The organism is Anaerorhabdus sp., from assembly GCF_036637135.1.
In the GTDB taxonomy this organism is placed as follows: Bacteria; Bacillota_I; Bacilli_A; order Erysipelotrichales; family Erysipelotrichaceae; genus Anaerorhabdus.
Window position 1 is genome coordinate 1 of the sequence record NZ_JAVWNC010000005.1, and the last position, 57671, is coordinate 57671.

Sequence of the window (57671 nt, forward strand, 5' to 3'; positions counted from 1 at the left end):
TATGGTATTCAATGAAATTTTAAAAGTAATAACGTTTCTCCTCATTGTTTTCGATTGGATTTATCATCTTCTTTGGGTTGAAATAATAATTCAAATTCTACTCATAATTATTTCATTTAAACAATACAATATACTACGAAATGATAATGAAGATAGATACCAAAAAGTCAAAAAAACGGGATACTTCATATTGGGTTCAGTCTGTACAATATTACTTGTTATCAATCTATTTAGACTATTCATGAATTGAATCATAACCGGTTGCTTTCTTATTATCTACTATAAATCCTTCTTGCAAAAGTCAATAGTTATGGTAGAATAATGTAAGAAATCGATGATAAAGATAAGTAAATTAAGGGATTTTAAAGAGAGAAGACATTTGGTGCAAGTCTTCATTGAACTTAATTGAAGCTACTTTGGAGAGTGGTTAATAACCAACGTGAATCTGCGTTAAGATAATCAAGGTGCATACCAATGGTATGAATCAGGATGGTACCGCGAAATTTTTCGTTCCTGTAATTATTGCAGGAACGTTTTTTATTTGTTTATTAAGGAGGAAATAACAATGAAACAATTAACAGGTAATCAAGTAAGACAAATGTTTTTAGACTATTTTGCAAGTAAGGGACACGTTATTGAACCAGGTGCAAGTTTAGTGCCGCATAATGATCCAACTTTATTATGGATAAATGCAGGTGTTGCAGCGTTAAAGAAATACTTTGATGGTAGTGAAAAGCCAAAGTGCAATCGTATTACCAATGCACAAAAAAGTATTCGTACCAATGATATTGAAAATGTAGGGAAAACAGCACGTCACCATACATTCTTTGAAATGCTTGGGAATTTTTCAATCGGAGATTACTTCAAAGAAGAAGCAATTCAATTTGCATGGGAATTTCTAACATCCCCTGAGTGGATTGGATTTGATAAGGAAAAAATGTATGTAACTGTTTATCCAGATGATGAAGTAGCATACAATACATGGGTTAATATTTGTAAAGTTGATCCTAGTCACATTTTAAGAACAGCTGATAACTTTTGGGAGATTGGTGAAGGCCCTAGTGGACCAGATAGTGAAATATTTTATGACCGTGGATCTAAATTTGATCCTGAAGGGTTAGGAGAAAAGCTCTTTTTTGAAGAGATGGAAAATGATCGCTATATTGAAGTATGGAATGTTGTGTTCTCTCAATATGATGCTAAAGAAGGCGTTGATCGCAAAGACTATAAAGAATTACCACAAAAGAACATTGATACAGGAATGGGCTTAGAACGTTTAGTTGCACTTATTCAAGAAGGTGAAACAAACTTTGATACTGATTTATTCATGCCTATTATTGATGCAACAAGTAAGATTTCAAAATTCCCATATGAAGGTGAATATAAGATGGCTTACCGAGTAATCGCTGACCATATTCGTACTGTTACCTTTGCAATTAGTGATGGTGCTGTGTTCTCCAATGAGGGTAGAGGGTATGTATTACGTCGCGTTCTGCGTCGTGCTGTACGTTTTGGTATTAAACTTGGTATTCAAGGTGCATTCATGTATCAATTAGTACCAGTAGTAGCAGATATGATGAAGGATTTTTATCCGTATTTACAAGAAAAAGTAGATTTGGTATCACGTTTAGTTAAAACTGAAGAAGATACATTTCATGCGACATTAACAAATGGTGAAAAACTTCTTATGGAAGCTTTGAATAATGCTTCAAATACAAAAGTACTTGATGGAGAAGTTATGTTCAAATTGTATGATACATATGGTTTCCCTAAAGAACTTACAAAAGAAATTGCTGAGGAAAAAGGATATACAGTTGATATTGAAGGTTTCACTAAACAAATGGAACTTCAAAAAGAAAGAGCTCGTAATGCTAGGGATTCTGAACAATCTATGTCGAGTCAATCCATTGATCTTATGAATTTTGAAGTTGAATCTAGTTTCACGGGTTATACTGATACAACTTGTCATAGTAAGGTTATTGGTTGTTTTAAGGATGGTATACAAGTAAATGAATTAACAGGTGAAGGAGATATCATTCTAGATCAAACGTGCTTCTACGCTGAAAGTGGAGGACAAATTGCAGATACGGGGACACTATGTAATGATTCGTTTACAGCATTTGTTACCGATGTTAAAAAAGCTCCACACAAACAACACTTACATCACTTACAAGATATCAAAGGAACAATTCATGAAGGAGATGTTGTTGATGGCTTAATCGATGTAGAACGTCGTTTGAATATCAAAGCAAACCACTCATCACTTCATTTATTACAAAGTGCATTAAGAAAAGTTGTTGGAACACATATTGCACAAGCTGGTTCTTATGTATGTGAAGATTATGCTCGTTTTGATTTTACACATTTTGAAAAATTAAGTGATGAACAATTACGTCAAATCGAACAAGAAGTAAACGCTATGATTATGCATGATAATCAAGTAGTGACAGAAGTACTCACTATTGATGAAGCTAAGAATTCAGGAGCAATTGCTTTATTTGATGAAAAATATGGCGATACAGTACGTGTTGTCTCTATGGGGGATGTATCCAAAGAATTCTGTGGTGGAACACATGTAAGTAACACACAAGAAATCGGTGTATTCAAAATTGAATCTGAAGAAAGTATTGGTTCTGGTATTCGTCGTATCACATCAAAAACGAAGATGGCTGCATACTATGATTTAATTGCTAGAGAAAATACAATGAAATCAATTGCTACATCAATGAAATTAAATTCAATTAATTTACTCGAAGAAAAAGTGAACTTAATGATGGATGAGAATGCTCAACTTAAAAAAGAATTGCAAAGACAAAACGAAAAAATGATGATGCTTGAAGCTGATGAAACAATCAAACAAGCAAAACAAGTTGGTGGTATTAATCTAATTATGATTAAGAAAGAAAATGCAGATAGTAATTCATTAAAATCTTATGCTGAAGTATTAAGAAATAAATGTGAGGATTCCTTTGTATTCATATCAAATGTAAGTGATGATAAAGTAACTTATGTTGTAGCCGCAAGTAAGGCAGCTATTGAAAAAGGACTTAAAGCAGGGGATATTGCTAAACTTGCTGCATCAATGAGCGGCGGTAATGGTGGAGGTAGACCAGACCTAGCTCAATCCGGAGGTAAAGATTGCACAAAAATCGATGAAATCTTTATCACAATCGAAGCAAAACTCGCTTAAACGCTTTTATTTTAAGTGGTTTTAAGCTAAAATAATATAAAGGGGGTAAGACCTATGACAAATAAAGATTTAACTGAAACAATGAATTTTAAGTCTGATGAAATTCGTCGCAACAACATCAAACAAGTTCTTCGCTTAACCAAAGAAGCTTTGGAGGAAAGAGGTTATAACTCGGTCAACCAACTTGCTGGTTATTTGATTTCAAATGACCCCGCTTACATTTCAAGTCACAGAAATGCAAGAAGTATTATTCAATCCGTTGAACGTCATGAACTTATTGAAGAATTAGTTCGATATTATCTAGAGGAAAATAAATAACTATGAAACGTGTTCTAGGTTTAGATTTAGGTAGTGTTACATGTGGTATAGCTGTCAGTGATCCTTTGGGAATCGTTGCTAGAGCAGTCAAAACAATTCGCTTTCCAGAGAATGACTATGATCAAGCTTGTGATCTAGTACTAGAATGCGTTAAAGAGTTTGCACCAGATGAAATTATTTTGGGATTACCAAAACACATGAATAATGATATTGGAATAAGAGGACAAATTAGCATTGATTTCAAAGAAATGCTAGAAGAAAAAGTTACATGTCCAGTTATCCTTATCGATGAAAGGCTATCTACAGTAGCTGCAGAGAAATTCTTGATTTCAGCTGATGTATCAAGAAAAAAAAGGAAGAAAGTCATTGATCAAATGGCAGCTGTCCATGTATTACAAGGGTATCTTGATAGAACTCATTAGGGCGTTAAGACGCCCTTTATTTTGAAAAGGAGAAAATCATGGAAACAAATAAAATTATTATTACTGAAGAAGATGGATCACAAAAAGAAATGGAAATACTTTTCACTTTTGATGATGATTCTAAAGGGAAGAGCTATGTTTTATTCACAGATCCTCAAGATCCTGAAGGTGAAGTATTCGCTTGTTCCTATACACCAGAGGGCGAAATGATTCCAGTTAATGACCCTGATGAATGGTCAATGATTGAAGAAGTATTCGGTGCTTTTGTGGAGGAAATCGAAGATGACGAAGAAAATAGCGAAGAAGAAAAAGCGTAAACTAAATATAAAAAATCTGTTGATTGTTGTTTTATTGTTTTTTGTATTAGTTGGAGGATCTTCTTATTTCTTCTACACTGATTCTTTAAAACCAGTATCGAAGGATTCTATGCAATCCTCTTTCATAATTGAAAGTGGTCAATCAATGAAGACTGTACTAAAAAACTTAAAAGATGAAGGTCTTATTAAAAATGATTTCACAGCATTACTTTTTGCGAAATTTAGTGATCTTACCAGTGTAAAAAAAGGAGAATACACTTTAGATAAAAGTTGGAGTGTAAAACAAATTTTAGAATACTTAAATGATTCTAAATCTGCAAATGTAAATGATACACGCATTACAATCATTGAAGGTGATTGGGCAAAACATATTGCTTCAAAAGTTGCATCTACTACCAATGTATCCGAAGATGAGTTATTTGCATTATGGAACAATGCTGATTATATTCGTTCCCTAATGGGTAAATATCCATTCTTAACTGAGGATATATTTAATGATAATAGTCGTGTTTATCTTGAAGGTTATTTGTTTCCAAATACATATGATTTCTTTCAAGAAACTACTGCTCAAGATGTAACAGAAAAAATGCTTGATCAAACTTTAAAAATTTATGATAAATACAAAGCTGATTTTGAACGTGTTTCTAGTGAAAGAGGTATGAGTATTCATGAACTTTTTACCTTAGCATCAATTGTTCAATATGAAGCAAGTAAAGCTGAAGATATGAAACTCATTGCAGGTGTCTTCTATAATCGTTTGGATACAGGTATGATGCTTCAAAGTAGTGTTACAGTTTGCTATGCAATTGATATTGATAAAGGAGATGATTGGATGAAATGTGAAGTAAATCCAAGTTTTGATTCTCCCTATAATACATATAAATACACAGGACTTCCTCCAGGACCAATTTTAAATCCTGGTGAAGCAGCAATTGAAGCTGTATTGAATCCAACATCTTCTAAATATTATTACTTCATGGCTGATGTTTATGGTGATGGTACAGTATACTATGCTGAAACATACGCTGAACATCAAAAGAATGTAAACAAATACTTGAAGAAATAGGAGGATTGAATAATGAGACCCATAGTTATAGGTATTGCAGGTGGTAGTGCTTCCGGTAAAACATCAGTTGCTCGTAAAGTAATGGAAGCATTTAGAGATACAAATTCAGTAACAATCATTAGACAAGATGATTACTATAAAGATCAAACTCATTTACCCATGGAAGAACGTGTAAAAACTAATTATGATCATCCATTCGCATTTGATACGGATTACCTGTTAACACAGATTGGTGATTTGTTGATGGGTAAACCCATTGAAAAACCCACATATGATTTCGTTAATCATACAAGAAGTAATGAAACTGAAATCGTTAAACCTTGTGATGTTTTAATTCTTGAGGGATTGTTTGTCCTTGAAAATGAAGATCTCCGTGATTTTTTAGATATTAAGATATTTGTTGATACAGATGCTGATATTCGTTTCATTAGACGTTTAAAACGTGATGTAGAAGACCGTGGTAGAACTTTAGATTCAGTGATTAACCAATATATGAATACTGTGCGAGATATGCATAGTTTATTCATTGAACCAAGTAAGCGATATGCAGATATAATCATCCCAGAAGGTGGGAAAAACAGTGTTGCCATCGATTTGTTGACAACAAAAATAAGTAGTATTATTACACGTAATATGCTATAATACGGTACGTTAGGAGTGATTTTATGGTAATGGAAGAAAAAATTTATGTAACCCAAGAAGGGTTAGATGAATTAAAAAAGGAATATGAAAATTTAGTACACGTAGTAAAGAATGAAGTTATTGAAGACTTAAAAGCTGCTCGTGCTCAAGGTGACTTATCGGAAAATGCAGATTATGATGCTGCAAGAGACCGTCAAGCACAAGTAGAAGCACGTATTCGTGACTTAGAAGTTATGTTAAACAATGTTGAATTGATCCAAGAGAAAAAAGGACGTTCACAAATTGTTAAGCTTGGTTCTACAATTGAAATTCAAGACTTAGATACAAATGAAAAAGAAACTTTCATTATTGTTGGTTCTGTTGAATCAGATCCACTTAATGGGAAACTTTCAAATGTAACTCCATTAGCAGTAGCACTTCTTGATAAAAAAGTTGGGGCTGTTGTTGATGTTGAAGTTGACGAACCATACCAAGTAAAAATTCTTTCTGTAAAATAGGAAAGACATAATGTATTAAATAAAAATAAGTAGGTGATTCTATGAAGATACTGCTTATTTTTTTATTTCTATTTTTTATTCTTTGTCCTCAATTACAACCCGTGTCTATATCTAAAACCAGTTGTATTCGTGTTTATATAAAAGGGGAAGTAGATGAGGAAACGGATTTATGTTTAGAACCTTATTCCACAGTATTGGAAGCGTTTAAGTATGTTACGTTATCAAATGATGCTGATACATCTTCAATAAATGAATCTACTATTCTTGCAGATGGCGATGTGTTAATTATTCCTAAACAGAAACAAGTTATTAAAGTGTCTATAAACTTCGCTACCGTTGATGAATTATGTATGTTAAAAGGAATTGGTGTAAGTACAGCTAAGAAGATAGTTCGATATCGAATCGACCATGGCTTATTTCAAACATTAGAAGATTTGATGAATGTACCTGGAATTAAGCAAGCAAGATTCAATCAAATCAAGGATCAGTTAAGTTTATGAATCGCATCTTACCCTTATTTTTAACATGTTTCTTTTTTTGCTTAATCTATGAAACACAACCATTAATTATTCTTTTCCTATTGCTTATGTGGTTTATTAAATACCGAGATTATTCAGTCTTTATTGTGCTTGTTTTGTTATTTGGTATCGTATTCTATACGCAAATACCATATCAACCTATACTAGAGGGCAAAGTCACTCAGTTAACTTCCAATAGTCTTATTATTGAAAAAGAGGATCACAGAACATTAGTCAGTAATTGTTCATTACGCGATTATGATAGTTATCTTGTTGTAAAAGGAACAAATAAACCCATCGAAAGTGCACCATCTTCTTTTGGTTTTTCTTTTGAATCATGGGCAAAGCAAAATGGTATTTCATCTTCAGTTTACGCAACAGATTGTCAAATAATAAAAGAAGGGTCTACTGTTCGTTCTTTATTTCAAAAGTGGATTGACCAGAGACCATCCAAAGAATATTTATACAAGACTTTTTTCAACGTATCAAATTATCAAGAAGATATAATTAGTGTATTAAATTCAATTGGATTTCCATTTGTGGGATTTCTTTTTATCTTAAGAAAAATTTTGAAATACTTTTTATATGAAGATAAAATGAATTGGGTTGAAGGTTTTCTTATCATTTTGAATTGTCTTGTGACTGGGTTTAGTTTTACAATGATTCGTATTTTAATATCTTTTTGTTGTCGCTTTATTCCCATTGATAGTAAAGCTAGAACTGGTATTTTTGGAATTCTATGCTTTATGTTCTATCCTCACATGATTACTTCCTTGTCTTTTGTTATTCCTTTTGGGTTTCGGCTTATCCAAGTAACACATTGTCCAAAACAATTCACACGATATTTTTTTATTTGTGTCATGCAATCTTATTTCTTTTCTTCCATCCATATTGGATTGGTATTATTTTATCCTGTTGTGGTTCTTATTCAAGGATTGATGGTATTTTACGCTATACTTTGTCTTATATTTACAAACATAAATGGAATCGGGTTTGGATTTCTATCTAATGTATTGAATTTATTGCATCAATTTCCATTGATAGGTAATCCTGCTGGATTAGGGTTAATTCTCTATCTTTTGATTGTGTTATGTATTAAAAAACATCGATTGCAGTTATCGTTTTTACTTTATCTATTTTTTATTCAATTTGGATTATTTCATCCATTTTCAGAATTAACTTTTATTCAAATCGGACAAGGTGATTGTATATTACTTCGTGAGCCTTTTAATCAACGAAACATACTCATTGACACTGGTTCTAATAAAAATTATGACTTATTGGAATCATCATTGAAAGCACGTGGAATTCGTGATCTTGATGTTATATTTATTAGTCACTATGATGAAGACCATGCAGGTAATCTTGAATCATTAAAACAAGATTTCAATGTAAAGAAAGTAATTGATACAAATGAATCTTACCAGACTTCACAAATACAAATAGAAAGTTTAAATAACCAGAAATACAATGATGAAAATGATAATTCTTTAGTTCTCCATATCAACATGAATCAAGTATCCTTTTTAATGATGGGAGATGCATCAAAAATTGTGGAATATGATTTATTTCGTAATCAGTATGATTTTCAAGTTGATTTCATTAAAATTGGTCATCATGGTTCAAATACAAGCACATCTAGGAGTTTAATAACTAAAGTAAGACCGAAAGTCGCGATTTTATCTACCGGTTTAAACAATCGTTTTAATCATCCACATCAGGAAACCCTTGATTTGTTGAATAAATTCAATATCTTATGGCTAAATACAAGTGAAGAAGGGGATATCAGTATACTTTTTACAAGATTTCTTAATTTCATACTCACGAGCAAGGGAAAAATTGGTATAATAACTAGGTGGTGATAAGATGAATTATCTAATTCTAGGTTCAGAGTCATTCCTATTAAGAAAAGAACTCAAAAAAATCATAGCTCAGAATGGAAATGATAGTAACTCCATGGATACTATTTTTTATGATGGACAATCCTCTGACTTTTCAATTCATACCGTATTGGAAGATTGTAATACACCACCATTCTTCAACGAAAAGAAAACAGTTATTGTAAATAACCCAACTTTTTTATCAGCACAAAAAAGTTTGTCTGATAATGAAATTGCGAGTCTAGAAAAGTATTTGAAGAATGCAGCATATGATGCTGACTTAATTTTCTATGGCGATGTTACTGTAGATAAGAGAAAGAAAATTGTGAAATTAATTCAAAGTAATGCTCGTTGTTACCAATTTGATCGTTTATCACCGCAGGATTTTAAAACCTATGTACTCAAGAATATTAAGGAAAATCATATTGAATTAACATCGGATGGAAAAGAAGAATTATTGAGTCGTTTACCCAGTGATTTGGAAAATTTTCATTCAGAACTTGAAAAGATGATTCTTTATGGAAAACCAATGAATAAAAATGATGTTATGCATTTAATAAGTCGTCCCTTAGATGAAGATGTTTTTCACTTAGTCAATGATGTAGTGAGTAGAAATATCAAAGGTGCATTGCACTTATGGAATGATTTATTTGTGTTGAATAAAGATCCGATTTATTTAGTCGCTTTACTTGCGAGTCAATTTAGACTTCTATATCAAGTTAAAACTTATCTTGATATGGGGCAAAGTGAAAAAGATATAGTCAAAGAATTAAAAGTTCACCCATATCGTGTTACAAAAGCAATTGAATCATTAAGAGGTCTTTCAAAAGACCGTTGTCTAGATATCTTAAATGCATTAGCTGAGTTAGATCAGTCTTTTAAGATGGGATTATTGGATAAAAAAGTAGGATTTGAATTATTTTTAATTAGAACAGCGAGGTAAGTATGCAATCATTACGTGAATTATATAAAGTTGGTCCTGGTCCTAGTAGTAGTCATACCCTAGCACCTAAACGAGCATGTCTCTTATTTTTAGAAGAATACGGTCATTTACCTCGTTATGAAGTTGATTTATTTGGCTCTCTTTCATTAACTGGAAAGGGCCACTTTACAGATAAAATTATCGAAGATACCTTATCACCATCCATAGTTGAAATACATTTCAATTCAACCTGGGAAGAAAGACATTCCAATGGTTTCTATCTTCGTGGATACAATGAAGAAAATGTATGTATCGCACTATGGACAGTCTTCTCTTTAGGAGGAGGAAGTATTGAAGTTAAAGAAAAGAAACTTCCTTATAATACTGAACTATACAAAGAACAATCTCTAGATGAGATTAAACAAATATGTAGTGAACAAAAAATAAGTTTAGTTGATTATGTTTTCAATAATGAAGATGATGAAATTCAAACATATTTAAATTCAGTTTTAACTGCAATGTTAAATTCAGTACAACGAGGTATTCGTGCAACTGGGGTTTTACCAGGACGATTGAATGTTGAAAAATGTGCAAAATCATTATATATCCAAGCACAAACAACCCAAGATGATGCTGAGCAAACAAAACTGTTATTGATGTCATATGCCTATGGAGCTTGTGAAGAAAATGCATCTTTAGGCGAAGTGGTAACTGCACCAACGCTTGGTGCTTGTGGTGTTCTTGCATCGCTGATGTATTATTACTACAACGATATTGGTATTTCTAGAAATAAACTTGTACGGGCTTTAGCTGTTGCAGGAGTTTTTGGGAATTTAATTAAAACTAACGCGACAATCTCTGGCGCTATTGGAGGGTGTCAAGCAGAGGTAGGAACAGCTTGTGCAATGGCTAGTGCTGCGGCCGCTTACCTAAATGATTTGAATATCAAACAAATTGAATATGCTGCGGAAATTGGTATAGAACATAATTTAGGATTAACATGTGATCCTGTTGAAGGTTACGTTATTATTCCATGTATCGAAAGAAATGCAGTAGCTGTATTGCGTTCGTTAGATGCGTGTACGCTATCAAAATACATGTATAAAATTAAACCCAATAAAGTTACTTTTGATATGATTGTGAATACAATGAACTACACAGGACAAAAAATTGCGATTGAACTTAAAGAAACATCTTTAGGCGGTTTGGCTAGTGAATTTAAATCTAAAGATGAACCTAAAACATTATTAGAACCTAAGGATTGTTATGAAGAGAAAACAAAAATTGTTTTCCCTTTGACTGAAGATGATATTGAACTTGAAGATACACTTGTTTTTGATGATATTGTATTAGACGAAAATGATGAACCCACAAGTCCAATTAAATTCAAACTATGATAACTCATCCTCTAAAACCCATCATTGATAAAAAGAGTAAAGTTTTAATACTTGGATCATTTCCATCAGTTTTATCACGAAAAGAAATGTTTTATTATGCTAATCCTCAGAATCGTTTTTGGAAAGTTATGGAAGCTGTTTATTCTGAGCCGGTAATTGAACGTGAAGTATTTATTCTAAAACATCATCTTGCACTATGGGATGTTATTCAGTCTTGTTCTATTGAGAATAGCAATGATGCAACTATACAAGATGTGATTGTTAATGATATTGAAAATTTAGTTCATACATATCCCATTCAATTAATTATATTAAATGGTAAAAAAGCTGAAAGTTTATTCTATGAATACTTTCAACATCTAAAAATACAAGTTATCTCTTGTCCAAGCACAAGTAGTGCAAATGCTAAATTTAAACTAGATGACTTAGTAGAGCACTATAAAATAGTAAAGGAAATAAAATGAAAAAAATTGAATGTTTAGCACCTGCGGGCACATTGGAAGCACTACGTGCAGCCATTATGGGTGGAGCAGATGCAATTTATTGTGGTGGAAGTCAATTTGGTGCTCGTGCTTTTGCGGGTAATTTTAATCATGATGAAATGATAGAAGCCATCCATTTATGTCATCTTTGGGATGTAAAACTTTATGTAACCATGAATACACTATTGTACGAAGATGAGATAAAAGATGCCATGAAAGAAGTTGCGTTCTATTACCAAATAGGTGTTGATGCGCTAATCATTCAAGACTTGGGATTGTTTGATTGTGTTCGTTTTACTTATCCTGATTTTGAATTGCATTGTTCAACACAAATGCATATCCATAATGCACCTGGCGTTCAAATTATGAAAGATTTAGGTGCAAGTCGCGTTGTATTAGCTCGCGAAACACCAATTGAAGTTATTCAAGATTGTTGCCGTCTAGGTATTGAGATTGAAGTCTTCTCCTATGGAGCTTTATGTGTTAGTTATTCTGGTCAATGCTTAATGAGTAGTTTGTTACAAAATCGTTCTGGTAATCGTGGTGCATGTGCTCAATATTGTCGTATGCAATATAATTTATACAATGAAGATCATCGAGAAACTATTTCTTCAGTAGACAAATATCTTTTAAGTCCAAAAGATTTAAATGCACTCGACCATTTAGATCAATTAATTGAGGCTGGTGTTACAAGTCTCAAGATAGAAGGTAGAATGAAACGACCAGAATATGTCTATCTTGTTACCAAGACATTTAGAGAAGCGATTGATGCTTATTATGAAGGTAAAAAATATCAAGTAACAAAAGAGCGTCTTGATGAATTAAAGTTAATGTTTAACCGTGGATTTACACTTGGTCATTTATTTCATACAAATGGTAAATCACTATTAAATATGAATCGTCCAAATCACGTAGGATTACCCTTGGGTAAGGTTGTAATGGCTAATCGTGATGGCTTTACTGTAAAACTAGAAGATGAATTGAATCAACAAGATGGATTACGCATCTTAGATGAAAAAGAGGATCTTGGATATATTGCGAATATGATTTATGTGAATGACCGTTTGGTGAATCACGCATCAAAAGGTGAACTTGTAACATTTAAAGACAAACGATTTGTGGAAGTTGGAAGTATCGTACTTAAGACAACTGATTCAAAACTAATTGGAAAACTTGAAACATTTGACTGTGTGCGCAAAGTTGACATAACGATTCGTGTTGAAGCTAAAGTAGATTTTCCCATGGTTTTAGTGTTATCCGATGGTACCCATACAATTGAAGCAAAATCCGAAATGATTGCACAAAAACCAATTAAAGCACCCATTGAAAAAGAACGTTTATTTGAGCAATTATTGAAATTAAATGATACTGCTTATCAATGTGCTTCAATTCAAGGTAATATTGAACCATTTTTCATGCCTTTAAAACAAATCAATGAATTGCGAAGAGTAGCAATTGAACAACTAAATTCAATAAGAGAAAATGACAAACAAAGAATTACGATTCCTTATATCATGAAAAACTATATGTTGAATTCAACTTTCAATCAAGGCTGGATTGAAATCAACAAGGAAGAACAAATACAAAATACTAATTCTATTCAATGTACATCAAATCCAATTTTGTTAGATAAATATCCAAATCTTTATCCTCTGTCATCTGTAATTAATGAATCAGGACAATATCTCGAAGATAAAACTCATGTAATTTCTGAAATAGGGGGCTTATCTGTGAATGATAAACCTTATGCAACTCATCATTTTAACGTGACAAATAGTTATGCACTCGAATTTCTATATAAACAAGGTATTCAATGTGTTGAACTATCACAAGAGTGTAGTATAGAACAAATTCAATTATGCACAAGTGAATTTGAACATCGTACAGGTTTCAAAGCACAAATAGCGATATTTGCTTATGGAAGACGTGATTTAATGACTTCTAAGACCTGTGTCGTTAATAACCTATGTAAAGATGGAAGTAAGAAAAACTGTGCTTTGTGTAAGACTCAATCATATAGTTTGGTAGATATAAAAAACAATCACTATCCTTTATTTGGTGACACAAATTGTATCCAACATATCCTTGAATCTGAGCCTTATCAGGTAAGTAATACAAATCGCTATCCTATGGTTTTACGATTTACTATCGAGAATGAATTTGAAACCAAAGAAGCTTGCGAAAATAATCATCTTTAAATCACGATAAATCATATTAAATCTTCAAAATAGCCACTAATTTTGGTATAATATTTTAATGAACTAGCAAGGAGGCACCCATGTTTCTTAAAAGAGTAGAAATGCAAGGATTTAAGTCCTTTGCGGATAAAGTAGTAATTAACTTTGAACATTCAGTTACGGGGGTAGTTGGACCAAATGGATGCGGTAAAAGTAACATTACTGATGCAATCCGTTGGGTACTAGGAGAACAATCCGTTAAATCACTTCGTGGAACAACAATGACAGATGTCATTTTTGCAGGTAGTGCTGATCGTAAAATGGTTGGAGCTGCAGAAGTAACACTCGTATTCGATAATTCAAAACACGCATTAAATACTGATTTACAAGAAATTGAAGTAACACGTAGGTTATATCGTAATGGTCAAGACGCTGAATACTTAATTAATCGCAACAATGTACGCTTGAAGGATGTTGTTGATTTAATCTTAGATTCAGGTTTAGGTAAAGATTCACTTTCGATGATTTCACAAGGTAACATCAGTAGTTTTGCGGAAGCTAAGCCTCAAGATCGTCGCGCTATATTTGAAGAAGCCGCTGGTGTAAGCAAATATAAAAAGAGAAAAATGGAATCTCTAGCAAAACTTGAAAGAACAAAAGATAACATCGAACGTACTCAAGATATTTTAATGGAATTAGAAAGACAAGTTTCACCATTAAAACGTGCTGCGAAGAAAGCAGAATTATACAAAGAAAAAAAATCAAGACTAGAAGAAATAGAAATTGCTGTTTTAGTTGAAGATATAAATACCATGAATCAACAAATTGAAGATGCTAAAAAGACATTATTCAATATCGAATCACAAACAACTATGTTTCAAACTACAATACAAGTTCATGAAACACAAAATCTTGAAGCTAAAAAAGAAGTCATTGACTTAGAAAAAGAAATTAATAAACTTCAAGAAAACTTAATGAAAATTGTAAATGAAATTCAAATTCTTGAAACACGCAAAATTGAATTAGATGAGAAAAGAAAATATGTTGTTGAAGTTGGTACTAGTGAAGAAAAAGCAAAACAACTTCAAAGTTTATTAGAAGAAGCACGTGTTGAATATGAAGACCGTAAATCTCGTTATGATCATTGTCAAATTAACATTGAATTATTAAGTGAACAACTTTCTCAAGTTGCTATGCAATATGCAGAATACTCTCAAAAAAACAATGAAGAAAATGGCATGTTACGTCGTCTACAAAATCGTAAAGAAGTTTTGGATAATTTACTTCGAGATCCTTTTAACAGTCAAGGTGGAGTTAAATCTATCGTAGACAACGCTTCATCGTTACAAGGTGTACTTGGTGTTATTGCTCAAATCATGATTCCTACAGAAGGTTATGAAGAAGCTATTTCTGTTGCCTTAGGTGGGACCATGTATAACATTGTAACAAGTAATGAAGAGGCTGCACGTAATGCTATTAACTTCTTAAAGAAGAATCAAAGTGGACGTGCAACATTTTTACCGCTAACCGTACTTCAACCGCGCTTTATCTCAAGAGAGAATCAAATTGTATGTGAAAATACAAAGGGCTACTTAGGTGTTGCAAGTGATTTCGTTAACTGTGAAGATCGTTTTACACCTGTTAAACAAGCGTTCTTACAAAATGTTTTAGTAACTGATACATTAGAGAATGGTAATAACTTAGCTGCCTTATTGAAATACAATTACAAAATTGTAACTATCGATGGAGATGTTATTCATAAGGGTGGTTCAATGACAGGTGGTAAGTCAAAGAATAGTACATCCTTATTAACAGTAAGAAAAGAAGCAGAAGAAATCAATCAAACAATTGATTCCCAAATAGCAGCATGTGCATTAGCTGAGAAGAATCTACAAGAGACACAAAGAAAACGTGAAGAATTAGAACGTGGTCTCATGGAATCGCGTATTGGTTCAGCACAACTTGAACCAGTCGTAGATGCAAAACGTGCCAAATATGAAAAACTTAAAAATGACTATGATGTTATTCGACCAAATGGTGATAACCTAGATGGTGATGCTAATTTCGCAGATGAAGTTGTCTTAAAACTAAATGATGCTTATTCAAGTCGTGATGAAATCACAAACTCTATCCGTAGCAAACGTGAATATCGTATGAAGATGACTCAAGATGTTGATCGTAAGGAACAACAAATTCGTCAAATAAGAAAAGACTTAGAAACTGCAAGTGCTTCACAAAATGCAATTAAAATTGATCAAGCTCGTTTAGAAACTAAACTCGAAAACAACTTACAACGTTTAGCTACTGAGTATCAATTAACGTATGAATTTGCACAAACTAAGATCAGTGACAGTCATATTGAAAATGCTAAGGAAGAAGTATTACAACTTAGAAGCGAAATTGAACGTTTAGGAAATATTAACATGAATGCTCCTCAAGAATTTGAGGAAGTCAATGAACGTTATGAGTTCCTTGATAAACAAATCAAAGACTTAATTAGTAGCCGTGATAAAATTCTATCTGCAATTGATGAAATGGATCATGTTATGATCAAGCAATTCAAGGAAATGTTTGATGCCATCAATAATGAATTGAATGATACATTTAGAACATTATTCGGTGGTGGTAAAGCTAAATTAATTTTAGAAGATCCAAGCGATATATTAAATACTGGAGTTGATATCGATGTTCAACCTCCTGGTAAATCCGTTCAAAATATTCGTTTATTCTCTGGGGGAGAAAAGAGCTTAATTGCAATTTGTGTTCTCTTCTCTATCTTGAAAGTAAAACCAGTTCCACTTGTTATTTTTGATGAAGTTGAAGCAGCACTTGATCAAGGTAATGTTGAAAGATTCGCACGTTATTTAAAGAACTTTAGAGAGGATACACAATTTATTGTTGTTACTCACCGTCCTGGTACCATGCAACAATGTGAAGTGCTATATGGTGTAACAATGCAAAAACAAGGTGTATCACAAATGTTACGCGTTGAACTTAAAGATGCTATTGATATGGCAGACAAACAGGAAGAAGTAAAAGCATGAGTTTCTTAGATACTTTAAAAGAAAAATTTAAAAAACGTGATGATCAAGCTGTATATTTAAGTGGATTTAAAAAAACAAAAGATTCAATGGGCCAAAAATTAAATGACATGGCCTATAAATACAAAGGTATCAATGATGAGTTCCTCGAAGAACTCACCATTGTCCTTCTTGAAAGTGATGTAGGAATTGAAACTGCTGATGAAATTTGCGAACGTCTTAAAGCTAAAGGAAGTCAATACAGTACAGTAACGTTTCGTTATGCAATGAGTTTCTTGATGGAAATACTTCAAGACTTATATAATGAAACTCCAAGTCCTGAATTATCTTATTCCAATGAAATTAATGTTATCTTCTTAGTGGGTGTAAATGGAAGTGGTAAGACCACTTCATGTGCCAAACTAATTCGCTACTTTCAAAACCAAGGCAAAACAGTTGGAGTTGTTGCGGCTGATACATTTAGAGCTGGAGCAATTGATCAATTAGCTCGTTGGGCAGATAAATTAGGTGTTACTTGTATCAAAGGTAAAGAACAAAGTGATCCAAGTAGCGTACTTGTAGATGGTTGTCGTTGGGCAAAAGAAAATAAAGTTGATATCCTTCTTTGCGATACTGCAGGACGTTTACAAAACAAACAAAATCTTATGAATGAATTAGCGAAGATGCATCGTGTTGTCGGTAAAGAAATAGAAGGGGCACCTCATCATGTATGGTTAGTGCTTGATTCTACAACAGGACAAAATGGTTTATCTCAAGCAAAAATTTTCCAAGAAGCAACAGATGTATCTGGCATTATTCTTTCTAAAATGGATGGTACTGCAAAAGGGGGTATTGTCTTAGCAATAAAGAATATTCTTCACATACCTGTTTACTTTATCGGTTTAGGTGAAAAAGAAACTGACTTAAGACCTTTTGACCTTGACTCATATTTGTATAGTATATCGGAAGGTATACAACATGTTCAATAAGAAAGAACAGATGAATTACTACTTAGATTTCTATGAAAGCTTATTAACAAAGAAGCAACAAGAAATTTGCAATTATTACTTTAGAGAAGATTACTCTATTACGGAGATTGCAGAGATTGAAGAAATCAGTAGAGCTGGAGTTCATGACAGTTTAAAAAGAAGTGAAGTTCTATTAGAAGAATTTGAATCAAAATTACATTGCTATGAATCTTTTTCCAAGAGAATGGAATACTATAACAAAATTAAAGAATACAATCATGATGAAATAAACAAGATTGTAGATATGTGCATAGAAAGCGAATAATGGGAGGAAAATATGAGTAAAATTATTTCTGTAAATGCGGGTTCGTCATCACTAAAGTTTCAATTATTTGAAATGCCAAGTGAAACTGTTTTAACTTCAGGTATTGCTGAAAGAATTGGTTTGGATGAAGGAGTTTTCACAATTAAAGTAAATGGTGAAAAACATACTAAAAAACTACCAATTCCTACGCACAATGAAGCTGTTGCCTTATTGTTAGAATCATTAATTGAATTTGGTGTTGTAAAAGATTTAAATGAAATTAATGGTGCTGGTCACCGTGTTGTTCAAGGTGGAGACTACTTTGATCAATCTGTAAAAGTAACTGAAGAAAATACTGCAATCGTTGAAAAATTAGCAGAATTAGCTCCATTACACAATACAGCTAATTTAATTGGATATAAAGCATTTGCCAAAGCATTACCAAACATTGAACATATCTTTGTATTTGATACTGCATTCCATACAACAATGGCACCTGCTGCATTTATGTATCCAGTTCCTTATGAATGGTATACAGATTACAAAGTACGTCGTTATGGTGCACATGGAACTTCTCATCAATATGTTGCAGAACGTACTGCAGAATTATTAGGAAAAGATGTTAAAGATGTAAATATCATTACATGCCACTTAGGTAATGGTGCATCAATTACAGCGATTGAACATGGTAAGTGTGTTAATACTTCAATGGGATTCACACCTCTTGCTGGAGTTATGATGGGTACTCGTTGTGGTGATATTGACCCAGCGATCGTTACATATATGCAAAATAAAGCAAACTTATCTGCAGATGAAATCAACAATATTTTAAATAAAAAATCAGGTATGTTAGGTATATCAGGTATTTCAAGTGATGCTCGTGATATCGAAGACGCTGTAGCTAGAGGCGATGAAAGAGCTAAATTAACACATGAAATTTATGTCAATCGTGTAGTTAATGTTGTAGGTGGTTACTTCATGCAAATGGGTAGCGTTGATGCTGTTGCATTTACTGCAGGACTTGGTGAAAATGATACACTTATTCGTGAATTAATCTGTAAAGGATTAGAAAAAGGTCTAGGTCTATCGATAGATTATGAACTAAATAGTAAAATCCGTGGTAAAGAAATTGCTATTTCTAAACCTGATTCAAAAACTGCAGTATGGGTTGTTCCAACTAATGAAGAACTTGTAATTGCACGCGATACAGTTAAGATCTTAGGTCTATAAAAATGAAAAGCATATTCCAAGAAACACTTGAACAATTTAATATCGTCACCATTTTCCGCCATGAGAATCCTGATATGGATGCTTTAGGCAGTCAATTGGGACTTGGTAATTGGATTAATGAAAATTATCCTGATAAACAAGTTTTCTTATGCGGATATGACTTTGGTAGACATCAAGAATTAAGTTCAAAAGAACCAGTCAGTTTAGAGATAATTGAAAATAGTTTAGCTATCATTTTAGATACTGCAAATAGTGCACGTGTTGATGATGAACGCTTCAAACTTGCAAAGAAAACTATGCGTATTGATCATCATCCATATGTTGAAAGATTCGCAGATGTTGAAATTATTGTCGTTGAGGATGCTGCAACATGCCAACTTCTTGGTGAGTTATTCATCGAAATTGGATTGGAAACAATATCCCTTAAAACTGCAGAATATTTATATCAAGGTATATTAACTGACACATTGTGCTTTAGGACAAATAATACAACACCAAAAACGTTGTCTATAGCCTCACAAATCGCAAGTAGAGGAATTAATATATCAAAGATAAATCAAAAAGTATTTGATATTGATATAGATACATTCAATTACATTAGCTTGCTTCGAAACAAGGTTAAAACAAGAGGAGGGGTTGCCTATGCAATCATAACTCAAAATGACCTACAACCTTTCACAATTTCAATTAATCAAGCAAGAGAGTATGTTTCTGAGCTCGGTAACGTAAAAGATTATTTAGTTTGGTGTATATTTACTCAAGATGAAGAAAATCCAAATGTATACAAAGGATCATTACGATCTAAAGATATAGCAATTAATGATATTGCTTCCCGTTACAACGGTGGCGGACATAAAAATGCATGTGGAGTAAAGAATTTAACTATTGAACAAGTTAATCAATTAATTAAAGATCTTGAGGAAATGTTATAACTTGTGATGTACTTCACAAGCAAAGGTGAAAATTAGATAAAATGTACTTATTCTATTGTATAAGTACTACTATAAATGATAAAATGTTAAATGGAGATGGAGGTATTTCATATGGAAATCACAAACAAAAAAGTATTAGCAGATTTAATTGCTGAAAAGAATGGCATGACTAAAAAAGCTGCAACTGAAACTTTAGACTTAGTATTTGACACTATTGCAGAAACTTTAAAAAATGGTGGTAAAGTTGATATTAGCGGATTTGGTAAATTTGAAGTTAAACAAAGACCAGAACGTAAAGGTATTAACCCAGCTACTAAAGAAGCAATAACAATTGCTGCTAGCAAAGCTCCTGGATTTAAAGCTGCAAAAGCTCTTAAAGACATCGTTAAATAGTTCAAACAAAAAGAGAAGAAATTCTCTTTTTTTTATATTCATATCCTTGTAGTTTAATTCGAGTAAGAGAGATGTCTATCAAATGAAATCTCAAATCACTACAGAAGGTATGACAATTACAAATAATATGAAAAAAACTAAGGAAAACCTTAGTTCTAGATCAAAATCAATCAATATATCGATTATTCCATTTACTTCGCATAATGTTTGTTATACGATTATTTTGGATGTATTTATAATTGGGTAGATTTAAACCATCCCCCCTGTTGAATTCATTAATTTAATTATAGTAGTTAATCTATTAAAATTCAACAATACTTACATTCGTAATTATCTATCTAATCGTACTGAATCATAGAATTTATTAAGATATTATTTTCTAAATTTGCACAACACTTACTATATCTCCCCCACCATCAAACAAAATTTATATCAAAGGGGCATTGGGTTAAAAAAAGCACTGCTTATAACCTAAAAAGTTATTAACAGTGCTCATATTGATTTAATTCAAGTTATCTAAGAATGAATCACCATTCTCTGGCATTTCAACATTGAAGTTTTCTGCAATAGTTGCTCCAATATCAGCAAATGATTGACCTTGTCTTACAAGACCTGAGCCAGTCATTTTTTTACTATAGGCAACTACTGGGATCATTTCACGAGTATGATCAGTACCATGATGTGTTGGATCATTGCCATGGTCTGCAGTACAGATTACTAAATCATCTTCATTCATCGTTTCAATTAGTTTACCTAAAAGAACATCAAAGTCTTCTAACTCTTTTGCATAACCTTGAGGATTTCTACGATGTCCCCATTTTGCATCAAAGTCTACTAAATTCACAAAACATAATCCATTGAAAGGTTTTTCAGCAATTTCAATAGTTTGCTCCATACCATGTATACTGCTTTGTGATTTATGAGATTCAGTAATTCCTTCACCAACGAAGATATCATTGATTTTGCCTACACTGATAACATCAAAGTTATGATCCTTTAGTGAATTTAATACTGTATTTGCGAATGGTTTTAATGCTAAGTCATGACGATTTGGGGTACGTTGGAAATTACCAGCTCTATCTCCTACAAAAGGACGTGCTATAACTCTACCTACTTTCCATTCAGGTTTCATTGTAATTTCTCTCGCAATTTCGCAACAACGATATAATTCATCTAATCCGAATGTTTCTTCATGAGCAGCAATTTGAAGCACAGAGTCAGCTGAAGTATACACAATCATTTCTCCTGTTTGCATATGTCTTTCACCTAATTCATCTAGAATTTCAGTACCACTTGCTGATTTGTTACCAATGACTTTATGTCCCGTTTTTTCTTCTAATTCTTTAATTAATTCATCTGGGAATCCTGTCTCAGTAAAAGTTTGGAATGGAGTATCAATATAAAGTCCCATCATTTCCCAATGTCCTGTCATTGTATCTTTACCAACACTTTTTTCAAGTAATTTCGTGTAGTAGCCTAATGGTGCATCTACTGGATCAACACCTTTAATTTGATGAAGATTACCGAATCCTAATTTTTGCATGATTGGCATTTTTAAACCACCTACTGCATCTGCAGTATGGCCAATTGTATCTGCACCCTCATCATCATATTTCTTAGCATCAGGCATAGCACCTGCTCCTACTGAATCCATTACCACTACGAATATTCTATTATATTTCATCATCATTATCTCCTTCTCTATTACCTGGATGAAACTTTGCATAACTTTGTTTTAAACGATTTTCTTGTACATGAGTATAAATCTCAGTAGTTTGTATATTACTATGACCTAATAACTCTTGTATTGACCTTAAATCTGCATCACCTTGTAATAGGTGTGTTGCAAAACTATGTCTTAATTTATGGGGTGTTACATGCTTTTTAAACCCCAATTCATTACACTTATATCTTAACACACTTTCTACATATTCAGTCGTTACGTGCTTCCCAAAATGGTTCACAAAGAAGAGATTTGACCCCTTCTTGTTCCATACAGGACGAACTGTATCGAAATACCTCAGTAATACATTTCTTGAGATATCAGGTATAGGCACAATTCTTTCTTTATCCCCTTTTCCCAATACACGTACAATGTTCGTATTTAAATCCACACGACTCAACGTTAGAGTTACTGCCTCACTTACACGTAATCCACAAGCGTAGATAAATTCCAATAATGCATGTTGGAAACATTCATTTGGCACTTCATCATTGAACGAATTCATGAGTAAATTAATTTCATCGATTGTACAATAAATCGGTAATGATTTCTTACCTCTTCTTACTTCTAAGTTTAAAGCGGGATTTTTAAAATCATATTTAAAATTCAAGAATTGATGGAAACTTCGAATTGAACAACTTTTTCGTGCTATTGTACTTCGTTCATATTTATCTAATGAAGTAATGTAAGTTTCGATATCTCGATACTTTACTTTTTCGATATCGTCAAAATTTTTCTCTTTTAAAAAATCAAGATAAGCTGTCACATCAATTAAATAATTCTTTACCGTACGACTTGCTTTAGGATCTCTATTTTCAATTTCCATTCGATATTCTTTAAAAGCTTTATTTAAGTCCATGATTATCCCTTCTTCTTCAGTAAAGAAGATGCTGATTTTAAAATTGGTTTAGATACTGATTTATTAAGTTCTTTAATCAGTTGATCTGTTTTTGACAATTCATATAAAGAAGAATCTTGTGTAAATAAATTAATCTGTATTTGAACATCTTCTTTGTATTTTAAATTACTTACCCCTACTCCAACTAATCGAACAGGTATATCCTCTACATTCTCATCAAATAAATCCAGTGCATGTTGAAATATCTCATCACCATTATTAATGTATTCACTTATTTTTTTAGATCGATTACTTGTTGAAAAATCAAAGTACTTAATCGTAATTGAAATTAAATTACCTACCTTGCTCTCTGCTTGCAAACGAGTACTGAGACGCTTAGAGAGTTGATAGAACGAACTTTTAAGCTCATCATAATCTGTTAAATCATTTGCGAATGTTGTTGATTGAGACATTGTTTTCACATCCCATTCGCAAAGAATCTCACTATCATCAAATCCATTAGCGCGTTGAATAACAGAGTCGGTATTCTTTCCAAATACATTACGTAATTGTTCAATATTTTTAGGTTGTGCTAAATCACCAATTGTATGGATTCCCATCTCATGAAGGATAGGTGCTGTTTTTTTACCAACACCACGCATATCATCTATTTTAAGTGGCCATAATTTCGTTGGAACTTCTTGTATACGTAATACAGTTATACCCATAGGTTTTTTCATATCACTCGCCATTTTCGCGAGAAATTTATTAGGAGCAACACCAATTGAACATTTTAATCCAATATCATTTAAAAGTTCTGTTTGGATTTGCCATGCTAAATCCATTGGACGTTTAAACTTGGTAACAGCTTCACTCATATCTGCGTAACATTCATCAATACTAGCTTGCTCAATAATCTTCGTATATTTTTTAATCGTATCGATAAACTTAATTGATAATTCTTGATAAAAAGAAGAATGTCCATTCACTAAAATTAAATCAGGACACAGTTGTAAGGCCATAGCAGTCGGCATAGCAGAATTAACACCAAATTGTCTAGCTTCATAGGATGCTGTTGATATAACACCTCTACGGCTATGACCTGCAACTGCTATTGGTTTACCTTTTAAACTTGGATTAAGTAAAACTTCAGCGGATGCAAAAAACGAATTCAAGTCGATATGATAAATTACTTTACCCATTACACATCACTTGACTTTTCAAGTACAATTCTTTTGCTGCTTCTAAACTTGCATTCGTTATATCGCCACTCGCAATTAGTGCTAATTGTTCAATCTTATCTTCTTCATTTAGCATGATGACTTCTGTATCAGTTGATTTTTTATCTTGATTTTTTTGCACATGATAATGATGTGCAGCACATGAAGCAACAGGTGCAAGATGAGTAACTGAGAACACTTGTGTTTCTTTTGATAATTCTCTCATTTTTAAACCAATTGATGTTGCTACAGGTCCACTGACTCCACTATCAATTTCATCAAAAATAACTGTTTGAATACCTTGTAATGATGTAAATATTGTCTTAAGCCCTAACATCAAACGACTTAACTCTCCTCCAGATGCTACTTTTGCAAGTGGTTTTAATGATTCTCCGGGATTCATTGATATCATAAACTCAACTTGATCTAATCCAGTCTTTGAAGGATTTCCTACTTGTATATCCGTTTTAAATTCAGCATTAGGTAACATCAAATCTTTCAAATGTTTTTTGATGTCTTTATCCAATTGTAGTGCTGACTTCTTACGTTTTTCACTTAATTCTAAAGCAACATTGTTGAATGCCTCATAACTCTGTTGAACTTCTTTTTCCATTTTATCCAGTACTTCTTGGCGATTTACAATACGGTCAATTTTGCTTTGTATTTCAGTTTTATTATTTAATACATCTTGAATGGTATGACCATATTTATGTTTCAATCGTTGTATTTCAAATAGTCTTTCTTGAATAGCATCAATATCAATATCATTTGTTTCTAAACTACCAAAATATTTCTTAAATGTATCAAATGATTCTTCTAGTTCATAGTAACTACTCGATGTATGTTCTAATAAGTTACTTAATTGTTCACTTCCATTTAATGATTCTAGTACTTTCTTAATTTCGTAAAGTTGAGGTTGTACTTGTTCATCATAAATTTCAAGAACTCTTGTGTATTTTTCTAGATTCTTTGAAATTGATTGATACATCTTTTCTTGATTTATGAGTTCTTCATCTTCATTTAAAACTAGATTTGCTTTCTCAATTTCTTCAACTTGAAAAGTGAAATACTCTAAATCATTTTCATTGTAATCTTCTTGTTTAGCGCGTTCTAATTCATTATTCAAAGCAGCATATTCTTTATACTTTGTTGAAACTTCTTCCACTAACTTTGTATCATGCATATATTGATCCAACAAACGAATATGAAAGTTCTTATTCAACAAGTATTGGTTATCATGTTGACTATGAATATCAATTTCATTTTGAAGAATTTGTTTTAATAAATTTAAGGTCACAATACGGTAGTTAATTTTAGCTGTACTTTTTCCATCACTTTTAATCTCTCTCGATATTACAACCTCATCTAACTGATCAAAGCCTTCATTTTCAAGAATAGCCATAGCATCTTTATTTTTTGATAAGTCAAAAATACCCTCAACAAGAGCACTTTCTTTATCGTGCTTTATCATGGAAGAACTAGCACGTTCAGCAAGTAACAAGCTAATCGCATCAATCAATAAAGATTTACCTGCACCAGTCTCTCCTGTAAAAGCACTAAAACCCGACTCAAAGTCGAGTTGTATTTGATCAAATAAAACAAAATCTTTAATAAATAGGTGTTTAATCATAAATCCCCCTTATTTTATAAGTTCGTCTATCGTGTCAAAAAGTGTTTCAATATCTACTCCTGCATCTTTTCTAATTTGATTTAGTGATCCATGAGGAATGTATTCATCATGGATACCAATACGATGCAATTTTATTTGGACATTGTGATCACATCCCCATTCAAGAATACTTGTTGCTAAACCACCTTCCAACATATCCGTTTCATAAACGATTATCGGTAATTTACTACTAGCGATTTTTAACAACATTTCTTCATCAATTGGTTTAAAGAATCGACAATTTACAACCTCTACTGGTAATCCATTGCTACAAATCTTCGTTAATACTTTATCAACTTCTGGTCCATAAGTCATTACAATACAGCGAGTTATGTCTGACTCATTAAATTTCGTCCAAGTACCAATTTTTATTGGATCTGCAGATGAAATTGGTGAATAACATTCGCTACCACGAGGATAACGTATAGCAAGTGGATGTTTTTGCGCAAATGCAGCAACTAATAATTGTTGTGCTTCATCGCCATCTTTAGGCTGACATATGATGAGATTAGGTATTGATTTCAACATGGATATATCAAATACACCATGATGTGTAGCACCATCTTCCCCAACAAGTCCTGCACGATCAATTCCAATGACCACAGGTAAATCCATGCGACAAATATCATGATTAATTTGATCATAAGCACGTTGTAGAAAAGAAGAATAAATACATAAGAATGGCCGTTTGCCAGTAATCGCAAGTCCTGCTGCAAAAGTGGTCGCATGCTCTTCCGCTATACCACAATCAAAACTCCGTGTAGGATATGCTGCAAAGAATTTCTCAAGTTTACTTCCTGTTATCATCGCAGGAGTAATTGCTACAATATCCTCATTTGTTTTTGCTATACGACATAAAGTTTCTGAAATTATTTCTGACCAAGATAGTTTTCCTTGCGGTGTTGAACTCAAAGATTTACCCGTTAATACATCAAATGGTCCTACTCCATGCCAACTTCCTAATTTATCATTTTCACAAGGTTTATACCCCTTGCCTTTTCGAGTTAATACATGAACAACGACTGGTCCTTCATGTTGTTTTGCAGCTTCAAGAATATGAATTAAGTCTTTCATATTATGGCCATCTACAGGTCCTAAATATTCCAATCCAAATTCCCCAAATAAGCCACTTTCAACAACTGAATCTTTTAATTTATCTTTGATTGCACTCATACCTGCAAGAAGTGTCTTCCCTGCTTCATTTTTCTTTAATATACTCTTCATATCTGTTTTAAAACTAGTATATGGTTTTGATGTTCTTAATTTTGAAAACCCATTCGTTAAAGCACCCACATTTTGTGAGATAGACATATTGTTATCATTAAAAATAATAATCATATTCTTATTTTCAGATCCGATTTGATTTAATGCTTCAAGTGACATTCCCGAAACTATACTACCATCACCAACAACAGGAACTACAAAATAATTCGAGTTATCTAAATCACGTGCCACAGCCATACCTAATGCCGCACTAAGAACTGTTGAGCTATGACCCGCTTCCCAACAATCATATTCACTCTCTTCTCTTTTTTGAAAACCCGATATACCTTTGTATTGTCTTAAAGTAGAAAAATCTTTTGCTCTTCCCGTTAAAATCTTATGAATATAGCTTTGATGTCCAACATCAAATAATATTTTATCTTCTGGACTGTTAAACACTTTATGCAACGCAATCGTAAGTTCAACAACTCCTAAATTGCTTGATAAGTGACCACCTGTCTTTGAAACGGAATCAATAAGAAAAGCACGAATATCATTCGCTAAACTATTACATTCCTTAATTGACATATCTTTTAGAAAAAGTGGATTTTGTATTTCTTTGATATCCATTCAGCGCCTCCTACATTTGACGATTACGAATGTCTTCAAGTAATTGAATTAAATTTCCTGATTTCAATTCCAATGAATTAATCATTTCGATTACTTCGTCAAAATGTTTCGTAAGTACCCTATTCGCTTCTTCTATCCCTAACAAACTAACACTAGTAGCCTTATGGTTTTCTACATCACTATTACTCTTACCAAGTTCTTGACTGGTTTTAGTAATGTCTAAAATATCATCTTGTATTTGAAAAGCAAGTCCAAGACGCTCCCCAATTTCTTTCCATAGGTTACAATGAATCTTATCATCAGCTAAAACAGATGCCATCATAAATGCAGCTGCAAATAGCTTACCCGTTTTATTACGATGTAAACATTCTAACTCTTCCCACGTTACTTCTTTATTTTCATAATTCAGGTCTAATGCTTGTCCTAAAATCATACCATTGATTCCAGCACAACTCGCAAGAATTTCAACACATTTAATTTTTTGATCATCACGACAATTTGCTTGACTGATTACATAAAATGCTTCAGTATTCAATCCATCACCTGCGAGAATAGCCGTCGCTTCATCAAATTGTACATGACAGGTATTTCTACCTCTTCTTAAAATATCATCATCCATTGCAGGTAAATCATCATGTATTAATGAATACGTATGAATCATTTCTAAAGCACATGCAAAAGGTATACCCACTGTTTCATCAACACCATATGCTTTACACGTTTCAAACAAAAGTAAAGGTCTTAATCGTTTACCACCTGCAAGTAAAGAATAATTCATTGCATCTAATACTTTTGAAGATTCACAATTCTCTAACGCTTTTTCAAGTTCAAGTTCTATGAGTTTCATTCTTCTACCTTCTTACTCGCTAAGTCATCAATCTTCTTCTCAAATCCCTTGAGTTGTTGATCACATTCTTTTACAAGAGCTAATCCTTCTTCAAATAACTTGATTGTATCATCCAAAGGTTGATCATTCTTTTCAAGTAGTTCTACAATATCATTTAATCTTTCCATAGATTGTTCAAATGTCTTCTTAGTTGCCATTGTTTGTCTCCTTTCGGTTAACCCGTGTAATTATTTCTCCATCGGTTAATCTTATTTTCACTTCATCATCCATCTTCACTTGTGAAACAGAAGTAATAATACCTGAAGTAGTTGATGCAATTGCATATCCTCTTTTTAAAACATTAAGTGGTGAATAAGCATCCAACAAATGAATCATACTCGCCATGTTTTTCTTTTCTCGTTGTATACGTTCTATTACATTTTGATTCATTTGTTGCGTATAATGTCCCAAATCAATTTCAACTTGATGCAATCTCTTTGACACAAGTGTTTTAAACGCTTGTGAAATTTGATCAAGTTCGATTCGTTTCTTTTGAGATATAAATGTTGAAACCTGTAACCGATTGGATGCATAATCCAACTTCATTTGTCGTTGATCAACAAGTGATTTAGGAATTTGATACCAGGGCATGTTCTTGAATCGATCAAGCCTAGCTCTTTCAAATTCAACATCACTTCTACTTTGTTTAATTAATGTTTGTTTGATAAGTGCTAAAGTTTGTATAACCTCATCTTTATCTGGTGTTGCGAGTTCGCAAGCACCGGTCGGTGTTGGTGCTCGACAATCTGATACATAATCAACAATTGTGGTGTCCACTTCATGACCAACACCTGTAATAATTGGAATCGAATAATTATAAATACATTTTGCGAGATTTTCATCATTGAAAGCCCAAAGATCTTCAATAGATCCTCCACCCCGCACCAATAACACAACATCCACATCTTTTGATTCCATTTGTCTTAATGCTTCGATAATTTGTTGACTAGCTGCCTCTCCTTGCACTAAAGTATTAATTTCAATGAGCTTTGCTATGGGCCAACGGCGATACAGTGTAGAGACAACATCTTCTCTTGCCGCTGTATTCTTTCCTGTAATTAATCCAATTCGCATTGGATATTTAGGAATACTTACTTTGTGATTTTCATCAAAATATCCCTCTTCAAATAACTTCTTTTTCAAAAGTTCAAATTGAATATGTAAATCTCCAATACCATCTAACTTAATTCCAGTAACATACAGTTGCAGTTGTCCGCTTGATTCAAATACTGAAGTATTCGCTTGAACAATGACTTGATCACCGTCTTTAGGAAGGTATTTACTACGAGAAGCACTCGATGCAAACATCACACAACTTAAGCGTGATGCTTCATCTTTTATTGTAAAATACCAATGTCCACTACGATGATGTACAAAGTTACTAATTTCCCCACAAACTAGGATACGTTGTAAATAGTTATCTTGATCAATCTTTGATTTCAAGTAACTGACAAGTGTACTAACTTTTACAACAGCCTGACTCATAGTCTGTCCAATACTCCGTTGATTAGTTTATACGCATTATCATCCCCGTATTTTTTCGCAAGTAAAACAGCTTCATTGATAATAACTGGAGTCTCTGCAATTTGACGGTCAAATTCTGTACAGGCAATTAATAAAATTGCTTGTTCAATGTAACCTAAACGATCAAATGTCCACTCATCCAATACATTATTAATGTAACCAATATAACGCTCTTTATTTTCAAAACTATTAAAAATCAGTGTTTGTGAAAACTCACTGACTTCCTTAACTGGTACTAGGTAAATATCCTCTACAATCCCTGATAAATCTCGATGAGTTAATAACTCTTGGTAAAGACAAATCATTGATTTTTCTCTTTCAATATGACGATCCATTTTAGTCCTCCATGCATGTCTATTTTACCATGAAAACGCGAAGTATTATACACCTATTTCTTGTGAATCATCACATATTGTTGCATAGTATTTGTTAAAAGTTTATCATTATATTTAAAGTTGAAAGGAGTGCGGCTATGAGAAGAAAAATTACCCTCAAAAACAGCTACAATCATTTCATGACAATTACTCGTCATAAAATCAAAGTTACTCGCCTTTGTTTCAAGATGGGGCTATATAAACAAGGTTTATTACATGATTTATCTAAGTATAGTTGGGTTGAGTTTTCCAGCGGTGCCCGTTATTATCAAGGATATCGCTCACCAATTGATGCAGAAAAGGAAGATATTGGCTATTCTTTAGGTTGGTTGCACCATAAGGGAAAAAATAAACATCACTGGGAGTATTGGCTCGATAAGAACAAGACTGGGGTATTCCCTATTGAAGTTCCATTTAATTATGTACAAGAGATGATATGTGATCGAATTGCTGCTTGTATGATTTATAAAGGTAAGGACTACACACAAAGCACTGCTTATGATTACTTTATGAATGGAACCGACCGACTATATATGCACCCAAATACCGCAAAGAAAATCGAAGAATTATTAACACTAGTCAAAGAATACTCTCTTGATGAAGCATTTAAAAAGATAAAAAATATGAGAAATGATGAATATTAGAATTAGTCATGAACAAAATAAATCAAATTATTATCATAATAAACAAAAGAAAACGATTATGGTTATCCCATAATCGAATTAAACTAAACAAATTAATATTCAAACCCGTTATTCAAAGAAGCGGGTTTTTATATGATTGAGCGAAGATATTGAATCCAACAACTTAATTCATCCATGTTGAATGATATAAGAGCATTTTGGTATAAAGTATAAACTTCTAAATTTCTTTTTTTAAGAAGTTCCAAGGATTTCTTTGGACCAAAATAGTATTCACCAATACAATCAAAATATATTTTCAAACTATCCACAAGAACCCAGTGCCAACGATAAAAACCTTCAGCATCATTTCTTTTCGCTCTTTCAAGCATCTTTTCACACCATGTAACCAAATGTTCTAACTCCTGTTTATCTACTTTGGGAAAGTTATCAATGTATTCAAGCACTTTTTGTTTCATCATAGTTGCATACCCATTTTTATCTAAAATAACATTACCATCAAATATCATCACAAAGTCTTCAGGATTAAACTTAAGTTTCAGCTCATCTAGTTGATAAATAAAAACATCCAACAATGTATTATCGACAATGGAATTATCGTAAGGAACACAAGTTTCTTTTGTGACAACCAAAGCATCAAAGTCACTATTACTATCCTGTGTATTATTCGCAAAAGAACCATAAACAATAATGGCTTCAGGATTATATTTATCATTTAAATATTGGATAATTTTCTCCACATTAATACCTCTTTATACACTTAAACTATATTGTGCTAAATTCCATACCTCATCCACCACATCTTCGTAAAACTCGCGTTCATGGCATACCAATAAAATTGATCCTTTGTATTCTTTCAATGCTTTTTTTAGTTCATCTTTTGCATCTTGATCCAAGTGATTGGTAGGTTCATCTAATACTAAAATATTACAAGGACGATTTAAAATTTTACATAATCTAAGCTTCGCTTGTTCACCACCTGACAAAACATTGACCTTACTTTCAATTTGTTCTGTTGTTAATCCACATCGAGCTAATGCACTACGAATTTCATATTGAGTATACGCAGGAAAATCATCCCATAAATCATCAATACATGACTTTGTCGATTTTGGCGCTTCTTGTTCAAAGTACCCTACTTCAAGATTATCACCTAAGTGTGTATTGCCGGAAATTGCAGGTATAATGCCTAAGAAACTTTTTAATAATGTAGATTTCCCTAATCCATTTGCACCAATCACAGCTATTTTCTTACCTTTTTCCAGTATTAAATTCATTGGAATCGATAACGCTGAATCATATCCTATTACTAAATCTGTCGCTTCAAATATGTTTTTACCTGGTGTTTTACCCATCATAAAATTAAATGTTGGTTTTGGTTTTTCACCTTTCAGTGTAATACGTTCCATTTTATCAAGTTTTTTCGCTCTAGAATTTGCCATACCTCGTGTTGCAACTCTAGCTTTATTACGTGCAACAAAATCTTCTAACTTTTCAATTTCTTTTTGTTGCCTTTCATAGGCTGCTTCTAATTGTTTTTGATTGATTTCATAAATACGTTCAAATTCATCATAATTACCCACATATCGTGTCAAACTACAATTATCTACATGATAAATAATATTTACTACATCATTTAAAAAAGGAATGTCATGTGAGATTAAAATGAATGCATTTTCATAGTTTCTTAAATAGTTTTTTAACCAATCAATATGTTCTTCATCTAAATAGTTTGTTGGTTCATCCAAGAGTAATATATCCGGTTTCTCTAAAAGTAGTTTCCCCAATAAAACTTTACTTCTTTGTCCACCACTCAATTCATTTACAAATTTATCTAACCCAATATCATTTAGACCTATCGCATTTGCGACTTCTTCTACTTTCGCATCGATTAGATAAAAATCGTGATGTTCCATGATATCTTGCATCTCTCCGATTTCTTCTAACATTTGAGTCATTTCATCTTCTGTACAATCGCTCATTTTCATGTAATAGTCATTAATTTTAGCTTCCATATCAAATAAGTAATCATAAGCTTTCTTCAAAGTATCACGAATGGTATTTCCTTCATGTAGACTCGCATTTTGATCTAAATATCCAACACTGACTTTACTACTCCATACTATTTTACCCTCATCTGGATCCAATGTATTCGTAATGATTTTCATAAAGGTACTCTTGCCTTCACCATTTGCACCAATTAAACCGATATGTTCTCCCGCTAATAGTCGAAAAGAAACATCTTCAAATATCTCTCGTCCACCATAGCTATGGGTTAAATTTTCTACTGATAATATGCTCATAAAATCTCTCCATTTCCTATATAGTTTACACAATGAAATAAGCTAAAACAAGTCAATATTATAAAACATACTGACTTGCTTAATTACTTTTTAAGAGTATTTCTACTATTTCTGGTGAATCATTTACTCGTAAAGGAAATGAACTTCTTCCCAATCCCTTACTAATAATCATAACTGTGTTCTCTTTTACAAACAATCCAGCATCATATTTGGGAAAGAATCCTTGATGAGGTGCAATCACACCCCCAACAAACGGAATCCGTATTTGACCTCCATGGGTATGACCACACAATACTAAATTAATTTTATGTTCCACAAAAGTTTCAAAGAATTCTGGGCGATGAATTAGTAAAATAGTATAGCTATCATCGGTTTTTAATTTCTCTAATTCTTGTAAAACTGCTACGTTCTCTGCGTGATATCCATTATTCTTTGATATGAAATGCGGATCATCTATACCCATCAACTCAATTGATTCACTCTCTCTTTGAAATTTAACACTTTGATTTCTTAATACAGTAACACCAATTTCCTTTAATTTAGCTTCAAATTCAGGATATATAGAAACACGATATTCATGATTTCCATTTACGTAATACGTCGGTGCTATTTTAACTAATTGTTGAGCTACTTGTATTGCTTCATTGATATCTGTTCGTCTTGAATCAATCATATCTCCACTTATAAATATTACATCTGGTTTAGTTACCTTTACTTGGTCATAAAATTTTGTTGTATTACAATAAGCTTCATTGTGTATATCTGTAAGTAATGTAATACGAAAATCATCAAATGATTTTGGTAACTCGTGTTTTTGTATAACGTATTTTGTAATTTGTATTCGATGGTTATTCACGATGGATACAATCAAAATGATACTCATTGCAATTATGATTCCAACTAATAAATAGATCATATTCATCCTCTCTTTCTTTCCTAATACTACTTGATATGCAAACAAAAAGAAAGATGCGGTTATTTACCGCATCCACAATCTTCACATTCATCATCGCCACAGCCACAATCGTCGCCATCGCAACCACAATCTTCGCCATGACAACCTTCACCACCACAGCTACCATTACATCCACCATGTGACATTTGTTTTTCATACACAAGGGTATCGATTACTGTACATTCAATTTCAATTTTAGCTCCTTTTGGAAGTGCTGCAACTTGAACTGTTGAACGAGCTGGGAATGGTTCATTGAAGTAAACTGCATAAATTTGATTCATTGCATCAAATTCAGATAAGTCTGTCATAAATACAGTTGTTTTTACAACATGACGAGTTTCAAGATTCATTTCTGCAAGTACTGCTTCAATGTTCTTTAAAACTTGTTGAGTTTGTTCTTGAATTCCTCCTGGAACAATTTCACCAGTTGAAGGATCCATTGGAATTTGGCCTGATAAATAAACGAAATCTCCTAGCTTAATAGCTTGAGAATAAGGTCCTAGTGCTTTAGGTGCATTAGGAGATGAAATAGCTTGAGTAAACATGATACTCCTCCTTTATATTAATAGAAATCTGTTCTTGAATCATCTGTATCTTCTTGATAGTAATCAGATTCAAGTTGTTGCATCTTGTGCGCATGGTGCTTCACAAAGATTGAATATGTGATAAATAAACCATACAAAAGTGTAACAATTAAAAAGGCTACCGACAAAAAATCATTAATGTTTTCTATCATAATCCTCACCTCTCCTTGATATTATATGAAATCTCAAATCGTTTGTCTAATATAACACATTATAATACTTTTTTTAGTCTTGTCACTAGTATTGGAATAAGAACCAATTGGAATACAATGGCTACTGCCCCTGAAACAAAATTAGAAGTAAGTAGTGTCCACCATTGATTCATGGATGTAAAGCCCAATAATAGACTTTGTACTATGGAGAACATCACTCTACCTGATACAATGGCTAAAATCAAAGCAAAATAAACATTCATTTTTTTTGATAGTAATCCACTCATTAACCCATATGTACCAATTTCAAATGCCATTGATACTCCCATTGGAACAAGTGGTGGCATAGCTGTAAGAATACTACTTAATAAAGGTAGAATAACTCCTACTAGTAACCCATAAGGTCCCCCGAGTAGAAATCCTGCGAAAAATGCAGGCAAATGTAATGGCGATAATAATTTCGAAACCTCCGGTCCAAATAAATGGAATACCTTTGGTAATACAAGACCGATCGCAAGTAATACTGCCGCAATCGCTATTTTTTTTGTTGTTTTATTCATGTTCTAACCAATCTTCTCCTTTGATGACTTCTACCGGACTTAGTCCTGGATAATCCAACTGTCTTAAGACTTCATAAACACAAATCGCAACACAATTTGATAGATTTAGACTTCTCGCATCTTCTACCATAGGTAGACGCGCACAATATGCTAAATGATGTTTTAAAATTTCTTTAGGGATTCCTGTGCTTTCTTTACCAAAAACAAGATAAATATCCCCTTCAACCTCTTTATAGTCAAACATCGTTGGACTCTTTCTACCATAACGTGTTATGTAGAAATAAGTTCCATCATTTTTATCACAAAACTCAGCCCAATTTTTGTAAGTATGAACTTCTAGTTTATCACGATAATCCATTCCTGAGCGCCGCAGGTGTTTCTCATCTAATGAAAATCCTAGTGGTTCAATTAGGTGTAATTGGCAATTACTTGCCATGCAGGTACGCATAATATTACCAGTATTTTGTGGTATTTCAGGTTCAAACAAGACTACATGAATCATCCTTTTTTCCTCCTCAAATAATAACTTCCACCACACATCATTATCATCCCCATAAGAAATGTACCCGCAATTCTAAATACCAAATCGAAGAAGAATTGACTAGGTACCATTTGGATTAAAATATCTGTAGCAGGATCTAATAAAAATAAATCATTCGTAAAGAAAATATAATGAAATTGTAACCAAAATTGATTGAAATCAATCACCGCATACAATCCCAGGAATACAAGAAGTGTTACTGATGATAATGTAGCTGATAAGAACATTTCAGTACCATTCTTAAGTGCATCCTTTTTATATGTAAAATAACCGATTAATCCAAACAAAATAAATCCAATCCAGCTTAGAAACTTAACATTCATGGCATTCAAATACAATACTTTTACATCCACCATATGCATGATTTCTTTTTCATTAAATACTTGTCTTTGTTCGCCTAGTATTGTTGCGGTTACACTCAAATCATTTCGTTTGTCTTGAATATAATCAAGTAAAACATTCGTTGTTTCTTTTAATTCCTCACGACTAATACCAATATCCTCAGCAACACCAATTTTAGCGTATTCTTTATCATAAAAATTGCGATTAAAACTAACTACATCCAAACAAGTTAAGAAAAATGCCACAATAAAACATATAGTTGCAACAAAGAAACTCACTCTAGAGAGGATTTTCATTTAAGTACTCCAATAGTTTTCTTAGTGCTTTACCTCGATGAGAAACACTATTTTTCATTTCTTCTGATACATTCGCTAGGGTTGTCTTGAATGGTTCATAATAGACTATTGGATCATAACCAAACCCCTTTTTACCTTCAATACTTGTAGCAACACTACCTTCAATTGTATCCCTGAATACAACAGCTTCTTTACCAGGTATACTCAACGCAATCGCACAAACGAAACGACAAGCACGATTCGTTTCATTTTTCATACGCTCTAATAAAACACTATTCTTGTAGTCATAACTCGTATCATGACCTAAATAACGTGCTGATTGAACACCTGGTTCTTTATTCAATGCATCAATTTCTAAACCTGAATCATCAGAAATACATGGAATATTAAATTGATTCGTAATAGATTGTGCTTTGATTATAGCGTTTTCTTCAAATGTTACTCCTGTTTCTTCGATATCAATTACTTCAGGTAAATCATTGATACTTCGCACATGGTAACCCAGTGGTTCTAACATATGTTTAAATTCTTCAATTTTATGAGCATTCGAAGATGCTATAAATAAATCTTTCATTGTTTTTCCCCTTCCAAGCTAAACCAAAACCGTGTTGGATAATTTTGATTAGCATCATAAATCAATGTTTGAATCATAATTTGATTCTTATAAAATCCAAGTCTAATTTTACCATAATTATATAATATCTGTTCATTAAAATAGTTATGATTAACCCATAATTGAAAGAGTTCTTTTTTCTTGTCACTATTCAATTCATCCATAAATAAGGGTTTTGGATTTTGTTTAAATTGAATGTAATAATCCGTATTGAGAAGTGCTTTAATTATTTTTTCATCATGAAGATTAAATTCACACAACACATCATATACCATTAGAAAATAGTCTCTTACTTGTACTTGACCTTGAAACATTCTCATTCTATAACCAATGTTAGCCATGACATCAAAAATTGGATAACCCCAATTGAAACAAGTGTCTAATGTCGTACGAATACGATGATTGTTATAACATTTTTCAGTTGCTTGATAGACATTTTCAATGATTTGTACATCAGCAACAGATAGCCATTTTGTTTTCTGAATTGTATATGGAGATTCTTGATCATATATAAATCCAAATTCATGTGTTTCCTTACGTAGTACTGTTCCTTTTAGTAATTTAAGAATGCCAACTTGTATTTCACTTGCTCCACAGGCAAATAATTGTGAATATGATTGCTTAAATGAATTCAAATCTTCATAAGGTAATCCCCCAATAAGATCTACATGCATTACACAACCTGCCTGACTTAAGCGTTTAATATTTTGAACTAACTTATCTAAATTTTGAATCCGATTTACAGCTTGCAATGTTTGTTTATTAAACGATTGAACACCCACTTCAAAACGAAAGCGCTCTTTATTCGCTTGTTCAAAAAAGGACAGCATTTCTTCATTCATTGTATCCAATACAACTTCAAATTGAAAACTGAAATCAACATTTAGTTGTTCAATACATTGTGCAATCTTCAAAGCACGTTTTGGTTTCACATTAAATGTACGATCCAAAAATTTAACTTGTTTACACACCTTTCCTTCAAGTTGTTTTAAAATGTTCATGATGTATTGCTCAGAATAAAGTCGTACTTGATTATCCAAAGAAGATAAACAATAACTACAACGATAAGGACATCCTCTGCTTGTCTCTACATACAAATAACGATTCTTTTGATTCTCTAAATCAAAAGGAAGAAAATATGGACTTTCAAGTGTCTCAAGCCAACTTAATTGAACTTTCGCATAGGGTATTTCCGATTTGTATGCTTTAGACACAAAGCCATCTATCTCTTTTTCTTGTCGGCAAGCTTTCCAAAAAGTAATTTCCCCTTCACCTCGAAGGATTCCTTCTATTGGATAATTCAACCAATCTTCATATTCATATGATACTTCTGGTCCTCCAATTAAAATTCGAATATTTGGGTTCATTTCAATGATCTTTATTACTAATTGTTTCGATTCTTCTTGATTCCAAATATAAACAGATAAACCAATAATATCTGGATTTGACTCAACTAATTTTGAAGCTACATCATCTAAGTTATCACGAATCGTATATTCTTGTATTTCCGTATTAAAAGAAACATCACGAGCTACATAAAGCCATCGTAATGCTAGACTGGTGTGTATAAATTTGGCGTTGAGTGTCGTTAATATTACTTTCATATAATCTCCAATTCTTGTCTATTATATCACCTTAGATAGGATACAAAGAAAAAAACTTTAATTTACATCTTTAAAATATCACTCCATGATAATCTATCTATTTTTTATTGATTAAATGGATGATTTTGGTTTTATATCTTCTTATAAGTGTTTATAGACATCACCGCAAAGAGGCTTGAAATCAGAAGTTTGCACATATCTTCTCATTTCTCGTCATAACTCCTTACAGCTTAGTTTTGGAAGAGCAAGCATAGGAAGTGTGGCTTATTTTTTTAATAAAGAAGCTTCACACATTCCAAAAAACGCCTTGTTGGGAAGTATCCCAAACCCTATTTGTTTTTTCAAATGGCTATCTATAAGTGCACCTCGAATGAAGTGGACGACAAGCAAGAGATATGGTACAATTTTTTCAAGGAAAATCATGGAACATGAAGAAAATTCATATAATCCTCACAAATGAGAAAGCATGAAAACTATTTATAAAACTACTGGGAGCAAAAATGCTGCGTTGGAACTATATAACGCTCAGCTAACCAAACTTGGTTATCCATACAAAGATATTTTTGTTAACACTTCCTTTGGTGAAACGCACTTAATTGAGACAGGAAACCTCAGTGGAAAACCATTATTGGTGTTTCATGGAGGAAACTCTACCACTTCTTACAATCTTTTGGCTTGTCAGTTTTTACTTAGTGACTTTCGCATCTACGCTGTAGATATTATTGGACTTCCCGGTAAAAGTGCAGAAATTTGCCTTTCTCCAAATGGATATAGCTATGGAAAATGGGCAAATGAGGTTGTTAGCAGGCTCGGTTTTGAAAAAATCCGATGTTTTGGCGGCTCTTTTGGTGGTGGGGTTTTGGCAAAATTTATGTGTGTTGCACCAAATAAAATTGAAAAGAGTGTACTTGTTGTACCGTCAGGTATAAATAACGCTTTTCCTATTGGCTCTATCAAAATGACGATTCCGCTTCTAAAATATCTGTGCACAAAGAATGATATCTATATCAAACAAACAGCTCTATTTATGTCTATTACAGAAGATGTTTTAGATACCGATACGCTTGATACTGTAAAAAATAGCTTTGACCATGTAAAAACAAAAGCTGGAATGCCGTCAAATGTCAGTGCAAAGCTTATGAGACAATGCCATGCCCCAACACTTGTTATGGCAAGCGAGAAAGATTGTCTATTTCCAGCTAAAAAGGTTTTAAAGCGAGCTAAAACTATTATTCCAAACGCTGTTACTTATGAGTTAAAAAACAGAGGACATATGCATTTACTGACAGAAGAAGAAAAAACAATGATTATAGAATTTCTAAAATAGCTACAGCGAATGAGCATAATCCGTATGTTAGATAGCAGAGCCAGTCGTCCTTGTCAACGATAAAATGAACGGCTTTGCCGTTGTTGACAAGCCCGCCTGTTTCTACTCATTGGCAATCAAGAGGGCGAAAGCAAGGAAGTACTTTCGCCCTCAATCATTATGAGCGGATGGTTACGCTGGAGGATTCTTTTTATATTTTCCCATATCTTTTTATAAGTGTGCAAGAAATCCGGTCACCATTTGGGCACCAAAGCGTCAAAATCTACAGTAATTTGAACATTATAAAAGTAGAAATAGCACAATATTCATGCGGGTTCATGTCATTTCTCACCGCCTAAATGATTCTTACTGTGCTACTTTTTTTATTGTATTGATTTATTTTCCTTTCTTCATCATTCTATTTCAAATAAAGTAAGTAACCAAAAAGAAAAAGTCTATGAAGTAGTTACTTCATAGACCATGAAATTCTCATTTATTGATGTTTATGCCCAATCATCTAATTTAACATTACCACTAATTGTACTAACAAGAAATTTACTCTTCGTATTTCCTTGGGATAATTCGGCTGTACCACTTATTTTTTTAGCGTTGTATTTATCAATAAATCGACCACTAACAGATTTGAATCGCATGATATACCCATCATTTTCATGTAATGCAATCAATACACTACCACTTACTGTAGATCCTGAATAATCACAATTTGCCTTAGCAGAGAGTTTAACATTTCCACTTGTCGTTTTGAAGTTTAATCGTTGATAAGGTTTAAATTGTCTAATTCCTCCGCTTATTGTTGTCATGATTGCATGTGTTCCTTTTCCATGCGATTCTAGTCGACCACTGACAGATTCTATATCCAATTGATTCGCATCTACATAGACTTGTACATGTCCGCTTGTTGACTTGAGTTTTAAATCGATATTCCTCGGTTTTGGTAAAAACAATTGAAGAATTCCTTTAGTTATTCGAATACATACAAGAGTCTCAATACTTAATTTGCGTTCTATTACCAATTCATTGTTTTCACAAGTAATTTGAATTTTATTGTTGAAATCACCATCATACTTCAATAAAACATCTTGTTCATCATGATAAGTTACGACAATATCTTCTTCTACAAGTTTCGCTCTAATTCTTTCTACATCAGAATAATGTTCTACTATTTTCATTTTCTTCACCTTTAGAAATTAAGAATTAATCCCAATCTTCTAGTTTAAATCCACCACTTACTGTTTCAACATCAAATTGTAATTCACGATCACCAAAATTAGTTTTCATATCGCCACTGAATTTTTGGTTATTGTATTCATCTTTAAATGAACCTGACACTGAACTAAATTCCACTTCATACCCAACAGATGGGTCGTATAAATTACAACGTACGGTACCACTGACTGTTGATGCTGTAAGTTTTGAATTTGCTTCCGTTTTTAAACGAATGTTACCACTCACTGTTTCTGCATCGATTTCATTGAATGTACCATACATACGAATATTACCACTCACTGTATTTAAATCTGCATCTATTCCCGATGCTTGCCCTTCGATATTACCACTTACCGTATCAACGAATAAATCCTTTATATCTGGTTGCACATCTACACTACCACTTACATTTGATAAATCTAATTTATTGATTTGATCAGACGGCGCATAAATTTCAACTCTTCCTGAGTAACCAAAATTGAAAACAAAGAAATACCACTCTTTTTCACGTTCAATTCTTAAATCATTTCCTGTTGCATTCATCACAGGAACTCTATCCTTATTGCCGTAGTATTTTACAACGACATCATTTGAATTGTGTTCGTAAACAACAATACTCTCTTCTACAACATTTACTTTAATATTCTCAATATTACTAAATCTTTCTTCCTTAACTAATTCATTTTTAACAGAATCTCTGTTACTAAAAAATCCCCAATTTGTTTTATATCCAATAAATGCAGTACTTGCAATTCCACACACAACAATTAATAAAATTGATAAAACTACAAGTTTAGTTATTAGTATCTTTTTCATTCGTTAGTACCTTTTAATTGAAAGATAACCACAATAATTTGATGGAATATTCCGGAAATAACCCAAATAATCCAAGTAATTCCCCATGCGTGTGTTACAAATGAAATTAACAGATAGATTGCAGTTATAATTAACCAATAAATAGAAGATATTGCTTCAAATACTTTACGATCTTTAGGTTTCATTGATTTAATTTCACGTTCTTGTGAATCTTCATAATCTTTATATTCCTTTGGAGTTGACATATATGAATAGACGATCATTGCTGTAGCGATAGCTGCAAAAATTAACAACGTAATTACACCAACAGCACCCCCTACATCTTCCATTCCAACTTCTTCTCCTATTACTGAGAATAAAATCAATGCTGCAGCTCCTAAAATATACAAACATACTCCAATTGCTGTGTTCTTCGCATTTCTTTTGCGATATGAGTTTGCTTCAATCACAAAATCCTCATTTGGCATAACTTCTCTAATCATCTCATCTACATCTCCCATATTGGCTACAGCTAAACCATAGCTTTCAGTTTCTGATTTTCCTTCTTTAAGGTAATCTTCAAATCGTTCATTTAAATTGGAAGCAATCTCCTCTTTTAATTCAATTGCCTTTTTAGTTCTTGGTACATCCTTGAAAATTACATCTACATAGTTTCTAATTTTGCTATTCATTGTCTATCCTCCAATATCTTATCGATCATTGATTTAGCATCTTTCCAGTCATTCAGGTTTTCATAATATAGTTGTTTACCCAATTCGGTAATCGCATAATATCTTCGTCGAGCACCTGTTGCTTCATCACCCCAATACGAGATAATATATCCACCTTGCTCTAGTCTTCTAAAAGTTGTATACAGTGTTGCTTCTTTTAATTCAAAGCGACCGCTTGTCATTTCATTAATAGCTTTATTGATTTCATAACCATAGCTATCATGATTTAGAAGTTGAGCCAAGATAAATGTATCTGTGTATCCACGAATAATATCAGACATCACTAACATCTTTGTACCTCCTTGATACATACAATATATTCCAAGATACCTCGCCTGTCAAGGTATCTTTTTAAAAAATGTATTATTTTTCGTGAAGTACTTCCGATTTATTTTCTAATTATAGTGAAATATCCTTTAAAATAAACCTTTTTCATACAATAGCATTGAAAGAAGTTACTTATTAGAGTACAATAGACTTTGCGAAAAAGAGGTAAAAAAATGACAAAAGTACGTACTAGATTTGCACCTAGCCCTACTGGCTACATGCACATAGGTAACTTAAGAACTGCATTATATGAGTATTTAGTTGCTAAAAAAGACCCTGATGGGGTATTCATTCTTCGTATCGAAGATACAGATCAAGGTCGTTTAATTGAGGGAGCTACAGATATTATCTACAATACATTAGCACAATGTAAGTTATTTCATGATGAGGGACCAGATGTTGGAGGCAACTATGGTTCATATGTACAATCTGAGCGTATGAAATCAGGTATTTACTTAGAATATGCTGAGAAACTAATCGATTTAGGTGGTGCTCATTATTGTTTTTGCCAAGAAGAAGATATCCAAGCTCAACGTGAATTAGCTGAAGCTCGTGGAGAATCATTCATATTCAATGATCCTTGTAAGAATTTATCAGTTGAAGATGCTCGTGCAAGAATCAAGAATGGTGAAACATATGTTGTAAGACAAAATATTCCAAATGAAGGAACAACTTCTTTTGATGATGAGGTATATGGAACAATCACTGTTGAAAACAGTACGTTGGATGAAGCTATCTTGCTTAAATCAGATGGTTTCCCTACTTATAACTTTGCAAACATTATTGATGATCACATGATGGAAATTACTCACGTTATTCGTGGAAATGAATATTTATCATCAACTCCTAAATACAACCTCGTTTATCAAGCTTATGGTTGGAATATTCCTACATATATTCATTGCCCTCCCGTTATGAAAGATGAACATCATAAATTGTCAAAACGTAATGGTGATGCTTCTTTCCAAGATTTAGTGGCTAAAGGATATTTACCAGAAGCAATTATTAACTATATCGCATTACTTGGATGGTCACCTGAAACAGATCAAGAGATTTATACATTGGATGAACTTAAACAAGCTTTTAATGTTAAACGTATTGGAACATCCGGAGCAATCTTTGATGTTGATAAATTAACATGGATGAATGGCGTTTACTTGCGTAATATGGATATCGATACTTACTATGAAACTGTAAAAGACTATATTACTGAAGGAGTTAAGGGGAACTATTGTCACAAAGAAATAGCTAAAATACTTCAACAACGTGTTAATACACTAAGCGAAATCGTTGAAATGGTTGATTTCTTTGATACATATAATTCATTTGATCCAGAGTTATACACAAACAAGAAAATGAAATCAAACCCGGAAGTTGCACTTTCTTCATTAAAGGCAGCAAAAGAGTTACTTACATCACTAAATAACTGGGAAGAAACTACAATCCATGATGAAATGATGGCTCTAGTTGAAAAACTTGGTATTAAGAATGGACAATTATTATACCCTGTTCGTGTTGCAATTACTGGTAAACAATTTACACCAGGTGGCGCTATTGAAATATCCTATATCTTAGGAAAAGAAGAAACACTAAGAAGATTAGACGTAGCTATTCAAGACCTAGAAAAATAACAAAGATGATGCCGAGGCATCATCTTTTATTTACGGTTTAGTTCTATTTCGTATTCATAAAAATCTTGATTATAGTAAGTTGTATCAAATTCAAAAGGTTTATCATTTTCCAAATAAGTAAATAGTTTTAAACGAAGTAGCGCTTTATTCTCTTCAACACCTAATTCTTTTGTATCTTTCTTGTCTAAACATTCAACTCCAAATAATTGAGTTCCTTTACCAAGTTTTTGTTTGTATTGATTTTCGAGTAACTTATATATTGAATTGTTCTCTAGATCTTCAGTTAATAACCATTCATTATTTTCTTTCATGAAATAAGCTTTAGAAAGACATAGTTTTTTATCCTCAACTATTCTTAATCTTTTAATGAAAATTACATCCGTATCTTCTGGTAAATTAAAGTAATTAGCCATCTCTTTTGGTATTTGTACAATACATCTTTCCAATAAAATCGTTCTTAGAGGTAAATCCAGGTTTCTCATACGCTCATTGAACCCCACTAAATTCATGACATTTTCACGGATTTGATGATTTACAAATGTCCCTTTACCATGTTCACGATATAAATAACCCTCACTCACTAAATCATTCAAAGCCCTAACAACCGTAATTCGACTTGTATGATAAAAATCACCTAGCTCAGTTTCACTAGGTATTTTAGAATTTTGTTGATATTTACCGTTTTTTATATCTTCTTTGATATTATTCTTAATAATTTGATATAGTGGTTTATTTGAATTCATTTGTATCCCCTGTCTTTCATTACTATTTTAAACTATATCAATATTTTATACAATCTCAACTTGACATATCGAGTAAGCGAAGCTAAGATTAAGTTATCTCGATATATCGAGTTCGGAGGAAAAATATGAAAACTGTATTTGAAGAATTTGGTTCAAAAGTAAAAAACTATTTAGATGACATTATGGTAGTTGAGAAAGACAATATTCTTGAAGCGGCTAAAATAATGGCTGAGAAAGTACAAAATGATGGGTTAGTTTTTACCTTTGGTACTGGTCACTCTCACATGATTGCGGAAGAAATCTTCTATCGTGCTGGGGGATTAGTTCCTGTTTACGCAATCATTGAAGATGGCGTAACTGGAAATCATGATGTTACTAAATCTGAATTTACAGAACGTTTGCATGGTTATGCAAAATGCATCATGGATTATCATAAACCTACAAGTAATGATTGTATGATTATTATTTCTGAATCTGGTAGAAACGCTGTTCCCGTTGAAATGGCTATGGAGTGTAAGAAACGTGGTATTTTTTGTATCGCAATTACCGGGGTTACCTATTCAATGGGACAATCAAGTCGTCATGAATCAGGCAAAAGACTCTGTGAAGTTGCTGATATAGTAATAGATAATCATACTGAATTTGGAGATAATTGTATGAAAATTGAAGGTTTTGATCAACCTGTAGGACCAACTTCAAACATTGCCGCAAACTTCATAATTCATTCCCTCATTCTTGAAACCATTAATAATTGTGTTCAAAGCGGTATGGAAGTTCCTGTCTTCTTCAGTGGAAACCTAGATGGCGCAAGAGAAAAGAATGACATCATGTTAGAAAAATACTGGGGCAGAATTCGTACTTGGTAATATAAAAGTACCTATTCAAAACTATTGAACAGATACTTTAAGCTAAAGATATTGAATTGGGGATATCTACTTAATCTTAAGTGATTAAGCGGATATTCCCTTTTTTAGTACATCCAAGTAATATCACTTATATTACGGTATGGTGACACTTCATTGGTTTCTAAGTCCATCACATATGTATATGTTATATTCCAGGGAACAAGTGCATCTAAAAAAGAAATAATCAATGAATTACGCATATCTGTATAGATCAGATATCTACCATCAGGTGATAATGCAGACAAGTAATAAGAGTTATAATTTTGATCATAATTATTTCCTATGTCTTTAATACATGTTTTTTCATTATTTTTCGTTAAATATATTGATCCATTAATCAATTCCACTGTCACATTATTTTGACTTAATTTTGTGATTTCATCATATGAAGTGTCTCCATATTCCTCAGGACCATAGTAAGTACCTACACCTTGCTCCACTTTTAGTCTTGACCATTCATTATCATACATCGCAATAACGGTGATTTCATTGGTTTCTGGCTGTATTTCGTAATCTATAACATTGTGATTTTGTCCACTATTTGTTTCACCTAATCCTGCATGATTATATAGCACTTCTTTGTTTGTTAAGTTTGCATTTGATTTCATTAAAACCAAGTTTCCATCCACTCGTTCAAGATAGTGTATTTCACCTTCTAAGCGATTCATTACGGATTTATTTTCAAATCCATAATGAACTTTAACTCCTATTAAAAAAAGACCATAAATTCCAAGTAAAATTAATAGAACTATAATTATTTTTTTCTTCATAATCTTATCTTCTTTCTTGATATAAGTATATCGTAGTTACTAAAACAAGTAAAAATATATTTTGAATAGCTATATTCACTACAACATCAAAGCAATTTTATACAATAGACGTATACAATTTATCATCATTATCTTGATTGTCATTACAATCATCAACTTTTAGAATTGAAACAATTGTTTTAGAATTTGGTAAAGGCAATTTAGGATTATAAATATACTGATCCATAGTATTTTGAATCATCGACCAATATAGCTGTGTTAATATTTTTGGGTTTTCTTGATTTATTGTCCCATTTTCCTGCCCATTCTTAATAAATGATTCAAGTTTATTAAAAACATCTGAATTTTTAATAATTTTCTTTGCAAGTGTTGGAACATCATCACTTCGTCTTACCATACTCATAAATGAGAATATCTTTGCTCTATAAGGTTGTTCCTGTATAGAAACAAATAAGTAGTCAGTTAATTTTAGAAAAAAATCATAAATTGAATCATAATACATACCATATGGTAGATTAGTACCTTCTACAGCTATTTTCGTGAGTTCATTAAAGAGTTCTTCTTTATTTTTAAAGTAGTGAAACAAAAGACCAACACTCATTCCTGCAGCTTTTGCAATATCTTGAATCTTTGTACCTGTATATCCTTTCATAACAAAAATATCTATCGATGCAATGATAATTTCTAATTTTCTCTTCTCTTTTTGTTCTAACCGCATAAAACACCTCTTATTGAACAATTATTCATTGAATATATATTCAATATAGTATATTTTAAGCATATTTGCAATGTTTTCATCATCATAAGGATTAATATGAACTTTTATCTTCTTTGATTTGTTAACTTAAACTCTTCTATGTTATCTAAATATATCTTTTACAAACCCTTATTTGAGCATTTAACGCCTTTTTTCTTTATTTATTTCTCGTTATTCCCCTACTTACTTCAGTTTTAATGTATCATCATCAATCAAACTCAGTATATTTATTTCAATTCACTACCAAAACTCTGAATTATGCCAAGAAAAAAGCTCTATTTTCATAGAACTTTAATTTGAATTTATTATGCTAATGCTTTTTTAGCTGATTCAACGATTGTTTCGAAGCCTTTAGGATCATGAATTGCAATTTCACTTAACATTTTACGGTTAACAGTGATACCTGCTAATTTTAATCCATGCATTAATTTAGAATAGCTCATGTCATGCATTCTTGCAGCTGCATTAATACGTGCAATCCATAATTTACGCATGTCACGTTTAGTTTGTTTACGACCTGCATAAGCATAACGCATTGAATGCATTACTTGCTCATGAGCTGTCTTGTATAGTAAGTGCTTAGCACCATAATAACCCTTCGCTAATTTTAATACTCTTTTTCTACGTGAACGTGCAACCGTACCACCTTTTACTCTAGACATTTCTATTTCCTCCTTCTACTTAGTCTTGAATCATGTGCTTGATTCTTTTCATGTCACTAGCTGATACTAGTGTTGATTTTCTTAAATGCACTTTTTGTTTATGACTCTTATGTGCAGCCATATGAGAAGTATAGTTATGGCCTCTCTTTAGTTTTCCAGTTCCAGTTCTTTTTACACGTTTTGCTAATGTTTTTTTGGTTTTCATTTTTGGCATAAAATTTATCCTCCTCTATTTACCTTTTTTTGGCGATAATACTACAGACATTGTGTTACCTTCCATTGATGGTGCTTTTTCAACACCTGCAAACTCTGACATTTGCGCAACGAACTCTTTCATAACCCCTTTGCCAACTTCGATTCTGGTCATCATACGACCTCTAAAACGCATATCCACTTTAACCTTCATACCTTCTTCAGCCCATTTTTGTGCTTGACGAAGTTTTGTGTCAAAGTCGTGTTTATCAATTACAGGAGACAATCTCAACGGTTTAACTTCTGTAACTTGTTGATTTCTCTTTGCTTCTTTTGCTTTCTTTTGAGATTCAAAGCGATACTTTCCAAAATCAAGGATCTTGCACACTGGTGGATTACCATTAGGTGCAACACACATTAAATCTAACTCACTTTCGTAAGCTTTTTCCAATGCTTCGCGTCTAGACATAACTCCCAATTGTTCCGCGTTAGGCCCAATCACAAGTACTTCTTTAAATCGGATGTTTTCGTTGACTAGTTCATCAGTCATGAATTTTTTAGTAATAAGCGACACCTCCATGTCTTTTCTATCGAATAAAAAGCAGGTACATAGTGCACCTGCTTAACTAGAGTTATTGATTAACAATATACAGTAGCGTGAACCCAAATCCTACGGATATCAGGTGAGAAGAGGTGCTTCTACTTTCCACATCTTTAAATACTAGATTAGTATACAATACTCTAAATCATTTGTCAAATATGAAATCCAACGACATGTATATCTACACTACCACATTTCATATTTGTCATATCATAAATATTTTGATAAATTCTATTTTGTAAAATTTCACATGTTGCATTAACATTCGCACCATATTTCAATTTAACATCAATTGCAATATGCAATTGGTTATTTACTATTTTACATGAAATTGCTTTGCTAAACTTGTTTGCAGGAATTCTTTCAACACTATCAACATCGTCAAGTGTAATATCCGCAATTAATTCAAACACATTCTTTGATAATGCAATTTCACCTGTAGCACCTTTTTCATTTAATAATACATATTCTTGAGCCATATCTCTTCACCTCTATATTGGCATTATATCATGAAATTCCCTTTATTTAAAATAGATTTACTATCTTATGTTCAAGAGTTTCTTCATAATCAGGAAGACTTTCATTAAACTCTTCTATACTATGTGTACGTAAACTAACAAGTTCAATAAAATCTCTAAATATATCTAACATGCTCAATAGTTTATCTTCATGAACGATATCAACTTTTCCTACTCTTACCATTGAATTCGCTACGATTTGTGCAAATGTATCCCTACATATTTGAGCATTAACATCTCCAAGTTGACTAAACTGCTCACTGTACCATGTAGGTGGAATTATTAAATTCTTAATAATTTCAATAAATTTAGAGAAATCTTGAATATTATTACCTGGTTCAATGGCAAACAACATGACAAAGAAAACATGCCATTCAAAATCTATATTAATAATACTTTCCCAATATTGTCCTATGATATTACAAAATGGATCTGGGTGTTCATAATTATTTTCTAAGTAAATAGGATAGCTAAAATCAAAATCCATGATTTGAAGTAAATTAAAGTGTTCAAAGTACTCAACCATTTTATATTGTGGATGTTCACAAGATACGAAGTCCTTTATGAAGATGTATTGACTTAATACTGAACTACACTTTCTAAAATCTGTTGTAAACCCAACAGTTTCATTCATTTTCAAAGCAACTAAATCATTAATCGCTTTTGCGATAAATATCTTAAATCCACTCTCTGACATTCCTATTTCACGATCATTTTGTGATTGATTAATCAGTTGTTTATATACAATTTGTAATTGGCGATCTACAACTTCAAGATTATCTCTAATCGAAGCCAAGATATTTTTCATAAATGAATCATAGACAACAAATTGTGTATTCTTATATACCACTTGATGTTCTACTTCAGACCAGAAAGAATGCACAAGTGATTTGATTTGTAATTCAAAGTTAATTTTCTTTTGATTAAAAATCATATGTCCATCAATACGATAGATTGTGAATCCATTACGTTGAAGTTGGGGTTGAGGCATACTTAAATTAAGAAATACATTTGCATTAGCTACACAAACATATAATCCTTTGCCACACTCATGAAAATGATGAAATAATTCATTGAAGATATTATTCTCATCACTAATAAAACGACATTCTAAAGTTAATCCAACGATATCAGGTAATGCATCCATCGCATCTTCAGCAGTGTCAAAATCTAAATAATACTTATTTCGTATTAGTTTTTCTTTTAAACTGTCTTTCGATTTGATACGTGAAGATACGCTAACAATAACGTCTCCCTTATTTTCCATTAATCCTTCAAACAAATCCACAAGCACATGTTCAGTATATTGAAATGTAGCTTGATTTAAATCTAATAGGTTACTCACCTGATCAATAAAATCAAATAGTTCTAGCCGCATGTTTCCTCCTATCGGATTCTTAGTCCTTTTGGTAATTTATTCTTAATAATGGTACCATCACTTTTACCAAATCCAATGCAATTGTTTTGGTATTTGATTCCCACATAACCTTTTGGTGTTACTTTTTGTAAGATATTTCCTTTTCTAAATGACTCAATTTCAGCTATATCACATGATATCGTATGATTTAGCCTTGAATTAAATAGCGTTGATGTATATAAGTGTTGATGAGGTTCAAAGCGATCATTGATAATTTCACCAATCAAAACTTGATTACGTAGCACATAGTTATCTTCTAAATCATAGAATGGATGACTACCGGCATATACACGGTTTTTCTTTATACATAGTTTAACATCACCTGATATCTCTTTCAAAAGATACTCTTTTACACAAGGCATAAGTCTATCTGACTTAACAATATCAAGTTTATGTTCTGTTGTAGGTGAAGTTTTTCTGAATTTCGCAACAAAATGCCCTTCTCCTTTATCCATTGGTAAAATTCGACGTGTATAATTCGTTGGATAATCTTCAATCTTTACCCCTTGTCTTCCCCAAGGAACATTAATTTCAATGCATTCTAAATCTGGATAATTATCCAATACCCACCGTACATTTTCTTCATTCTCTTCGATTGCATAGGTACAAGTCGAATATACTAAGATACCATTTTGTTTAAGTGTTTGGATAGCGCAATTTAATATATGTTTTTGACGTAATGAACAGCTTAAAACATGTTCTTTACTCCAATCTTCTATTGCTTTACTCTCTTTCTTAAACATCCCCTCACCACTACAAGGTGCATCAACTAATACTTTATCCATCTTACCTTGAAGAGTTCGTGCTAGTTTTTCTGGTGTCGAGTTGGTCACAATTGCATTACTAATACCCAATCGCTCGATATTGCTCAATAAAATTTGAGCTCTTTTCGATTCGATTTCATTTGTAATTAATAATCCTTCACCTGTTAGATATTGTGCAATTTGTGTGCTTTTACCACCTGGTGCAGCACACAAATCAAGTACCCAGTCATCTGGTTGAGGTTCCAATATAGAGACCGCGCTTGCTGCACTTGGTTCTTGCATATACATTAGCCCTAAAGCGTGAGGCAATGAATTACCATAGGTTTCATCCGTTTCTACATAATAAGCAGATTTTGCGAATGAAGATGGGGAAGATGGTAAATCGTAGTTTGCAAAAAAATCCTCTTCAGTTGTTTTAAGTGTATTAACACGAAACCCACGAAAAGGTTTAAGTTGAAGAGTTTCAAGGTAAGCTTGATAGTCACTCTCATCCAACAATTCCTTCATACGATCCAAGAATTGTTGATTCATTATTTTAGAACCTCTCTTGTTTTTATTTGGTCTTGATTCATTTGTTCTATTAAATCATCAACTGAATTAAATTTGAGTTCATCTCTTAGGTAAGATATTAACTCAATTTTAATTTCTTGATCATAAATTTGTTCATTAAAATCAAAAATATTTGATTCAACTGATAGTTTATGTGAGAAATTAAATGTTGGATTGTGACCAATATTTATCATACTTTGGTATTTCTTTCCTTGAATGATTGTCCAACCTGCATAAACACCTACTCGTGGAATAATTAGTTCATCTAGTACATCAATGTTCGCTGTAGGAAAACCAATCTCTCTGCCCCTTTTATGCCCATGTACGACGATACCAGATAATTCATATGGATAACCTAGCAAACGGTTCGCATGTTCAATTTCACCTTGTTCTAAATATTCAGTAATCCGAGATGAACTAATTTTCTTTTCATCTTCATTGATTGAATCAATAGTATAAACTTCAAAAAAAGATGCAGCTTGTACTTTTAAAGAGTCTGCACTTCCCTCTCCTTTAAATCCATAATGAAAATCAAAACCACATATCAATGCTTGTAGGTGACACGGAACTAATACCTGCTGAATGAAATCAGTCGGCGTTAATTCAGACATTGGTTTTGTAAAATCCAAGACAATAACACGATCTATACCTAGTTTTTCTGCTAATTCAATTCTTCTTTTCTCCGTAGTTAAGTGTTGGACATCTTTTAACCCTTTTATAGTTACCCAAGGATCTGGTGAAAACGTGATTAATGCACTTTCTACTTGTTTCTCTTTCGCTACCGCAATCGTTTTTTCAATTAAAGCACGATGTCCTAAATGCAAACCATCAAAATATCCAATGCATGCAACAATGGGTTCATTAATTTTATTACCATTTAAACTTATTTTATCTACTTTCATTACCAAAGACCTCTTTTACTACGATATTCATTACCTTCTTTTTCATAAGCTGCTAGCACCTTATGTTGATGAGTTAGAATTACAATGTCGTCTTCACAATCAAGTTTAATTCTTTTTCCTTGCATAATTTCTTTCACGCATTCAACCTCAATTCGTGGATATGCTGGATTAATTACATCTTCAATTTCTCGAAGATTCTCTTCTGTTAGATTATCTAATGTTGTCGCATCCGCTAATGAAACATTCCCAATTTTTGTACGAACCAAAGATGACATTGTCCCTACAGTTCCAAGTTTTTCTGCTATATCTTCACATAATACCCGAATATAAGTACCACTTGAAACTACCGCACGAAATTTGATCTCTCCATCAAACATTAAACATTCTATTTCATCAATCGTAATTTGTCTTGGTTTAACTTCAACCGTTTTACCTTCACGATGATATTCATATAATCTTTTACCATCTACCTTTATCGCTGAGACCATAGGTGGTAATTGTTCTTGCTCACCTAAAAAGGTAGTTAATACTTCTTCAATTTGTATTCTATCGAGGTGTGGTACTTCTTTTTCATTAATCACTTCACCCCAAATATCACCAGTATCTGTTTTAACACCTAGTTTTAAAGTTGCAATGTATTCCTTTTTACTATGTTCACAATAAGGTAAACACTTACATGATTTACCAAGCAACACGATTAAAAGTCCCTCAGCATTTGGGTCCAGTGTCCCTGTGTGTCCTACTGACTTCTCTTTCATCATTCTTCTTATCTTTGCACAAACATCAAATGATGTCATGTTTTTAGTTTTATTTATATAGTAAACGCCGTCCATTGTATCCTCATTTCCTACAACATTATATCAAGTTCATGATATAATAGCAAAGCATCTAGGAGTGAAATATTATGTCAGTTAAACACGTATTAGGAAGAATTAGAAAAGCCGATTTAGACTTTAATTTAATGCAAGAAGGTGATCGCATCGCTGTTGGAGTATCTGGTGGAAAAGATAGCATGCTTCTTTTATATTGTCTTGCTTTGTATCGCAACATCGTCCTGCGTCACATGCATAAAAAAATTGAGATTGTTGGAATTCATATCAAGATGGGTTTTCCAAATATGGATTTCAGTGAAGTCATAGAATTTTGTAAGGAACATGATATTGAATTTCATACAATTGATTCTAAAATATATGATATTTTAAAAATACAAGCAAATGATGATGGTACATTAAAATGTAGCATTTGTTCAAAACTTAAAAAAGGAGCTGTCATCAATGAAGCAAAAAAACTAAATTGTAATAAGACAGCTTTCGCACATCATGCTGATGACGCAATTGAAACTTTGTTCTTGAACGCTATTTTTGGTGGTCGTCTCGCAACATTTGCACCAAAGATGTTTCTCACAAATTCTGAGATGACATTTATTCGACCATTTGTCTATTCCTTTGAAAGTGATATCGTACAAGCTTACAAAGAAGCAGGTATCCCTATCGTTAAGAGTACATGCCCCATGGATGGCCATACAAAACGACAAGATATGAAGGAATTACTTAACTCCATTTATAAAACGTATCCATCATCAAAAGAGAATTTCTTATTGATGTTACATAACCAAAAACAATTAAGTCTATGGGTTAAACAAAGTGATATCGATGAACAAGATTAAACGTGTTTACATTGAAATCACTAACAAATGCAACTTACGTTGTAGTTTTTGTGCTTTTCATCATCGCCCTTTTCGTAAAATGACTTTAAATGAATTTGAACAATGTATTAACCAAATTAGATCCATTACTCCTTATATTTATCTTCATGTACAAGGAGAACCTCTTCTTCATCCTCAGTTTGAAGGAATTATGAACCTATGTGATCAATATGAAATGCAAGTACAGCTCGTTACTAATGGTACATTTATTCATCAGTATCCCAAGCTAGCAAGTCACCCATCACTTCGAAAAATTAGCTTCTCATTGCATAGTTTAGATTATCAAACAATTAATACTCAAGAATACATCCAACATATTCTTGAATTTGTAAATCAGTATATTGAATCCAATGTTGGTTATGTAGAACTACGTTTCTGGGTAAGTGATCATTTAAATGAAAAAGCAACTTTCGCCTTAAATCTAGTCAAAGAAATGTATACTTTGAAAGAAACATCTAAACCAAATAGCTATAAACTAGATGAACGTATTTTCTTGCATTTTGAAAAAGAATTTGTATGGCCTTCTAATTCCAATAACATCTCAAAAGATTGTGGAACATGTCGAGGTGCTAAAGATATGATTGCGATTCTTGCGGATGGTTGTGTTGTCCCTTGTTGCCTAGATTGTGAAGGTGCTATTCAACTTGGAAACGTATTTACTCAATCATTAGTTGAAATAATGAATTCACCTCGATATTTAAATATAATAAAAGGATTCAACGAGAATAAACTCATTGAACCTTTATGTGTTAATTGTGAATACAGAAAACGTTTTGATTAAAATTTTGAAATATCAAATTGTTCTAAATATTTCGCTACGAATTGAATAATCGGTTCTACAGTACCATCTTCAAATGGTGATTTTAAACCTGCTTCCTTAACTATTTCTAGGAATGTTTTGGTTCCTCCTACACTACAAATATGAATGTAATCACTCCAAGCACTTGGATCTTTTTCTACTGATCTTCTCCAAAATTGAAGTGCACATACTTGAGCCAATGTATAGTCTATGTAATAAAAAGGTTCATGGAAGATATGCCCTTGCTGAAACCACCAACATCCTCTTTCCAAGATATCACAACCTGCGTAATCTTTATGTGGTAAATATTGCTTTTCTAATGTACGCCACATAACTTTTCTATCATTTGGACTACATTCTGGATTTGCATAAACTTCATGTTGGAAATGGTCAACTAATACACCATAAGGAATAAACTTAATCGCATCTGCGACATGTGCATAATAGTATTTGTTTGCATCTTCTTTAAAGAAATATTCCATCCAAGGATGTGCAAAGAATTCCATGCTCATGGAATGAATTTCCGCACTTTCCATTGTCGGAAACATACATTCAGGAATAGTAATTGTTTTCATCGATAGATAGGATTGTAGTGCATGACCTGCTTCATGTGTTAAAACATCAACATCACCACTAGTCCCATTAAAATTACTGAAGATAAATGGTACTTTGTAGTCAACTAAATCAGTACAATAGCCTCCACCTTGTTTGTTTGGTTTACTCTCTAAATCAAATAATTCTTGATTTACCATGACATCGAAGAATTCACCTGTTTCTTTAGACATTTCATGGTACATTTTATTTGCAGCTTTGACCAAATCATCTTTTGTTCCTTTTGGTTTTGGATTGCCTGATAAGAATACATTATTCAAATCGTAATACGCTAATTTATCTAATCCTAAGTTATTACGTTGTTGTTCAAAGAGTTTCATTGATTCTGGAACAATGTATTTTAACACTTGTTTACGATAGTTTTTAACCATCTCAGCATCATAATCTAGTCGCGACATACGTAAGTATCCTAATTCAATGTAGTT

General features: G+C 32.6%; 61 protein-coding genes and 1 other annotated feature (1 of these 62 running past the window's edge). Of the genes, 26 read left to right on the forward strand and 35 right to left on the reverse strand.

Features of this window, described 5'->3' with window-relative positions:
• The 20 genes from RR643_RS01420 to RR643_RS01515 all read left to right on the forward strand — a co-directional run.
• Positions 1-250 (forward strand): hypothetical protein (locus RR643_RS01420; protein WP_332482101.1); only part of this gene is annotated, 250 nt, incomplete at its 5' end.
• A gap of 75 nt (positions 251-325) precedes the next feature.
• Positions 326-518, forward strand: a binding site (T-box leader).
• 47 nt (positions 519-565) lie between these two features.
• The gene (gene alaS, locus RR643_RS01425) at positions 566-3190 is read left to right on the forward strand and encodes an alanine--tRNA ligase (protein ID WP_332482102.1); all 2625 of its coding nucleotides are present in this window, start codon (positions 566-568) and stop codon (positions 3188-3190) included.
• 54 nt (positions 3191-3244) lie between these two features.
• On the forward strand, positions 3245-3508 hold the full coding sequence (locus RR643_RS01430) for an IreB family regulatory phosphoprotein (protein ID WP_078712415.1): 264 nt from the start codon (positions 3245-3247) through the stop codon (positions 3506-3508).
• Between the two features lie 2 nt (positions 3509-3510).
• Positions 3511-3930, forward strand: a complete 420-nt coding sequence (gene ruvX / locus RR643_RS01435) for a Holliday junction resolvase RuvX (RefSeq protein WP_332469767.1) — start codon at positions 3511-3513, stop codon at positions 3928-3930.
• A gap of 38 nt (positions 3931-3968) precedes the next feature.
• The gene (locus tag RR643_RS01440; protein WP_332469766.1) at positions 3969-4247 is read left to right on the forward strand and encodes a DUF1292 domain-containing protein; all 279 of its coding nucleotides are present in this window, start codon (positions 3969-3971) and stop codon (positions 4245-4247) included.
• Positions 4213-5313, forward strand: a complete 1101-nt coding sequence (mltG, locus tag RR643_RS01445) for an endolytic transglycosylase MltG (RefSeq protein ID WP_332482103.1) — start codon at positions 4213-4215, stop codon at positions 5311-5313. Before RR643_RS01440 ends, mltG begins: the two co-directional genes overlap by 35 nt.
• A 9-nt stretch (positions 5314-5322) precedes the next feature.
• Positions 5323-5955, forward strand: coding sequence for a uridine kinase (gene udk / locus RR643_RS01450; protein WP_332469770.1), 633 nt, complete (start codon positions 5323-5325; stop codon positions 5953-5955).
• Between the two features lie 29 nt (positions 5956-5984).
• Positions 5985-6452, forward strand: coding sequence for a transcription elongation factor GreA (gene greA, locus RR643_RS01455; protein WP_332469769.1), 468 nt, complete (start codon positions 5985-5987; stop codon positions 6450-6452).
• Positions 6453-6493: 41 nt separating this feature from the next.
• On the forward strand, positions 6494-6952 hold the full coding sequence (locus RR643_RS01460) for a ComEA family DNA-binding protein (RefSeq protein WP_332482104.1): 459 nt from the start codon (positions 6494-6496) through the stop codon (positions 6950-6952).
• Positions 6949-8832 carry an MBL fold metallo-hydrolase gene (locus RR643_RS01465; protein ID WP_332482105.1) on the forward strand — a complete coding sequence of 628 codons (1884 nt, stop codon included), beginning with the start codon at positions 6949-6951 and terminating at the stop codon, positions 8830-8832. Before RR643_RS01460 ends, RR643_RS01465 begins: the two co-directional genes overlap by 4 nt.
• Positions 8833-8836: 4 nt before the next feature.
• Positions 8837-9793 carry a DNA polymerase III subunit delta gene (gene holA / locus RR643_RS01470; protein WP_332482106.1) on the forward strand — a complete coding sequence of 319 codons (957 nt, stop codon included), beginning with the start codon at positions 8837-8839 and terminating at the stop codon, positions 9791-9793.
• Positions 9794-9795: 2 nt separating this feature from the next.
• Positions 9796-11169, forward strand: coding sequence for an L-serine ammonia-lyase, iron-sulfur-dependent, subunit alpha (locus RR643_RS01475; protein WP_332482107.1), 1374 nt, complete (start codon positions 9796-9798; stop codon positions 11167-11169).
• Positions 11166-11633, forward strand: a complete 468-nt coding sequence (locus RR643_RS01480) for a DNA-deoxyinosine glycosylase (protein ID WP_332482108.1) — start codon at positions 11166-11168, stop codon at positions 11631-11633. The genes RR643_RS01475 and RR643_RS01480 overlap by 4 nt, the downstream gene beginning before the upstream one ends.
• Entirely contained in the window at positions 11630-13849 is a 2220-nt protein-coding gene (locus tag RR643_RS01485; protein WP_332482109.1) for a U32 family peptidase, read from the forward strand. The genes RR643_RS01480 and RR643_RS01485 overlap by 4 nt, the downstream gene beginning before the upstream one ends.
• Positions 13850-13929: 80 nt before the next feature.
• Entirely contained in the window at positions 13930-16872 is a 2943-nt protein-coding gene (locus RR643_RS01490; RefSeq protein ID WP_332469758.1) for an AAA family ATPase, read from the forward strand.
• The gene (ftsY, locus tag RR643_RS01495; RefSeq protein WP_332482110.1) at positions 16869-17837 is read left to right on the forward strand and encodes a signal recognition particle-docking protein FtsY; all 969 of its coding nucleotides are present in this window, start codon (positions 16869-16871) and stop codon (positions 17835-17837) included. The genes RR643_RS01490 and ftsY overlap by 4 nt, the downstream gene beginning before the upstream one ends.
• Positions 17827-18141 carry a YlxM family DNA-binding protein gene (ylxM, locus tag RR643_RS01500; RefSeq protein WP_332469756.1) on the forward strand — a complete coding sequence of 105 codons (315 nt, stop codon included), beginning with the start codon at positions 17827-17829 and terminating at the stop codon, positions 18139-18141. The genes ftsY and ylxM overlap by 11 nt, the downstream gene beginning before the upstream one ends.
• 12 nt (positions 18142-18153) lie before the next feature.
• Entirely contained in the window at positions 18154-19350 is a 1197-nt protein-coding gene (locus RR643_RS01505) for an acetate kinase (RefSeq protein WP_332469755.1), read from the forward strand.
• A 2-nt stretch (positions 19351-19352) separates the two neighbouring features.
• Positions 19353-20282, forward strand: a complete 930-nt coding sequence (locus RR643_RS01510) for a DHH family phosphoesterase (protein ID WP_332469754.1) — start codon at positions 19353-19355, stop codon at positions 20280-20282.
• Between the two features lie 111 nt (positions 20283-20393).
• Positions 20394-20675: an HU family DNA-binding protein gene (locus tag RR643_RS01515; protein WP_332469753.1), complete on the forward strand. Its 282-nt coding sequence runs from the start codon at positions 20394-20396 to the stop codon at positions 20673-20675.
• 502 nt (positions 20676-21177) lie between these two features.
• On the opposite strand, the gene deoB is transcribed toward RR643_RS01515, so the two are convergent.
• Genes deoB through RR643_RS01560 form a run of 9 tightly spaced genes read right to left on the reverse strand, consistent with a single transcriptional unit; the run spans position 21178 to position 30703 of the window.
• Complete coding sequence (gene deoB, locus RR643_RS01520) at positions 21178-22362, reverse strand: phosphopentomutase (RefSeq protein WP_332469686.1); 1185 nt, start codon at positions 22360-22362, stop codon at positions 21178-21180.
• Complete coding sequence (locus RR643_RS01525) at positions 22349-23257, reverse strand: tyrosine-type recombinase/integrase (RefSeq protein ID WP_332482111.1); 909 nt, start codon at positions 23255-23257, stop codon at positions 22349-22351. Before RR643_RS01525 ends, deoB begins: the two co-directional genes overlap by 14 nt.
• A 2-nt stretch (positions 23258-23259) precedes the next feature.
• Complete coding sequence (gene dinB / locus RR643_RS01530) at positions 23260-24438, reverse strand: DNA polymerase IV (protein ID WP_332469684.1); 1179 nt, start codon at positions 24436-24438, stop codon at positions 23260-23262.
• Entirely contained in the window at positions 24431-26086 is a 1656-nt protein-coding gene (gene recN, locus RR643_RS01535; protein WP_332482112.1) for a DNA repair protein RecN, read from the reverse strand. The genes dinB and recN overlap by 8 nt, the downstream gene beginning before the upstream one ends.
• Before the next feature lie 9 nt (positions 26087-26095).
• Positions 26096-27958 (reverse strand): 1-deoxy-D-xylulose-5-phosphate synthase, encoded by a 1863-nt coding sequence (gene dxs, locus RR643_RS01540; RefSeq protein ID WP_332469682.1) that lies wholly within the window; start codon positions 27956-27958, stop codon positions 26096-26098.
• Between the two features lie 10 nt (positions 27959-27968).
• Positions 27969-28805, reverse strand: a complete 837-nt coding sequence (locus RR643_RS01545; protein ID WP_332469681.1) for a polyprenyl synthetase family protein — start codon at positions 28803-28805, stop codon at positions 27969-27971.
• Entirely contained in the window at positions 28802-29002 is a 201-nt protein-coding gene (gene xseB / locus RR643_RS01550) for an exodeoxyribonuclease VII small subunit (RefSeq protein ID WP_332469680.1), read from the reverse strand. Before xseB ends, RR643_RS01545 begins: the two co-directional genes overlap by 4 nt.
• Complete coding sequence (xseA, locus tag RR643_RS01555; protein ID WP_332482113.1) at positions 28992-30329, reverse strand: exodeoxyribonuclease VII large subunit; 1338 nt, start codon at positions 30327-30329, stop codon at positions 28992-28994. The genes xseB and xseA overlap by 11 nt, the downstream gene beginning before the upstream one ends.
• Positions 30326-30703, reverse strand: a complete 378-nt coding sequence (locus tag RR643_RS01560; RefSeq protein ID WP_332469678.1) for a transcription antitermination protein NusB — start codon at positions 30701-30703, stop codon at positions 30326-30328. Before RR643_RS01560 ends, xseA begins: the two co-directional genes overlap by 4 nt.
• 137 nt (positions 30704-30840) lie before the next feature.
• Here RR643_RS01560 and RR643_RS01565 point away from each other — a divergent pair, with 137 nt between their 5' ends.
• On the forward strand, positions 30841-31386 hold the full coding sequence (locus tag RR643_RS01565; RefSeq protein WP_332469677.1) for a DUF5662 family protein: 546 nt from the start codon (positions 30841-30843) through the stop codon (positions 31384-31386).
• 128 nt (positions 31387-31514) lie between these two features.
• Here the strand turns inward: RR643_RS01565 and RR643_RS01570 are convergent, their stop codons facing one another.
• The 10 genes from RR643_RS01570 to RR643_RS01615 form a co-directional block, all read right to left on the reverse strand.
• The gene (locus RR643_RS01570; protein WP_332469676.1) at positions 31515-32123 is read right to left on the reverse strand and encodes a nucleotidyltransferase domain-containing protein; all 609 of its coding nucleotides are present in this window, start codon (positions 32121-32123) and stop codon (positions 31515-31517) included.
• 12 nt (positions 32124-32135) lie between these two features.
• Positions 32136-33686, reverse strand: coding sequence for an ABC-F family ATP-binding cassette domain-containing protein (locus RR643_RS01575; RefSeq protein ID WP_332482114.1), 1551 nt, complete (start codon positions 33684-33686; stop codon positions 32136-32138).
• Positions 33687-33765: 79 nt separating this feature from the next.
• On the reverse strand, positions 33766-34602 hold the full coding sequence (locus RR643_RS01580; protein WP_332482115.1) for a metallophosphoesterase: 837 nt from the start codon (positions 34600-34602) through the stop codon (positions 33766-33768).
• A 59-nt stretch (positions 34603-34661) separates the two neighbouring features.
• Positions 34662-35186 carry a RidA family protein gene (locus RR643_RS01585; RefSeq protein ID WP_332469673.1) on the reverse strand — a complete coding sequence of 175 codons (525 nt, stop codon included), beginning with the start codon at positions 35184-35186 and terminating at the stop codon, positions 34662-34664.
• A 17-nt stretch (positions 35187-35203) separates the two neighbouring features.
• The gene (locus tag RR643_RS01590; RefSeq protein WP_332469672.1) at positions 35204-35377 is read right to left on the reverse strand and encodes a hypothetical protein; all 174 of its coding nucleotides are present in this window, start codon (positions 35375-35377) and stop codon (positions 35204-35206) included.
• Between the two features lie 59 nt (positions 35378-35436).
• On the reverse strand, positions 35437-35937 hold the full coding sequence (locus tag RR643_RS01595) for an ECF transporter S component (protein WP_332469671.1): 501 nt from the start codon (positions 35935-35937) through the stop codon (positions 35437-35439).
• Positions 35930-36439: a tRNA (cytidine(34)-2'-O)-methyltransferase gene (locus RR643_RS01600; protein ID WP_332482116.1), complete on the reverse strand. Its 510-nt coding sequence runs from the start codon at positions 36437-36439 to the stop codon at positions 35930-35932. Before RR643_RS01600 ends, RR643_RS01595 begins: the two co-directional genes overlap by 8 nt.
• Positions 36436-37116: a TIGR01906 family membrane protein gene (locus tag RR643_RS01605; RefSeq protein WP_332482117.1), complete on the reverse strand. Its 681-nt coding sequence runs from the start codon at positions 37114-37116 to the stop codon at positions 36436-36438. The genes RR643_RS01600 and RR643_RS01605 overlap by 4 nt, the downstream gene beginning before the upstream one ends.
• Complete coding sequence (gene rdgB, locus RR643_RS01610; protein WP_332469668.1) at positions 37100-37690, reverse strand: RdgB/HAM1 family non-canonical purine NTP pyrophosphatase; 591 nt, start codon at positions 37688-37690, stop codon at positions 37100-37102. The genes RR643_RS01605 and rdgB overlap by 17 nt, the downstream gene beginning before the upstream one ends.
• Positions 37687-39333 (reverse strand): B12-binding domain-containing radical SAM protein, encoded by a 1647-nt coding sequence (locus tag RR643_RS01615; protein WP_332482118.1) that lies wholly within the window; start codon positions 39331-39333, stop codon positions 37687-37689. The genes rdgB and RR643_RS01615 overlap by 4 nt, the downstream gene beginning before the upstream one ends.
• Before the next feature lie 466 nt (positions 39334-39799).
• On the opposite strand from RR643_RS01615, the gene RR643_RS01620 reads away from it, so the two are divergent.
• On the forward strand, positions 39800-40660 hold the full coding sequence (locus RR643_RS01620) for an alpha/beta fold hydrolase (RefSeq protein ID WP_332482119.1): 861 nt from the start codon (positions 39800-39802) through the stop codon (positions 40658-40660).
• Positions 40661-41142: 482 nt separating this feature from the next.
• Here RR643_RS01620 and RR643_RS01625 read toward each other — a convergent pair whose 3' ends face one another.
• Genes RR643_RS01625 through RR643_RS01640 form a run of 4 tightly spaced genes read right to left on the reverse strand, consistent with a single transcriptional unit; the run spans position 41143 to position 43682 of the window.
• Entirely contained in the window at positions 41143-41829 is a 687-nt protein-coding gene (locus RR643_RS01625; protein WP_332482120.1) for a DUF4097 family beta strand repeat-containing protein, read from the reverse strand.
• Between the two features lie 25 nt (positions 41830-41854).
• Positions 41855-42682, reverse strand: a complete 828-nt coding sequence (locus tag RR643_RS01630; protein ID WP_332482121.1) for a DUF4097 family beta strand repeat-containing protein — start codon at positions 42680-42682, stop codon at positions 41855-41857.
• Positions 42679-43353 (reverse strand): permease prefix domain 1-containing protein, encoded by a 675-nt coding sequence (locus tag RR643_RS01635; RefSeq protein ID WP_332482122.1) that lies wholly within the window; start codon positions 43351-43353, stop codon positions 42679-42681. The genes RR643_RS01630 and RR643_RS01635 overlap by 4 nt, the downstream gene beginning before the upstream one ends.
• Positions 43350-43682 (reverse strand): PadR family transcriptional regulator, encoded by a 333-nt coding sequence (locus RR643_RS01640; protein ID WP_332469662.1) that lies wholly within the window; start codon positions 43680-43682, stop codon positions 43350-43352. Before RR643_RS01640 ends, RR643_RS01635 begins: the two co-directional genes overlap by 4 nt.
• A 210-nt stretch (positions 43683-43892) precedes the next feature.
• On the opposite strand from RR643_RS01640, the gene gltX reads away from it, so the two are divergent.
• Positions 43893-45350 (forward strand): glutamate--tRNA ligase, encoded by a 1458-nt coding sequence (gltX, locus tag RR643_RS01645; protein ID WP_332472500.1) that lies wholly within the window; start codon positions 43893-43895, stop codon positions 45348-45350.
• 26 nt (positions 45351-45376) lie between these two features.
• Here the strand turns inward: gltX and RR643_RS01650 are convergent, their stop codons facing one another.
• Positions 45377-46093, reverse strand: a complete 717-nt coding sequence (locus tag RR643_RS01650; protein WP_332482123.1) for a GntR family transcriptional regulator — start codon at positions 46091-46093, stop codon at positions 45377-45379.
• Between the two features lie 125 nt (positions 46094-46218).
• Here RR643_RS01650 and RR643_RS01655 point away from each other — a divergent pair, with 125 nt between their 5' ends.
• Complete coding sequence (locus tag RR643_RS01655) at positions 46219-46959, forward strand: SIS domain-containing protein (protein WP_332472498.1); 741 nt, start codon at positions 46219-46221, stop codon at positions 46957-46959.
• A gap of 104 nt (positions 46960-47063) precedes the next feature.
• Here RR643_RS01655 and RR643_RS01660 read toward each other — a convergent pair whose 3' ends face one another.
• The 10 genes from RR643_RS01660 to truB form a co-directional block, all read right to left on the reverse strand.
• Complete coding sequence (locus tag RR643_RS01660; RefSeq protein WP_332482124.1) at positions 47064-47768, reverse strand: hypothetical protein; 705 nt, start codon at positions 47766-47768, stop codon at positions 47064-47066.
• 97 nt (positions 47769-47865) lie between these two features.
• A complete protein-coding gene (locus tag RR643_RS01665; protein ID WP_332482125.1) occupies positions 47866-48486 on the reverse strand; it encodes a TetR/AcrR family transcriptional regulator in 621 nt (206 codons plus the stop codon).
• 344 nt (positions 48487-48830) lie between these two features.
• A complete protein-coding gene (gene rplT / locus RR643_RS01670) occupies positions 48831-49187 on the reverse strand; it encodes a 50S ribosomal protein L20 (protein ID WP_332472495.1) in 357 nt (118 codons plus the stop codon).
• Between the two features lie 19 nt (positions 49188-49206).
• Positions 49207-49401, reverse strand: coding sequence for a 50S ribosomal protein L35 (rpmI, locus tag RR643_RS01675; RefSeq protein WP_332472494.1), 195 nt, complete (start codon positions 49399-49401; stop codon positions 49207-49209).
• Between the two features lie 15 nt (positions 49402-49416).
• Positions 49417-49959 carry a translation initiation factor IF-3 gene (gene infC / locus RR643_RS01680; protein WP_332472493.1) on the reverse strand — a complete coding sequence of 181 codons (543 nt, stop codon included), beginning with the start codon at positions 49957-49959 and terminating at the stop codon, positions 49417-49419.
• A 173-nt stretch (positions 49960-50132) separates the two neighbouring features.
• A complete protein-coding gene (locus RR643_RS01685) occupies positions 50133-50459 on the reverse strand; it encodes an Asp23/Gls24 family envelope stress response protein (protein ID WP_332472492.1) in 327 nt (108 codons plus the stop codon).
• A 46-nt stretch (positions 50460-50505) separates the two neighbouring features.
• Positions 50506-51876 (reverse strand): RelA/spoT family protein, encoded by a 1371-nt coding sequence (locus RR643_RS01690; protein ID WP_332469988.1) that lies wholly within the window; start codon positions 51874-51876, stop codon positions 50506-50508.
• 8 nt (positions 51877-51884) lie between these two features.
• The gene (locus RR643_RS01695; RefSeq protein ID WP_332482126.1) at positions 51885-53210 is read right to left on the reverse strand and encodes an NOL1/NOP2/sun family putative RNA methylase; all 1326 of its coding nucleotides are present in this window, start codon (positions 53208-53210) and stop codon (positions 51885-51887) included.
• Entirely contained in the window at positions 53210-54130 is a 921-nt protein-coding gene (locus RR643_RS01700) for a bifunctional riboflavin kinase/FAD synthetase (RefSeq protein ID WP_332469986.1), read from the reverse strand. The genes RR643_RS01695 and RR643_RS01700 overlap by 1 nt, the downstream gene beginning before the upstream one ends.
• Positions 54130-54963, reverse strand: a complete 834-nt coding sequence (gene truB, locus RR643_RS01705) for a tRNA pseudouridine(55) synthase TruB (RefSeq protein WP_332482127.1) — start codon at positions 54961-54963, stop codon at positions 54130-54132. Before truB ends, RR643_RS01700 begins: the two co-directional genes overlap by 1 nt.
• 71 nt (positions 54964-55034) lie before the next feature.
• Between truB and RR643_RS01710 the strand changes: the two genes are divergently transcribed.
• Positions 55035-55796, forward strand: a complete 762-nt coding sequence (locus RR643_RS01710; protein ID WP_332482128.1) for a tRNA 2-thiocytidine biosynthesis TtcA family protein — start codon at positions 55035-55037, stop codon at positions 55794-55796.
• The gene (locus tag RR643_RS01715; RefSeq protein WP_332482129.1) at positions 55783-56616 is read left to right on the forward strand and encodes a radical SAM/SPASM domain-containing protein; all 834 of its coding nucleotides are present in this window, start codon (positions 55783-55785) and stop codon (positions 56614-56616) included. Before RR643_RS01710 ends, RR643_RS01715 begins: the two co-directional genes overlap by 14 nt.
• On the opposite strand, the gene RR643_RS01720 is transcribed toward RR643_RS01715, so the two are convergent.
• Positions 56613-57671, reverse strand: the 3' portion of a protein-coding gene (locus tag RR643_RS01720; RefSeq protein ID WP_332469982.1) for a M3 family oligoendopeptidase. Its footprint extends 639 nt past the window's final position; only the last 1059 of its 1698 coding nucleotides appear in the window; its start codon lies beyond the right edge, outside the window — the gene reads right to left on this strand; the stop codon is at positions 56613-56615. The two genes, RR643_RS01715 and RR643_RS01720, sit on opposite strands and share 4 nt — an antisense overlap.

Bases quoted from the DNA above. Each gene is read 5' to 3' on its own strand.
- alaS (WP_332482102.1), top strand. From the start codon at position 566: ATGAAACAATTAACAGGTAATCAAGTAAGACAAATGTTTTTAGACTAT.
- RR643_RS01430 (WP_078712415.1), top strand. From the start codon at position 3,245: ATGACAAATAAAGATTTAACTGAAACAATGAATTTTAAGTCTGATGAA.
- ruvX (WP_332469767.1), top strand. From the start codon at position 3,511: ATGAAACGTGTTCTAGGTTTAGATTTAGGTAGTGTTACATGTGGTATA.
- RR643_RS01440 (WP_332469766.1), top strand. From the start codon at position 3,969: ATGGAAACAAATAAAATTATTATTACTGAAGAAGATGGATCACAAAAA.
- mltG (WP_332482103.1), top strand. From the start codon at position 4,213: ATGACGAAGAAAATAGCGAAGAAGAAAAAGCGTAAACTAAATATAAAA.
- greA (WP_332469769.1), top strand. From the start codon at position 5,985: ATGGAAGAAAAAATTTATGTAACCCAAGAAGGGTTAGATGAATTAAAA.
- RR643_RS01460 (WP_332482104.1), top strand. From the start codon at position 6,494: ATGAAGATACTGCTTATTTTTTTATTTCTATTTTTTATTCTTTGTCCT.
- RR643_RS01465 (WP_332482105.1), top strand. From the start codon at position 6,949: ATGAATCGCATCTTACCCTTATTTTTAACATGTTTCTTTTTTTGCTTA.
- holA (WP_332482106.1), top strand. From the start codon at position 8,837: ATGAATTATCTAATTCTAGGTTCAGAGTCATTCCTATTAAGAAAAGAA.
- RR643_RS01475 (WP_332482107.1), top strand. From the start codon at position 9,796: ATGCAATCATTACGTGAATTATATAAAGTTGGTCCTGGTCCTAGTAGT.
- RR643_RS01480 (WP_332482108.1), top strand. From the start codon at position 11,166: ATGATAACTCATCCTCTAAAACCCATCATTGATAAAAAGAGTAAAGTT.
- RR643_RS01485 (WP_332482109.1), top strand. From the start codon at position 11,630: ATGAAAAAAATTGAATGTTTAGCACCTGCGGGCACATTGGAAGCACTA.
- RR643_RS01490 (WP_332469758.1), top strand. From the start codon at position 13,930: ATGTTTCTTAAAAGAGTAGAAATGCAAGGATTTAAGTCCTTTGCGGAT.
- ftsY (WP_332482110.1), top strand. From the start codon at position 16,869: ATGAGTTTCTTAGATACTTTAAAAGAAAAATTTAAAAAACGTGATGAT.
- ylxM (WP_332469756.1), top strand. From the start codon at position 17,827: ATGTTCAATAAGAAAGAACAGATGAATTACTACTTAGATTTCTATGAA.
- RR643_RS01505 (WP_332469755.1), top strand. From the start codon at position 18,154: ATGAGTAAAATTATTTCTGTAAATGCGGGTTCGTCATCACTAAAGTTT.
- RR643_RS01510 (WP_332469754.1), top strand. From the start codon at position 19,353: ATGAAAAGCATATTCCAAGAAACACTTGAACAATTTAATATCGTCACC.
- RR643_RS01515 (WP_332469753.1), top strand. From the start codon at position 20,394: ATGGAAATCACAAACAAAAAAGTATTAGCAGATTTAATTGCTGAAAAG.
- deoB (WP_332469686.1), bottom strand. From the start codon at position 22,362: ATGATGAAATATAATAGAATATTCGTAGTGGTAATGGATTCAGTAGGA.
- RR643_RS01525 (WP_332482111.1), bottom strand. From the start codon at position 23,257: ATGGACTTAAATAAAGCTTTTAAAGAATATCGAATGGAAATTGAAAAT.
- dinB (WP_332469684.1), bottom strand. From the start codon at position 24,438: ATGGGTAAAGTAATTTATCATATCGACTTGAATTCGTTTTTTGCATCC.
- recN (WP_332482112.1), bottom strand. From the start codon at position 26,086: ATGATTAAACACCTATTTATTAAAGATTTTGTTTTATTTGATCAAATA.
- dxs (WP_332469682.1), bottom strand. From the start codon at position 27,958: ATGGATATCAAAGAAATACAAAATCCACTTTTTCTAAAAGATATGTCA.
- RR643_RS01545 (WP_332469681.1), bottom strand. From the start codon at position 28,805: ATGAAACTCATAGAACTTGAACTTGAAAAAGCGTTAGAGAATTGTGAA.
- xseB (WP_332469680.1), bottom strand. From the start codon at position 29,002: ATGGCAACTAAGAAGACATTTGAACAATCTATGGAAAGATTAAATGAT.
- xseA (WP_332482113.1), bottom strand. From the start codon at position 30,329: ATGAGTCAGGCTGTTGTAAAAGTTAGTACACTTGTCAGTTACTTGAAA.
- RR643_RS01560 (WP_332469678.1), bottom strand. From the start codon at position 30,703: ATGGATCGTCATATTGAAAGAGAAAAATCAATGATTTGTCTTTACCAA.
- RR643_RS01565 (WP_332469677.1), top strand. From the start codon at position 30,841: ATGAGAAGAAAAATTACCCTCAAAAACAGCTACAATCATTTCATGACA.
- RR643_RS01575 (WP_332482114.1), bottom strand. From the start codon at position 33,686: ATGAGCATATTATCAGTAGAAAATTTAACCCATAGCTATGGTGGACGA.
- RR643_RS01580 (WP_332482115.1), bottom strand. From the start codon at position 34,602: ATGATCTATTTATTAGTTGGAATCATAATTGCAATGAGTATCATTTTG.
- RR643_RS01585 (WP_332469673.1), bottom strand. From the start codon at position 35,186: ATGTTTACTCAAGCTATTTCATCTCCTAATGCACCTAAAGCACTAGGA.
- RR643_RS01590 (WP_332469672.1), bottom strand. From the start codon at position 35,377: ATGATAGAAAACATTAATGATTTTTTGTCGGTAGCCTTTTTAATTGTT.
- RR643_RS01595 (WP_332469671.1), bottom strand. From the start codon at position 35,937: ATGAATAAAACAACAAAAAAAATAGCGATTGCGGCAGTATTACTTGCG.
- RR643_RS01600 (WP_332482116.1), bottom strand. From the start codon at position 36,439: ATGATTCATGTAGTCTTGTTTGAACCTGAAATACCACAAAATACTGGT.
- RR643_RS01605 (WP_332482117.1), bottom strand. From the start codon at position 37,116: ATGAAAATCCTCTCTAGAGTGAGTTTCTTTGTTGCAACTATATGTTTT.
- rdgB (WP_332469668.1), bottom strand. From the start codon at position 37,690: ATGAAAGATTTATTTATAGCATCTTCGAATGCTCATAAAATTGAAGAA.
- RR643_RS01615 (WP_332482118.1), bottom strand. From the start codon at position 39,333: ATGAAAGTAATATTAACGACACTCAACGCCAAATTTATACACACCAGT.
- RR643_RS01620 (WP_332482119.1), top strand. From the start codon at position 39,800: ATGAAAACTATTTATAAAACTACTGGGAGCAAAAATGCTGCGTTGGAA.
- RR643_RS01625 (WP_332482120.1), bottom strand. From the start codon at position 41,829: ATGAAAATAGTAGAACATTATTCTGATGTAGAAAGAATTAGAGCGAAA.
- RR643_RS01630 (WP_332482121.1), bottom strand. From the start codon at position 42,682: ATGAAAAAGATACTAATAACTAAACTTGTAGTTTTATCAATTTTATTA.
- RR643_RS01635 (WP_332482122.1), bottom strand. From the start codon at position 43,353: ATGAATAGCAAAATTAGAAACTATGTAGATGTAATTTTCAAGGATGTA.
- RR643_RS01640 (WP_332469662.1), bottom strand. From the start codon at position 43,682: ATGTTAGTGATGTCTGATATTATTCGTGGATACACAGATACATTTATC.
- gltX (WP_332472500.1), top strand. From the start codon at position 43,893: ATGACAAAAGTACGTACTAGATTTGCACCTAGCCCTACTGGCTACATG.
- RR643_RS01650 (WP_332482123.1), bottom strand. From the start codon at position 46,093: ATGAATTCAAATAAACCACTATATCAAATTATTAAGAATAATATCAAA.
- RR643_RS01655 (WP_332472498.1), top strand. From the start codon at position 46,219: ATGAAAACTGTATTTGAAGAATTTGGTTCAAAAGTAAAAAACTATTTA.
- RR643_RS01660 (WP_332482124.1), bottom strand. From the start codon at position 47,768: ATGAAGAAAAAAATAATTATAGTTCTATTAATTTTACTTGGAATTTAT.
- RR643_RS01665 (WP_332482125.1), bottom strand. From the start codon at position 48,486: ATGCGGTTAGAACAAAAAGAGAAGAGAAAATTAGAAATTATCATTGCA.
- rplT (WP_332472495.1), bottom strand. From the start codon at position 49,187: ATGTCTAGAGTAAAAGGTGGTACGGTTGCACGTTCACGTAGAAAAAGA.
- rpmI (WP_332472494.1), bottom strand. From the start codon at position 49,401: ATGCCAAAAATGAAAACCAAAAAAACATTAGCAAAACGTGTAAAAAGA.
- infC (WP_332472493.1), bottom strand. From the start codon at position 49,959: ATGGAGGTGTCGCTTATTACTAAAAAATTCATGACTGATGAACTAGTC.
- RR643_RS01685 (WP_332472492.1), bottom strand. From the start codon at position 50,459: ATGGCTCAAGAATATGTATTATTAAATGAAAAAGGTGCTACAGGTGAA.
- RR643_RS01690 (WP_332469988.1), bottom strand. From the start codon at position 51,876: ATGCGGCTAGAACTATTTGATTTTATTGATCAGGTGAGTAACCTATTA.
- RR643_RS01695 (WP_332482126.1), bottom strand. From the start codon at position 53,210: ATGAATCAACAATTCTTGGATCGTATGAAGGAATTGTTGGATGAGAGT.
- RR643_RS01700 (WP_332469986.1), bottom strand. From the start codon at position 54,130: ATGAAAGTAGATAAAATAAGTTTAAATGGTAATAAAATTAATGAACCC.
- truB (WP_332482127.1), bottom strand. From the start codon at position 54,963: ATGGACGGCGTTTACTATATAAATAAAACTAAAAACATGACATCATTT.
- RR643_RS01710 (WP_332482128.1), top strand. From the start codon at position 55,035: ATGTCAGTTAAACACGTATTAGGAAGAATTAGAAAAGCCGATTTAGAC.
- RR643_RS01715 (WP_332482129.1), top strand. From the start codon at position 55,783: ATGAACAAGATTAAACGTGTTTACATTGAAATCACTAACAAATGCAAC.